Annotated in this window: 50 protein-coding genes (1 of these 50 only partly in view); 36 read left to right on the forward strand and 14 right to left on the reverse strand. The window is 40.6% G+C overall.

The genetic code is table 11. The features are described from left to right. Positions 1-621, reverse strand: partial view of a sulfate transporter CysZ gene (gene cysZ, locus IEY03_RS14690; protein WP_188843036.1) — the 5' portion only. It extends 153 nt beyond the left edge of the window; 621 of the gene's 774 nt are visible here — the first part of the coding sequence; its start codon is at positions 619-621; its stop codon lies beyond the left edge, outside the window. 172 nt (positions 622-793) lie between these two features. Here cysZ and IEY03_RS14695 point away from each other — a divergent pair, with 172 nt between their 5' ends. From IEY03_RS14695 to IEY03_RS14760, 14 genes are all read left to right on the forward strand, one after another. Further along, positions 794-4,216: an AAA family ATPase gene (locus tag IEY03_RS14695; protein ID WP_188843038.1), complete on the forward strand. Its 3,423-nt coding sequence runs from the start codon at positions 794-796 to the stop codon at positions 4,214-4,216. An 18-nt stretch (positions 4,217-4,234) separates the two neighbouring features. Continuing rightward, positions 4,235-5,164, forward strand: coding sequence for a cell division protein ZipA (zipA, locus tag IEY03_RS14700; protein WP_188843041.1), 930 nt, complete (start codon positions 4,235-4,237; stop codon positions 5,162-5,164). 77 nt (positions 5,165-5,241) lie between these two features. Then, positions 5,242-7,248, forward strand: coding sequence for an NAD-dependent DNA ligase LigA (gene ligA, locus IEY03_RS14705; RefSeq protein WP_188843043.1), 2,007 nt, complete (start codon positions 5,242-5,244; stop codon positions 7,246-7,248). Positions 7,249-7,306: 58 nt separating this feature from the next. Beyond that, positions 7,307-7,786 (forward strand): DUF2919 domain-containing protein, encoded by a 480-nt coding sequence (locus tag IEY03_RS14710; RefSeq protein ID WP_188843044.1) that lies wholly within the window; start codon positions 7,307-7,309, stop codon positions 7,784-7,786. Positions 7,787-7,892: 106 nt separating this feature from the next. Continuing rightward, positions 7,893-9,104 (forward strand): HD-GYP domain-containing protein, encoded by a 1,212-nt coding sequence (locus IEY03_RS14715; protein ID WP_188843046.1) that lies wholly within the window; start codon positions 7,893-7,895, stop codon positions 9,102-9,104. Continuing rightward, complete coding sequence (locus IEY03_RS14720) at positions 9,101-9,907, forward strand: NAD-dependent epimerase/dehydratase family protein (RefSeq protein ID WP_188843048.1); 807 nt, start codon at positions 9,101-9,103, stop codon at positions 9,905-9,907. Before IEY03_RS14715 ends, IEY03_RS14720 begins: the two co-directional genes overlap by 4 nt. A 63-nt stretch (positions 9,908-9,970) precedes the next feature. Next, a complete protein-coding gene (locus IEY03_RS14725) occupies positions 9,971-10,192 on the forward strand; it encodes an RNA-binding S4 domain-containing protein (protein WP_188843050.1) in 222 nt (73 codons plus the stop codon). Between the two features lie 10 nt (positions 10,193-10,202). Next, positions 10,203-10,586, forward strand: a complete 384-nt coding sequence (locus IEY03_RS14730) for a ribonuclease E inhibitor RraB (protein ID WP_188843052.1) — start codon at positions 10,203-10,205, stop codon at positions 10,584-10,586. Between the two features lie 144 nt (positions 10,587-10,730). Beyond that, positions 10,731-12,716 (forward strand): NERD domain-containing protein kinase family protein, encoded by a 1,986-nt coding sequence (locus IEY03_RS14735; protein WP_188843054.1) that lies wholly within the window; start codon positions 10,731-10,733, stop codon positions 12,714-12,716. Positions 12,717-12,897: 181 nt separating this feature from the next. Next, positions 12,898-13,659 carry a TSUP family transporter gene (locus IEY03_RS14740; protein ID WP_188843056.1) on the forward strand — a complete coding sequence of 254 codons (762 nt, stop codon included), beginning with the start codon at positions 12,898-12,900 and terminating at the stop codon, positions 13,657-13,659. A 71-nt stretch (positions 13,660-13,730) separates the two neighbouring features. Further along, positions 13,731-15,005, forward strand: coding sequence for an exonuclease subunit SbcD (sbcD, locus tag IEY03_RS14745; RefSeq protein ID WP_188843058.1), 1,275 nt, complete (start codon positions 13,731-13,733; stop codon positions 15,003-15,005). Next, on the forward strand, positions 15,005-18,700 hold the full coding sequence (locus IEY03_RS14750) for an AAA family ATPase (protein WP_188843059.1): 3,696 nt from the start codon (positions 15,005-15,007) through the stop codon (positions 18,698-18,700). Before sbcD ends, IEY03_RS14750 begins: the two co-directional genes overlap by 1 nt. 309 nt (positions 18,701-19,009) lie before the next feature. Further along, positions 19,010-20,284 (forward strand): peptidoglycan DD-metalloendopeptidase family protein, encoded by a 1,275-nt coding sequence (locus IEY03_RS14755; protein WP_188843061.1) that lies wholly within the window; start codon positions 19,010-19,012, stop codon positions 20,282-20,284. A gap of 217 nt (positions 20,285-20,501) precedes the next feature. Further along, entirely contained in the window at positions 20,502-21,626 is a 1,125-nt protein-coding gene (locus tag IEY03_RS14760) for a DUF481 domain-containing protein (protein WP_188843063.1), read from the forward strand. 108 nt (positions 21,627-21,734) lie between these two features. Here the strand turns inward: IEY03_RS14760 and IEY03_RS14765 are convergent, their stop codons facing one another. The 3 genes from IEY03_RS14765 to IEY03_RS14775 all read right to left on the reverse strand — a co-directional run bounded on the left by IEY03_RS14765 (position 21,735) and on the right by IEY03_RS14775 (position 24,325). After that, positions 21,735-22,229, reverse strand: coding sequence for a YgjP-like metallopeptidase domain-containing protein (locus tag IEY03_RS14765; protein ID WP_373290877.1), 495 nt, complete (start codon positions 22,227-22,229; stop codon positions 21,735-21,737). A 236-nt stretch (positions 22,230-22,465) separates the two neighbouring features. Continuing rightward, the gene (locus tag IEY03_RS14770) at positions 22,466-22,903 is read right to left on the reverse strand and encodes a DUF3010 family protein (RefSeq protein ID WP_188843065.1); all 438 of its coding nucleotides are present in this window, start codon (positions 22,901-22,903) and stop codon (positions 22,466-22,468) included. 66 nt (positions 22,904-22,969) lie between these two features. After that, positions 22,970-24,325: a DEAD/DEAH box helicase gene (locus IEY03_RS14775; protein ID WP_188843067.1), complete on the reverse strand. Its 1,356-nt coding sequence runs from the start codon at positions 24,323-24,325 to the stop codon at positions 22,970-22,972. 412 nt (positions 24,326-24,737) lie between these two features. On the opposite strand from IEY03_RS14775, the gene rssA reads away from it, so the two are divergent. The 3 genes from rssA (at position 24,738) to nrdG (ending at position 28,516) form a co-directional block, all read left to right on the forward strand. Next, positions 24,738-25,703, forward strand: coding sequence for a patatin-like phospholipase RssA (rssA, locus tag IEY03_RS14780; protein WP_188843069.1), 966 nt, complete (start codon positions 24,738-24,740; stop codon positions 25,701-25,703). Positions 25,704-25,925: 222 nt separating this feature from the next. Further along, positions 25,926-28,043: an anaerobic ribonucleoside-triphosphate reductase gene (gene nrdD, locus IEY03_RS14785; RefSeq protein ID WP_188843071.1), complete on the forward strand. Its 2,118-nt coding sequence runs from the start codon at positions 25,926-25,928 to the stop codon at positions 28,041-28,043. After that, on the forward strand, positions 28,043-28,516 hold the full coding sequence (gene nrdG, locus IEY03_RS14790; RefSeq protein WP_188843073.1) for an anaerobic ribonucleoside-triphosphate reductase-activating protein: 474 nt from the start codon (positions 28,043-28,045) through the stop codon (positions 28,514-28,516). Before nrdD ends, nrdG begins: the two co-directional genes overlap by 1 nt. 68 nt (positions 28,517-28,584) lie before the next feature. On the opposite strand, the gene IEY03_RS14795 is transcribed toward nrdG, so the two are convergent. Both IEY03_RS14795 and IEY03_RS14800 read right to left on the reverse strand, forming a co-directional pair. Continuing rightward, positions 28,585-30,393 carry a putative bifunctional diguanylate cyclase/phosphodiesterase gene (locus tag IEY03_RS14795; protein ID WP_188843075.1) on the reverse strand — a complete coding sequence of 603 codons (1,809 nt, stop codon included), beginning with the start codon at positions 30,391-30,393 and terminating at the stop codon, positions 28,585-28,587. Positions 30,394-30,576: 183 nt separating this feature from the next. Next, a complete protein-coding gene (locus IEY03_RS14800; protein WP_188843077.1) occupies positions 30,577-31,821 on the reverse strand; it encodes an NADH:flavin oxidoreductase/NADH oxidase family protein in 1,245 nt (414 codons plus the stop codon). Positions 31,822-32,054: 233 nt separating this feature from the next. On the opposite strand from IEY03_RS14800, the gene IEY03_RS14805 reads away from it, so the two are divergent. From IEY03_RS14805 to IEY03_RS14815, 3 genes are all read left to right on the forward strand, one after another. Next, a complete protein-coding gene (locus tag IEY03_RS14805; RefSeq protein WP_188843080.1) occupies positions 32,055-32,411 on the forward strand; it encodes a YibL family ribosome-associated protein in 357 nt (118 codons plus the stop codon). 134 nt (positions 32,412-32,545) lie between these two features. Continuing rightward, positions 32,546-33,160: a GTP cyclohydrolase II gene (gene ribA, locus IEY03_RS14810; RefSeq protein ID WP_188843082.1), complete on the forward strand. Its 615-nt coding sequence runs from the start codon at positions 32,546-32,548 to the stop codon at positions 33,158-33,160. Between the two features lie 46 nt (positions 33,161-33,206). Next, positions 33,207-34,043, forward strand: a complete 837-nt coding sequence (locus IEY03_RS14815) for a hypothetical protein (protein ID WP_229778351.1) — start codon at positions 33,207-33,209, stop codon at positions 34,041-34,043. A gap of 546 nt (positions 34,044-34,589) precedes the next feature. Here IEY03_RS14815 and IEY03_RS14820 read toward each other — a convergent pair. The 6 genes from IEY03_RS14820 to suhB form a co-directional block, all read right to left on the reverse strand. After that, the gene (locus IEY03_RS14820) at positions 34,590-34,961 is read right to left on the reverse strand and encodes a VF530 family protein (RefSeq protein ID WP_188843083.1); all 372 of its coding nucleotides are present in this window, start codon (positions 34,959-34,961) and stop codon (positions 34,590-34,592) included. 77 nt (positions 34,962-35,038) lie between these two features. After that, entirely contained in the window at positions 35,039-35,380 is a 342-nt protein-coding gene (locus tag IEY03_RS14825; RefSeq protein ID WP_188843085.1) for a replication protein RepA, read from the reverse strand. Then, positions 35,367-36,035 carry an AAA family ATPase gene (locus IEY03_RS14830; RefSeq protein ID WP_188843087.1) on the reverse strand — a complete coding sequence of 223 codons (669 nt, stop codon included), beginning with the start codon at positions 36,033-36,035 and terminating at the stop codon, positions 35,367-35,369. The genes IEY03_RS14825 and IEY03_RS14830 overlap by 14 nt, the downstream gene beginning before the upstream one ends. A gap of 139 nt (positions 36,036-36,174) precedes the next feature. Then, the gene (locus IEY03_RS14835; protein WP_188843089.1) at positions 36,175-36,477 is read right to left on the reverse strand and encodes a PilZ domain-containing protein; all 303 of its coding nucleotides are present in this window, start codon (positions 36,475-36,477) and stop codon (positions 36,175-36,177) included. A 131-nt stretch (positions 36,478-36,608) separates the two neighbouring features. Next, entirely contained in the window at positions 36,609-37,013 is a 405-nt protein-coding gene (locus IEY03_RS14840; protein WP_188843092.1) for a phosphate-starvation-inducible protein PsiE, read from the reverse strand. Between the two features lie 132 nt (positions 37,014-37,145). Next, positions 37,146-37,949, reverse strand: coding sequence for an inositol-1-monophosphatase (suhB, locus tag IEY03_RS14845; protein ID WP_188843094.1), 804 nt, complete (start codon positions 37,947-37,949; stop codon positions 37,146-37,148). Between the two features lie 148 nt (positions 37,950-38,097). Between suhB and trmJ the strand changes: the two genes are divergently transcribed. From trmJ to IEY03_RS14905, 12 genes are all read left to right on the forward strand, one after another. Beyond that, positions 38,098-38,817 carry a tRNA (cytosine(32)/uridine(32)-2'-O)-methyltransferase TrmJ gene (gene trmJ / locus IEY03_RS14850; protein ID WP_188843096.1) on the forward strand — a complete coding sequence of 240 codons (720 nt, stop codon included), beginning with the start codon at positions 38,098-38,100 and terminating at the stop codon, positions 38,815-38,817. A gap of 19 nt (positions 38,818-38,836) precedes the next feature. Then, a complete protein-coding gene (gene cysE, locus IEY03_RS14855; protein WP_188843098.1) occupies positions 38,837-39,658 on the forward strand; it encodes a serine O-acetyltransferase in 822 nt (273 codons plus the stop codon). A gap of 280 nt (positions 39,659-39,938) precedes the next feature. Beyond that, on the forward strand, positions 39,939-40,400 hold the full coding sequence (gene iscR, locus IEY03_RS14860) for a Fe-S cluster assembly transcriptional regulator IscR (RefSeq protein WP_188843100.1): 462 nt from the start codon (positions 39,939-39,941) through the stop codon (positions 40,398-40,400). Between the two features lie 97 nt (positions 40,401-40,497). Then, positions 40,498-41,712, forward strand: a complete 1,215-nt coding sequence (locus IEY03_RS14865; protein ID WP_188843102.1) for an IscS subfamily cysteine desulfurase — start codon at positions 40,498-40,500, stop codon at positions 41,710-41,712. 56 nt (positions 41,713-41,768) lie between these two features. Further along, positions 41,769-42,152: a Fe-S cluster assembly scaffold IscU gene (iscU, locus tag IEY03_RS14870; protein ID WP_188843104.1), complete on the forward strand. Its 384-nt coding sequence runs from the start codon at positions 41,769-41,771 to the stop codon at positions 42,150-42,152. A 15-nt stretch (positions 42,153-42,167) separates the two neighbouring features. Continuing rightward, a complete protein-coding gene (iscA, locus tag IEY03_RS14875; RefSeq protein ID WP_188843106.1) occupies positions 42,168-42,491 on the forward strand; it encodes an iron-sulfur cluster assembly protein IscA in 324 nt (107 codons plus the stop codon). 46 nt (positions 42,492-42,537) lie between these two features. Further along, positions 42,538-43,062 (forward strand): co-chaperone HscB, encoded by a 525-nt coding sequence (gene hscB, locus IEY03_RS14880; protein WP_188843108.1) that lies wholly within the window; start codon positions 42,538-42,540, stop codon positions 43,060-43,062. Between the two features lie 103 nt (positions 43,063-43,165). Continuing rightward, the gene (hscA, locus tag IEY03_RS14885) at positions 43,166-45,025 is read left to right on the forward strand and encodes a Fe-S protein assembly chaperone HscA (protein ID WP_188843110.1); all 1,860 of its coding nucleotides are present in this window, start codon (positions 43,166-43,168) and stop codon (positions 45,023-45,025) included. An 8-nt stretch (positions 45,026-45,033) separates the two neighbouring features. Beyond that, positions 45,034-45,369 carry an ISC system 2Fe-2S type ferredoxin gene (gene fdx / locus IEY03_RS14890; RefSeq protein ID WP_188843112.1) on the forward strand — a complete coding sequence of 112 codons (336 nt, stop codon included), beginning with the start codon at positions 45,034-45,036 and terminating at the stop codon, positions 45,367-45,369. Positions 45,370-45,707: 338 nt separating this feature from the next. Continuing rightward, on the forward strand, positions 45,708-46,139 hold the full coding sequence (gene ndk, locus IEY03_RS14895; protein ID WP_188843114.1) for a nucleoside-diphosphate kinase: 432 nt from the start codon (positions 45,708-45,710) through the stop codon (positions 46,137-46,139). Positions 46,140-47,175: 1,036 nt separating this feature from the next. Continuing rightward, positions 47,176-49,818 (forward strand): TonB-dependent receptor, encoded by a 2,643-nt coding sequence (locus tag IEY03_RS14900; protein WP_188843116.1) that lies wholly within the window; start codon positions 47,176-47,178, stop codon positions 49,816-49,818. Positions 49,819-50,182: 364 nt separating this feature from the next. After that, the gene (locus IEY03_RS14905; RefSeq protein WP_188843118.1) at positions 50,183-52,828 is read left to right on the forward strand and encodes a TonB-dependent receptor; all 2,646 of its coding nucleotides are present in this window, start codon (positions 50,183-50,185) and stop codon (positions 52,826-52,828) included. Positions 52,829-52,930: 102 nt separating this feature from the next. Here the strand turns inward: IEY03_RS14905 and IEY03_RS14910 are convergent, their stop codons facing one another. Both IEY03_RS14910 and IEY03_RS14915 read right to left on the reverse strand, forming a co-directional pair. Beyond that, the gene (locus IEY03_RS14910) at positions 52,931-53,299 is read right to left on the reverse strand and encodes a TraR/DksA C4-type zinc finger protein (protein ID WP_188843120.1); all 369 of its coding nucleotides are present in this window, start codon (positions 53,297-53,299) and stop codon (positions 52,931-52,933) included. A 187-nt stretch (positions 53,300-53,486) separates the two neighbouring features. Beyond that, positions 53,487-54,431: a tRNA-dihydrouridine synthase gene (locus IEY03_RS14915; protein WP_188843122.1), complete on the reverse strand. Its 945-nt coding sequence runs from the start codon at positions 54,429-54,431 to the stop codon at positions 53,487-53,489. Positions 54,432-54,719: 288 nt separating this feature from the next. Between IEY03_RS14915 and IEY03_RS14920 the strand changes: the two genes are divergently transcribed. From IEY03_RS14920 to IEY03_RS14935, 4 genes are all read left to right on the forward strand, one after another. Then, a complete protein-coding gene (locus tag IEY03_RS14920) occupies positions 54,720-55,163 on the forward strand; it encodes an HvfA family oxazolone/thioamide-modified RiPP metallophore (RefSeq protein ID WP_188843124.1) in 444 nt (147 codons plus the stop codon). 126 nt (positions 55,164-55,289) lie between these two features. Continuing rightward, positions 55,290-56,147, forward strand: coding sequence for an HvfB family MNIO-type RiPP peptide maturase (locus IEY03_RS14925; RefSeq protein ID WP_188843126.1), 858 nt, complete (start codon positions 55,290-55,292; stop codon positions 56,145-56,147). Continuing rightward, the gene (locus IEY03_RS14930; protein WP_188843128.1) at positions 56,147-56,899 is read left to right on the forward strand and encodes an HvfC family RiPP maturation protein; all 753 of its coding nucleotides are present in this window, start codon (positions 56,147-56,149) and stop codon (positions 56,897-56,899) included. Before IEY03_RS14925 ends, IEY03_RS14930 begins: the two co-directional genes overlap by 1 nt. Positions 56,900-57,269: 370 nt before the next feature. After that, entirely contained in the window at positions 57,270-57,638 is a 369-nt protein-coding gene (locus IEY03_RS14935; RefSeq protein ID WP_188843130.1) for a YbaN family protein, read from the forward strand. The last annotated feature ends 33 nt before the right edge of the window (positions 57,639-57,671 follow it).

Here is a 57,671-nt window from a genome sequence, read left to right on the forward strand (position 1 = left end):
TCCTTTGGTATTTCTGAGGGCAAACTTCATGTCATCAAAGGGCACTTTATGATTATCAAAAGGATAATCACAATACTGAATTGCCATCATCCAAGCTGTGAATAAAAACCATAAAATGGGTGCCGCTGTTTGTCCAATTACAGGCACCCAAAAAAGAATTAAAAATACCAGCGCGCGCGGTAAGTAATATTTCAGTTTTATCCATTCGCGTCCCAAAATACGCGGCAGATCTTTAATCAAATCGACTGTGCCGCCAGTATCGAGATTTTTTCCCGTCAAATGCTGTTCCACTTTTTCTGCTAACAATCCGTTAAAAGGGGCTGCCAGCCAGTTCATGACCGAACTAAAAATAAACGACATCACCACTAGCATAGTTAGCACAGCTAACGGCCATAAAAAGAAATTTAACCAAGATAAATACTCAGGGATTTCGCCATTCATCCAAGTAAACAATTCATCCAACTTGCCGACGGCAAAATACATCACCGCAGCGAATAAAATGAGATTGATCATGAGTGGAATAAATACGAAAGCGCGCAACCCAGGTTGCTTAATAAGTTGAAAGCCTTCCAAAAAGTAATTAACGCCACTTTTACGAATAGAAGGAATTTGCACTGCCATTGATAGGCTCCTTTTTGATTTTAGTATCACTTAATATCGTTGAGTTTGACGTTGCAACTAACAGAAAACAAGCAATAAACTGTATCTAAGTGCGAATAATCGTTACAAAATGCGCGTCAATTGTTAAAGTGAACAGCGTTCAATTAATTTTAACCAAACCATACCGGCAATAATGCGATTAAAACAAATAAAACTTGCTGGATTTAAGTCGTTTGTAGACCCTACAAAAATCCCTTTCGATCATGCGTTAACGGCTATTATTGGTCCAAACGGCTGCGGAAAATCCAATGTGATTGATGCGGTGCGTTGGGTGCTGGGTGAAAGCAGTGCTAAAAACCTGCGCGGCGATTCAATGACCGATGTTATTTTTAATGGTTCAACTGCAAGAAAGCCTATCTCGGTTGCAGGGGTAGAGCTGATATTTGAAAACCTTCAAGGCCGATTATCTGGCCAGTATGCCAGTTATGAAGAAATATCGGTTAAACGCCAGGTTAATCGTGACAGTGAATCATTTTATTTTTTGAATGGTCAAAAGTGCCGCCGAAAAGATATTACCGACTTGTTTATGGGGACTGGGTTAGGCCCACGTAGCTATGCCATTATTGAACAAGGGACTATTTCACGTTTAATTGAGTCTAAACCGCAAGAGCTAAGAGTTTTTATTGAAGAAGCTGCTGGCATATCTCGCTATAAAGAACGTCGCCGTGAAACCGAAAACCGCATTCGCCATACTCGTGAGAACTTAGAGCGTCTTAACGATATACGGCAGGAATTAGGCGGGCAAATTGAACGGCTTGCCAAGCAAGCTGAAGAGGCGAAACAATATCGTGCGTTAAAATCACAGGAGCGTGAGCTGCATACGCAACTGCTTGTTGGTCGTTATCAGGATTTATTGCGTCAGTCAGACGATATGCATTCGCAAGTGATCCAGCTTGAGCGTCAGCAAAGTGAGTTTAGCGCTACTCAGCATTCATCCGAAAATGTGGTACTGCAATTACAACAGCAATTAAACGACCTAACAGACAGTGAACAAAAACTGGTTGAGCAATATTATTTAGCCGGCAACGAAGTTACCAAACTTGAGCAGCAACTGAAGCACCAACAACTGCAAGATTCGCAACGAGAACAAGAGCTGCTTGCGATTCAACAACGTATTGATGAAGCAAAATTAAAGCATCAACAGTTTGAACTCACGTTAAACCAAGTATTATTGCAACAGTCTAGTCTTGCGCCTCAGCAAGATGAGGTAACAATGCAGTTTGAAATCCTTGATGAGCAAGTACATCAAGTTGATGAGAATAGCGATCATCTAAGGCAGTTATATAACCTTGCAACAGGAAAGTTAAATCAGGTCAAAACAGATCTGGCTGTGTATCAATCACGATATGAACACCAGCAGCAGTTATTGCAAAATCATGAGCAAACTATCCCGGTATTACAACAGAAACTTCAACAGTTACAACACCACGATATTGAAAGAGACATTCAGTTACACCAAAGTGCATTGGCCAACATCACGGCTCAAATTAGCCTTGAAGAAACGCTAAAGCAGCAATTAGATGTTGAGCTATCTAATGGTCAACAGGATTTAACTCAAGCTCAAAGTGTTTATCAGCAAGTTAAAGATGCCCTTGCCAGTGCAAAAGCAAGATTGCAATTAATTAATGAGTGGTTAGCTAATGAAGTGGGTGAGGGAGATTCCCAGCAGTTATGGCAAGTGATTAATGTCACCCCTGGTTATGAAAAAGCCGTTGATGTGCTATTACAATCTATCAGTAAGGCGGCGATTTTAGCGGATAGCCACTATGATGACATAAATAATGGTTTTGTACTGTCATCGGTATTGTTTGAGCATGAAGCCTTAACCAGCTTTGTTAATATTGCGCCATGGTTAGCCCAAGTAAGTTTTGTTGATACATTAGCGCAAGCTAAAGAAAAGCTTTCTAGCTTGCCCGCATCAGCTATTGTTGCCTCAAAAGAAGGCTATTTGGTTGGACATGGATTCATTTTAGCGCAATCAAGCCATCAATCCTTGTTCAGTTTAACCACTGAGCAACAAGCGTTAATTGAAACCGTGGCATCACTTGAAACCCAGACCTCTGCCGCATTACAGTATCAAACGGAACAAACAACTCAGTTGGCGACAATAAATCTGCAGTTGGGTCAACATCAGCAAACGTTACAACAGTTACTGGTCGCAAAAACGCAATCTCAGGCAAAATATGACGCCACAGTCGAACAAAAATACACCCGTGAGCAGCATGAAATACAATTAAATCAAGAGTTAACTTCAGCTAAACAACATCAGCAACAGCAATTAATTGAAGCAGAAGCCTTATTGCTTAAAGTGGAAGCGCTTGAGGAGGACAATCAATTATGTCTGCAGCAACAGCAACAGGCTCAGCAGGCTTTTGAGCAGGCAAGTGTTCAGCTACGCGATTTAAAAACCCAGCGAGCAGAGCGTGAAAGGCAAGGCGCCCATCTCAATCAAACCCTGCAGCAAATCAATACCCAAGTTGCCGTTACCCAGCAACAATTAGCGCAGCAAGTCGAAAAAATTGAAGAATTAACCGAAAGTTATGCCACCATCGGAAAACAGGGTCTGTTAGAAAATGATAAGCTAGGGAAAATTGAGCGTGACAACCTTAAACAGAAATTAGCCTTACAGCTTGAATTTCAACAACAAAACCAGCTTAAGCTGAATGATAATCGCCAACAACAAGCCATGTTGCAGCAAAGTCTAGACTCATCACTAATGATGCAAAAACAACAGCTTGTCACACTTCAAGACTTGACTCAAAAGATAAGCGCGTTAAAGTTACGTCGTGAGGGAATAAAAGGCCAAACGGATGTGCAATTGCAGTTGTTGCAGGATGAGCAAATTCAGTTGCAAAGTAGCATTAATGCTATTCCTGAAGATTTTGATATAAAATCATGTTCAGTTGCTCTAGACAAAGTGCGTAATAAGATTAATGGCTTAGGTGCGATTAACCTTGCAGCCATTGAAGAGTATGATACACAAAATGAGCGAAAACAGTATTTAGATAGTCAGGATAATGATTTAAATCAAGGGTTAACAACTTTAGAAGACGCTATAAGAAAGATAGACAAAGAAACGCGAACGCGTTTTAAAGCCACCTTTGAAGCCGTAAATAACGATTTAATGCAACTGTTCCCTAAGGTGTTTGGTGGCGGAAAAGCCTACTTAGCCCTAACGGATGACGATTTGCTGGACACTGGGGTGACCATCATGGCTCAACCCCCAGGAAAAAAGAATAGTACCATTCACTTACTTAGTGGTGGAGAAAAAGCGTTAACCGCTTTATCATTAGTATTTGCAATATTTAGATTAAACCCAGCACCATTTTGTATGCTGGATGAGGTTGATGCCCCTTTGGACGACGCTAACGTAGAGCGATTCTGTCGTTTACTACAAGAGATGTCGCAAAGTGTGCAGTTTGTTTATATCAGCCACAACAAGATCACCATGGAAATGGCCGATCAACTTATAGGCGTCACTATGCATGAACCCGGTGTTTCACGTATAGTCGCTGTTGATATTGAAGCCGCGGTAGCGCTTGCTGACGCAGTATAAATAGGAATCAAGTAAACAATGGAAGATTTACAATTGGTGTTGTTAGTTTTAGGTGCAATCGCAATTATTGCGGTTCTTGTGCACGGTTTTTGGTCGATAAGAAAACAACAACCTAAGTCAATAAAGCAAAGCCCTATGGCTAATTTTTACAAAGAACAAGCTGAACGTCGAGATTCTGAAGGGTTTGATAATGACGGTATAGGTCCTGTTCGGGTACTAAAATCTACAGATGTTGAGCCTGTGGTAACAAAACCTATCCTTAAAACGGCAGCCTTGTTTAAACCTCAACATGCCAAAGCGGCTGAACCAGTTGCTTCAGCGCCAGTTACGCCACCGGTAAACACAGCTAAGTTTGAACCTGTATTGGCGTCACTAGAGGATGAATTTGAGCAAAAGCCAGAAATTACCCAGCCGACAAGCCAAGACATTAAGCCTGTTCATATTGAACCGATTGAGAAACCTAAACATTATTCAAATCCTGATTACGCTCAGGATGAGCCAGAAGCTGAAGATTTTGCAGAAGAACCGCAATTACTGGCAGATCCCACCGATGTTTTGGTTTTGCATGTTGTGGCCAAAACGGGTCAACAACTTCAAGGTGCTGAATTATTACCAGCGCTATTGTCATTAAACTTTAAGTTTGGCGATATGGATATTTTTCATCGTCATATTGATAACGCTGGAACAGGCAAGGTTCTGTTTTCATTGGCCAATATGGTTAAACCTGGCACATTCGACCCCGATAACATGGAACAGTTTGTCACAGAGGGTGTGGTGTTATTTATGACACTTCCTTGTTATGGCGACCCTAAAATGAATTTCACTATAATGTTAAATTCAGCTTTACAACTCGCCGATGATTTAGGTGCAGAGTTATTAGATGGCAAGCGTCAGCCATGGGATGATGCGGCAAAAGAGGATTACAAACGTAGAATCGCCGCAGCTTAAGTCCATGCTTATCCTTCTTTATTAGCATAACAAGGCCGCCGATGCGGCCTTAATTTTTTGTATTACGGATCAAAATCATGCAAGCAATTCAAATTGAAATGGCCGAGTTATCTGATGCATTAAACCAACATAATATTCATTATTATGTCGATGATTCTCCTACCATACCCGATGCTGAATATGATCGCTTAATGCAGCGTTTAATCTTACTTGAACGTGAAAACCCACAATTTACCTCGCCCTCGTCACCGACGCAGCGAGTCGGTGGTTTAGCCTTAGCTAAATTTGATCAAATTACCCATTTAAAACCCATGTTAAGTTTGGATAACGCTTTTGAACAGGCTGATTTTGAGAGTTTCAATAAGCGGATAACCGATAAAGTGGGTGGCGTGGAATATGTGTGTGAGCCAAAACTTGATGGCTTAGCGGTTTCCATTACTTATCGTAATGGCGTGCTTGAGCGCGCAGCCACACGCGGTGATGGTGCTGTGGGTGAAGATATCACTGAAAATGTGCGCACGATTAAATCGATACCCTTAAAGCTGCGCGGCGAAGGTTACCCTGATCTCGTCGAAGTGCGTGGTGAAGTGTTTATGCCTAAAGCGGCTTTTGAGGCGTTAAATCAGCGTCAAATGGCCAAGGGTGACAAGGTATTTGTTAATCCGCGTAATGCGGCCGCGGGCAGTTTGCGTCAATTAGACAGTAAAATCACCGCATCACGAGCTTTAGGCTTTTATGCTTATGCGCTAGGGGTGGTTGATGGTGAGTCTGAGGCGATGAAAGCCAGTCATTATGGTCAGTTGCAGCAGCTAAAAGTATGGGGTTTACCTGTCAGTGCTGAAGTGAAAGTCTGTGATGATTTAGCCAAAGTCTATGCTTATTATGAAGACATTTTAAATCGAAGAAGTTCGCTGGAATATGAAATTGATGGTGTAGTGATTAAAGTTAATGCGATTAATCAGCAACTCAATTTAGGCTTCCTGGCCAAAGCGCCGCGTTGGGCAATCGCTTATAAGTTTCCGGCGCAGGAAGAGATGACTTTGCTTGAAGCGGTTGATTTTCAGGTCGGACGCACAGGTGCAATCACTCCAGTTGCCAGATTACAGCCAGTATTTGTCGGTGGGGTGACAGTGTCTAATGCCACTTTACACAATGGCGATGAAATAGCCCGCTTAGGGGTTAAAGTTGGTGATACCGTTATCATTCGACGAGCAGGCGATGTTATTCCGCAAATTGTTGCTGTCGTGTTAGATAAACGCCCTGATAATGCTTGCGACATTAATTTTCCGCAGCATTGTCCGGTATGTCAAAGTGATGTAGAGCGTATCGAAGGCGAAGCGGTTGCCCGTTGTACCGGTGGTTTGTTCTGTGAAGCCCAACGTAAAGAAGCTATAAAACATTTTGCTTCACGTAAAGCGCTTAATATAGATGGCATGGGCGATAAAGTCGTTGAGCAACTTATTGATAAAGAATTAGTCAAAAGTCCCGCAGATTTATTTGCCTTAAGCGCCTCTGCAATGACCATGCTGGACCGAATGGCGATGAAATCAGCTACCAAACTGGTTGCTGCGATTAACGATGCTAAATCGACAACCTTAGCGCGTTTTTTATATAGCTTAGGTATACGAGAAGTGGGTGAAGCCACTGCCGCTAACCTAGCAGCATATTTTAAAACCCTTGAGGCGGTAAGAAGTGCATCGCTTGAGCAATTGTTGGCGGTTGATGATGTCGGCAATATTGTTGCTCAGCACATCAATCACTTTTTTGCTCAAACCCACAATCTCGAGGTCGTTGATAAGTTAATTGCCAGTGGAATTCACTGGCCATCAATCGAACAAGTTGACGACAGTGAATTAAGTTTGAAAGGTCAAACCTGGGTATTGACCGGGACTTTAAATCTATTAAACCGCAATGATGCGAAAGCGCAATTACAAGCCTTAGGTGCGAAAGTGGCTGGCAGTGTATCTAAAAATACCGATTGTTTGGTGGCGGGAGAGGCGGCAGGCTCAAAATTAGCTAAAGCGCAGGAACTCGGTATCAAAGTCATTGACGAACAAGCTTTAATGGCAATTTTACAATCTTGATAACATGATTAGGTTAACCATTGATGAGTTGTTATTGCTATAAGGCTAAATGTGAATCATGAATTTTAGCAATATTACTTGGCTTGATGATAAAGGTCATATCAAGCCCCCCCTTTTTTTGTATATCGTGTTGGTGTTTTTAGCCAGAGGCTGGTGCGTTTTTATCGCCTCCTTGACTCAGTTTAATGACAGATCTGGCTTAGTGCGGTTGTTTTATCCACATAAACAAGATTTTATTTTGGCCTTATTTGCTGGTATCGGTGCCGTGCTGCTATACGGACTTGTTATTGCAGAGCGAAAGCGTCAGTGGCAGTGGTTTATTCCATGGTTTAAGCGTGGCAAATCAATTTTATGGTTATTGCTGTTAATCGATGGTGTCATGTTGATCCAACGTTTAATTTACGATGATTTTTTATTTAAATTAAGCTATGCCTTGGATGCGTTATTTTTATTTTGGATAAGTATTTATGTTTTGAAGTCGAAACGATTACATTATTACTTTAATGATTGGCAAGTTATCGATAAGCCAGAAAAATAAAACCGACTTAAATGCTTCATTTATCCTATAGTGTAAGTAGTTCAACTTTTCAGTTGATTTAGACGCAGGCGTCCAGAACAATTATTCAGTATGGAAGACATATTCATTGGCTAAACAAGAGTTAACCCAAATACCCCTGTCTAATATTGTGTTAGGGCTTACCATCAAGCTCCCTTTGCCGTGGACAAAAAACCCTTTCTTTATTAATAAAATTAAACTTGAACACGCCTCTCAAATTGCAATTATCAATGAGCTTGATATTGACTTTGTTTACGTGATTTCCGGGCACGAATTATTGCCTTTAATAGAAGACACTGTCGAAAGTATTGACGATGTCACTGAGGACGTGGTTGAAACTGATCATAAAAGCTTAGCGAAAAAGTCGATGCGCTTAGGCCAAAAACGTTTTATTAAAGCCATTAACGATAGCCGTAATATCTTCAGCAAAGTAGTCAGTGATCCCGAAGGCATGTACCGTGAGTCTGCAGGCTTAGTTGAAGAGTTAATTGATCATTTATTTGAAACGGATACGGTTAATTTATCGTTAGTCGATCACGGTGAAAAAGATACGAGTATTACAGCACATGGTATTTCAATCGCGGTACTGTCGATGGTGATTGGTCATGCAAATGGTATGGATAAATCAAAGCTGAGAGACATAGCTTTAGGTGGTATATTGCATGATATTGGCAAATTAAAAGTCCCGGATGATATTCGCAGAAAACATGGTGAGTTAACTCAGCCTGAAATGAATTTCATGAAAATGCATCCTAATTTAGGATTTGATTTAGTCAACCGCAGCAACCTTTTTCCTAGTGCAGTTCTCGATGTGATTTTACATCATCACGAGTTTATTGACGGTACAGGCTATCCAGACCATTTAACAAAAGACGACATTTTAGAAACCACTCAAATAGTGGCATTAGTGAATGATTATCAAATGTTGTTGCATCAATATCACTCTCCTCAGTTGGCATTGGGAGTATTATTTAAACAACGTGTTGGTAAACATTCTGAGCATTTAATCTCACTTTTGGTCAAAGTATTGGGAATTTATCCACCGGGCACTTTAGTGAAATTGTCCGATGATCAAGTCGCAAAAGTGATGATGACCACTGGTGAGGTAAAAAAGCCACACGTTTGGGCATGCAATGTCAAAGGCGGCAGTGCCAGTTTACGCTTTTTAATTGATGGTGAAGTTGAAATTGTTGAAGTGATCAAAAAAGACACCTTAAGCGATGGGGCGATCAAAACATTGCAAGCCGATAACGTCATCAATTTTTACTTCAATCATTTTTCTTATCAAGGCGCTTTATGACATCGGTTACCATTATTGGCTGTGGTTGGTTTGGCTTCCCATTAGCAAAATCACTTATTAAGCAAGGATATAGTGTAAAAGCTAACAAGCGATTACCGCAGGATTTAAATCAGTTATCCCAAGTAGGTATCGATGCGTATCAATTTGACTTAGCAGTAGAAAATACCTTCAATGCCGCAAGAGAATTGTTGAATACTGATATGTTAATTATCAATATTCCCCCCGGGCTCCGTCGTGGTGAAACTGATTATTTAGCTAATCTACACGTATTAACTTCAGCTATTGGCGATAAGCAATATCAACGGATTATTTTTGTTAGCACCACCGGAGTTTATCCTAATGAAGATAAGGTGATGACAGAAAATGATGCACAACCACATAGCTTGGTAAGCGAAACCTTGTTGCAAGCGGAATCGATGTTTGCCAGCATGAATAATAGTTGTATTGTTCGTTTTGCCGGTTTGATTGGGCCCCAAAGACATCCTGGACGTTTTTTTGCGGGTAAATCCGATGTCAGTGGCGGTAATGTTGCGGTAAATCTAGTCCATCTTGATGATTGTATTGCCGCGACAAGTTTAATTCTCAGAGCCCCTGAAGTTGCCAAAGTCTATAATCTGTGTGCTCCAGAGCATCCTGCTAAAGCAGACTTTTACCCCTATGCGGCAACACATCTTGGTGAAATAGCCCCTCAGTTTAATCAGCAAACGGCACCGAGTAAGATTATTGATGGTAATCTGATTTGTCGGCAATTAGGATTTAGCTATCATCACACCAATCCAATCAAAATGCTTGATGCTTGCTAAGCCACCATAGGGTATAATTTTCGTTTGATCTCGTTAATTTAGATAATCAAGGTGATACCACCCATGGTAGATTTTCCATTATTACCCGGCGATGAGTTCGTTGAACTTTATAAAGTTCTGAAAGTACAAGGTTTAGTAAATGGTGGTGGCGATGCAAAGCATGTTATCACTGAAGGGCAAGTTACCGTAAATGGTGATGTTGATACCCGTAAACGTAAAAAGTGTGTCGTGGGTGATGTGATTTCATTCAACGGCCAAACGATTAAAATTGTGGCTGCAGTTTAAGGAAAATCCCATGCAATTCCCTGATGATGATAACGGACAAATGCTTGCGGCAATGGCCGAATCTGGTATTGATTTGACACGTGAGTTAGAAGTTGATTTTTTTCTCGTTTTTAAAGATAAGCGTGATGCAGAGTCTGCTTTAGAAGTATTAACCCAGCAAGATGAGCAAGGTGAGTTAGAACTTCACTTTGATGAAGAAGCGAATCAATGGGAAGTGATTGTGAGCATTCAAATGGTGCCTGAGTATGACTCCCTGAATACTAAAGAAACTCAATTAAATGATTTTGCCAAAGAGTTTGATGGTATTTCTGATGGTTGGGGCGTGATGCAACACCAAGATGGTGACGGTGAGTTTGCCGATGATCATGTGCATGGTGAACATTGTCATCACTAATAATTCAGTCCCATGTTTTGATAGCTCGATTTTGTAGAATGCTGTTATTTTACTCAATTAAAGTAAAAACCACCTTTTAGGTGGTTTTTTTATGGGTTAATACATAGGATATTCGCCATTCACTGAGCAAATAAATGGATTATTATGGCAAGGCATATCAGTTTTGGTACCCCAGTTAATGATGCTGAACGTTGGGCATTTGCATTACTCACCGAAGAATTACCTGAAGATTACTTACTGCTGACCAATGTTGAAATTCCAACTCCGACGGGTCAAGCAATGGAAGTGGATGCTTTAGTAGTAGGCGAGTGGGGCGTTTATGTGGTTGATGTTAAAGGTTACATTGGCCGTTTAAATGCCGGTTTACATGCGTGGTCACTCGATGGACGAGATGTCGATAATAGTTTATCAAAAGCCAATTATGTTGCCCGAGTACTTGCTGGCAGGTTAAAACACAAAATCCCTGTAGGGGTTTATGCCCCTTGGTGTCAGGGAATGGTGTTTGTAACCGGTCGAAAAGGCGAAGAAATCTTAGTTGAAAAAGACCATGGTAAGCTGAGCATTTATACCCCAGCCAAAATTATTGCCGCGCTGACAAAAGAGTGGGGGCTAACCGCGCCACATAAGCATGCCGTGACCAAAGCTCAAAAAGAAATGGTTTTAGACACTATTGGACAAGTGGCTGTTGTCGAGCAGCGTAATAATAAAATTCAAGATTTTATTAAAATTAAGTGCTTGTTTTTACAACAAGGTTTAGAGGTTTGGCAATCTGAATATAACCCTGGCGGGTGGACAGCCCCTTGGCTGTTGAAAGTGTTGGTGATGAACCAATTTGAGAATCAACAGGAAGCTGAAGCGCATGAGCAAAAGCTGAGAGATGAATTTAAGCGAATGCAGTCGTTATCCGGTTGCAGCTGTGTGCCATTTTGTGCGCCGCTGATTAATGATGGTGAACAATTGGTGTTGCCAATTCGAATGCCGCGGGGTATTCCGCTTAATATATTTGAAGTAGAACAACAAAGTACCTACCAACTTTTAGAAATTCTTAGAAGAAGTCTTAGTGGTATCCAACAAATTCATCGCCGTGGCTTTACTATTGGAGGTTGGGATAGTCACTGTGTATTCATATCCGATGATGCTGATGTTGAGTTTATAGATATCAAAGACAATTTAACCACCTCTGCTGACATTGCTCAATATGCTAAGGCATTTCTAATGTTGGCGGAGCGCACCAGACAGCCTAGAATTTTCCATTGGTACCGTGACGCCGCCAAAGGTAAAACCATTGATTTAGATGGGATCCGTTGTGATTTGTCAGCATTAATCGATCTAGGCGTGTGTGACACTGTGCCTGATCATATTGCCATCGAACGCGGTACCGTTATCGATCATCACTATAGATTAACCCAATTTATAGAATCGACAGACCGCAGCCAGTTATGGCAGGCAATACACATTCAAGGTAATTACCCTTGTGTGGTCAGTATTTACAGTGATGTCGAAACCCAGTGGTCTTCTTTGAGTAATATCTACCGAAGTTTGTCGAAAATTTATCATCCCCACATTGAGAAAGTATTGGGCTTTGGACAGTTGCCTCAATCTAATGAACTTTTTATTGCTAGGGGGTGGGCGCAAGGCGTTTCGCTTGATGAAGTTAACAACATCCAAGTGGGTCAACCTTTCAATTGGTTTTTACAGTTGTTATCAGCACTGCAATATCTGCACAGTGTAGATATTTATCATGGTGCTATTTGCCCTAAAAATATTATCTGCTCGCAAGAAAAAGCCACCTTGGTGAACTTTGGAGTTGGGCTTGATGTGGCGGCCACTCACTACGCATCACAATATGCCGACCCAACCTTATGGGCTGTAGAAGGTGATGCGGAAAAAGATTTATACGGTTTGGTGGCAAGTTTTATCGACTCATTAGTGCCTAATTATTTAAAAGGGGGAAGCGGCGCTGACGGAATTGTGAATGCATTAATGCAGTATGATAAATCATGGTTTGGCGATGCTTTATTTGATGCTTGTTTACGAATATTACGTTTTGAATTTCGCATCGCGCCTAATCAAACCTATGCAGAGCAATTGGGTTTAACTGAAACCGAAATTATTCAAGCGGGACTGTAAGCATGTGCGACGCTACTCAAATACTTCATCACTAATGTGAGTGCATGGTTTATAAAATAAACCGCAGTTTGATTAATAATGCCCCATTTAACTGGGGCATTCTATTTTCCTGCCTTGATACTTTGTAATTCTGTTTTAAAGCAGGTTTAATATCTCTCTTTGCCTGTTCTGGTTATGACCCATGTTTGAACTTACTTTACAAATTGGCCTGATTTTATTTGCCGTTGCCTTGCTTGCTGGTTTTATTGACTCTATAGCTGGTGGTGGTGGCTTGATCACAATACCAGCATTGATGTGGGCAGGTTTACCTCCAGCTGCCGCATTGGGTACTAATAAACTGCAAGCTTGTGGTGGCAGCTTTTTTGCGAGTTTATATTTTATTCGTAAAGGGATGGTCGATCTTAAAGCAATAAAACTGTCGTTAATTTGTGCTTTTATGGGTGCGGCAATCGGTACCATTTTAGTGCAGATGATTGATGCTGAACTTCTTCAGTTGGTACTGCCTTTTCTTATTTTGGCAATTGGCTGTTACTTTCTGTTCTCTAAAAAAATAGCTGAAGATGATCGCCAGCAAGTATTAACGCCAACCTTGTTTGCGTTTACGGCCGCATTAGGCGTGGGATTTTATGATGGCTTTTTTGGACCTGGCACTGGCAGTTTTTTTGCTTTAGCCTTTGTCTCCTTAGCAGGGTTTGGATTAGCCAAAGCCACCGCACATGCCAAGGTGCTTAATTTTTCCACCAATATAGCGTCATTAATTTTCTTTATCATTGGTGGTCAAGTTGCTGTAGTGCTAGGGCTGATTATGTTAGTCGGTCAGGCGATAGGCGCTACGTTAGGCTCACGATTAGTTATGAGCAAAGGCGTGAAAATTATTAAGCCACTAGTGGTTATTATGTCATTCGCCATGAGTATTAAATTACTGTGGTCGCAGTATATGTAACCCTTGCCCATTTTTATTGAATGAGCATGGTAGCAGCCTTGTTTAGGCCGTCATTAGATTAAAAGGATTTTATGCGCATCATACACACTTCAGACTGGCACTTAGGTCAGCATTTTTTCGGTAAGAGTCGCGCCGCCGAACATCAAGCATTTATGGCATGGTTGCTGGAGCAAATCGAACACTATCAAGTTGATGCGCTCATTATTGCCGGTGATATTTTTGATACTGGCACGCCACCAAGTTATGCCAGAACCCTTTACAATCAATTTATTGTGCAAATGCAGCAATCTGGTTGCCAGCTTATTATTTTAGGTGGTAACCATGATTCAGTCTCTATGCTCGGTGAGTCAAAGGAGCTATTAGCTTGCCTGAATACTTTAGTAATTCCTGGTGCGCTATCAACACCCGCAGATCACGCCTTTGAGATAACTAATCGCCAAGGTGAACCTGGCGCTATTGTGTGTGGTTTACCTTTTTTACGCCCCAGAGAGTTAACTCAAAGCCAGGTTGGCGAAAGTGCCAAAGATAAACAAGCTAAATTGGGCAATGCTATTGCTGAGTATTATCAAGCCAGTTTTGAGCAAGCCACACAATTAAAACTTCAACATCAAGCGCTAACGGGTAAAACATTACCCATAATCGCCACCGGTCATTTAACTACGGTTGGCGCTAGCACCTCAGAATCCGTGCGTGATATTTACATCGGTAGCTTAGATGCCTTTAATGCCAATTTGTTTCCTTCAGCGGACTACATTGCATTGGGTCATATTCATCGGTCACAAAAAGTGGCCAAAACAGAGCATATTCGTTATTCCGGCTCACCAATTGCACTAAGTTTTGATGAACTTTCTAGAGACAATCAAGCTGATAAAAGTGTGGTGCTAGTGCAATGGGAGCAAGATAAACAAATGCAGGTTAATACTCTTGATATCCCGATGTTTCAACCTATGCAAATGCTCAAAGGTAACCTTACGCAAATAGCTGCACAGGTAGCACAGTTTGCTGATTATTCAGAATCCTCCCCCTCAGCTTCGTTTGGCAATACTTGGTTAAGCATTGAAGTGACAGAGCAAGATTACTTATCAGATTTACAATCGCGGATTATCGAGTTGACCCAGCATAAAGCCATCGAAGTACTTCAGCTTAAACGTGCACGAGCAAAGCGTAAGTCGCTGATGCAAAGCCAAAAAAATGAAACCTTGTCTGAGTTATCGGTTAAAGAAGTGTTTCAGCGCAGAATAATGCAAGAGCAGTTTGATGATGAAGTATTTAAACAGCGGATCATGACCAAGTTTGACCAATTGCAGCAAGCAGTTGAATTGGCGCAGCAAGCGGAGCATAAATAATGAAAATTCTGTCTCTGCGTTTCAAAAATATTAATTCACTCAAAGATGAATGGAAAATTGATTTTACAGCCAGTCCATTTGCTGAAAATGGTCTGTTTGCCATTATTGGGCCCACGGGATCAGGTAAAACCACTATTTTAGATGCGATTTGTTTAGCGCTTTACCACAGAACACCACGTTTATCTGTGATCTCAAAATCAACAAACGAACTCATGACCCGGGGAACAAGTGAGTGTTTGGCAGAAGTTGAATTTGAAGTAAAAGGTGTTGGTTATCGCGCATTTTGGAGTCAAAGGCGTGCTCGAGATAATGCTGATGGCAACTTGCAGGATGCACAAGTCGAGTTGGCCCAAATAGCTGACGGCAAAATTATTGCCAGCCAAATAAAAATAAAATCGGATGCTATTGAGAAAATCACCGGTTTAGATTTTGCGCGTTTCACTAAGTCCATGATGTTATCGCAGGGTGAGTTTGCGGCATTTCTCAATGCTGATGCTAATCTCAGGGCTGAGTTACTTGAAGAGTTAACCGGCACCGAAATTTATGGTTTGATATCTGAACGAGTGCATCAGGAGTTTAGCCAATCGAAGCAGCAATTACAGTTACTCGAAAGCCAAATCAATCATGTTCAGGTATTAAGTGCTGAGCAAGTAATAGAAAATGAAACACTGCAGCAAACGTTAAGCTGCGAATTGCACAAAATACACCTACAAATTGAATCTAAAAAGCTATTTTTGCAGTGGCATCAGCAATTCAGTCAATCCACTCAGCATCATTTAGTTTGCAAGCAAGCGCTTGAAAAGGCAAAACAAGCGATTGAGAAGCAACAAGGTGAATTGCAAAAATTAGTCGAAAGTGAACCTGCGCAGCAGCTTAAACCCATATTTGAACAGCGCACCTATTTAGCTAAAAAACTGGCTGATTTATCGACCCAAATTGAAAGCTTAAGTCTACAGTTAGAGCAATCAAACATTAAGGTTGGTCAGAATGAACAGGCCTATATTAATCAGCAAGTATCAGTTGATGCGGCTAAAACCACACATAAACAATTATTGTTATTAATTGACCAGCAAATCATCCCCTTAGATCATGATATTAAAGTGCTAAAAATGCAGGTTGAGCGAGAACAGCAAACACTTGCCAAGCAGCAGCAGGAGCATCAGGGAGTGAGTCAGCGGTTAGTCGATACTCAGCACTCCATCGCAAATATTAACCAAAATCAGCATCATTTAACGACTTTAGTGGATCAGTTTCCACAGGGGCAGGTTATTGCTCAGCATATAGCATCGTGGAAAACTCAATATCAGCAATGTTTGTCTCAGTCTCAAAGCCTGCAGGAATATCGCGCCGAGATAGAAGTGCATACTCACGCATCGGCAATGCAGCAACAGCAAATTGATGACGTCCAAAAAAATATTACAGTTAATCACGAGCAAGTTGCGCTTGTGGGTAGCGAGCAAAAAGCACTACATGATGTTATCAATCAATTGTTAGCGGGCAGAACTGAAAGCGACTTACAAAATGAATATCAGCATCTATTAGAACAACAAAGCTTACGTGAAAAACTAGCACAACTTGCCCAAGATTATGCGCAGGGGCGGCAAGCATGCGCTGAGGGAGAGCAAGCTATTAAGCGACGTCAACTTGACATGGCTGCTCAAGATAAAACTCTGACCCAAACACGGGGGCAGTGGAGCGATAAAAATCAGCAATTAAAAGATGTACAGCAACTCCTTAAACAAGAGCAGCGCATTGCCGATCTAACCATTGAGCGAGCAAAACTGGTTGAGGGTGAACCCTGTGCCTTATGTGGCTCAACTGAGCACCCTTTAGTTTCTTCATATCAAACACTGGACTTATCGCACACTGAGCACAGGGAAGCGGCATTGCTCGATGAGCTTGAACGACTCAAAAAGTTAGGCGAGCAGCAAAAGCAAGCGCTAGTAGAGTTGACTTATATGCAACAAAATCAGCAAAGTGCAATGCAAGAACTGCAAGCCAAACTGCTGCAATATCATCAGCAAGCAACCGCCTGCTGTCAGGCTTTGGGTGTCAGTTTTGATTTAGATGCTGTTCAATGTCAGCAAACTATCACTGATTATATGACCAGTGTGGATGATCATAAAAAGCAGCTGTCAGGTGTCATGTTGCAGCTCAAAGCCGTTAACGACTCAGCTAGCCAATTGATTGAGCAAAAGACTCAATTGGAACAGCGTCAAAACGCCGACAATAGTAAACTGCAGTTGGCACAGCTTGAACTGAAATCGGCGCTGCAGCAGATTGATAAGCACAATCATCAAATTAACTTAATTGAGTCAAATTTAAGCGCCATCAAACAACAGTTACTTAATCATATCCAAAAGTGTGACTTACCCCTACCCGAATGGGCTGATATAGCTTCATGGCTATACGCACTTGAGGCAGATATCCAGCAATGGTTAGATGCTCGTCAAACACAGGAAAGCAACCGCCAGCAATTGGCATTATTGGAGCAGGAGTCGCAGCAATACCAGTATCAAGCAACTCAAAACACTGAACAAATCAGTCTGACTCAAACAGGCCTGACTAAAACGCAACAGGATTTACAATTAAAGCAGCAACAAAGAGCGGATTTATTGGCTGATAAACAAGTCGATGAAGTCAAGCACCAAAGCGAGCATGAGTTGGGGCGACAAGAAAGTGATTTGCAGACCAAACTCGCTCGACTGCAAGAAAGTAAGACTCAAATACAAACCTTAACAACCCAAAAACTGGGATTGAGCCAACAGCTTGAATTAGAGCATAAAGACCATCAACAGGTGGTTGCACGTTGGCATCAAGCATTAGCAGCCAGTCCATTTGAAAATGAACATGAATTTCAACATGCATTGTTGACGCCTGAAGAGCATCAAAGATTAACAGCATTAAAACGCCAACTTGATAATCAATTACAAGAGTCGCAAGTGCTATTCACTCAAGCGGCTAACAATAACCATGAATTACAACGTCAAGGTGAACAGCAAGCTTTTAATGTGCTGCAAATTGACGAGGTCAACTTAGAACAGCAAGCACTGCTTGAGCGTCAGCATCTTCAGCAGCAGACATTATGGCAATGCCAACATACTTTAAAGCAAGATCTTGAGTTAAAGGCGCAGCAACAAACTTTACTGAATCAATTTACCCTAGCTAAGCAAGATTATGACGATATTGCTTATTTACATGGATTAATTGGTTCACAAAAGGGCGATAAATTCCGACGTTTTGCTCAGGGGTTAACACTTGATCATTTAGTTGAGTTGGCAAACAGACAATTAGACCGGCTGCATGGTCGTTATCATTTAGAACGTAAAGATAGTGAAGCTCTTGAACTGCAGGTTTTAGATACATGGCAAGGAGATGCTATTCGCGACACTCGAACCTTATCCGGCGGCGAAAGTTTTTTGGTCAGTTTAGCTTTGGCGTTGGCGTTATCCGATCTTGTCAGTCACAAAACCAGTATTGATTCGTTATTTCTTGATGAAGGCTTTGGCACTTTAGATAGTCAAACGCTAGATACTGCGCTTGATGCTCTGGATAATTTAAATGCTTCAGGAAAAATGATTGGGGTCATTAGCCACATTGAAGCGATGAAAGAGCGCATTGCTGTACAAATAAAAGTCAATAAAATAAATGGTCTTGGTGTAAGTAAACTACAAAATCAGTTTGCTGTGAGTTGAGTCAAATTAGAGTGTGATCTGGCTCAATCTACTGCTAATAGTGGCATTCAGCTTAAAAATTAATGTAAAAACACAGCATTTTATATTTGTAATATGACAATAATTTGATATAACAGAGCACATGAAATTTTATCATTCTGTAGTAATGTATCAGTTGATACTTGTTAATGATAAACGCTTTAATGATTAAACTTGCATTAACACATTGATAACATGCAATAAAACTTTCAATAAAAGTAAAACTTTTAATAACGACAAATAATAACAAAGAACTTTTAGGTGGATTACAGATTGCTAACGAGTAAAATTATGGGCTTTGAAAAGCCATCAGCAAGTTTATCTAACTTGCCCAATTTGCATAAAAAAGTCTTACTGGCGAGTGTTTTTATTATTGGTGCAGCGATATTATGGCCGACTCAACAAGAGTTTTCATCACAACGCATTCCGGTCGCTCTCGATATTGACTCATTAATTCCTAATATCAGTGCACCAGCAACAATTAATACCAAGATTAACGAACCGACGCCTATTCTTGAACATGTTATTGCTCGAGGGGATACCTTAAGTAAGTTGTTTGAAATGGCGGGTATCGACCAAAAAACCATGTACAAAGTGCTTGAAGCCGATTTAGAGGTTTTAGCATTGGATACCTTAATACCAGGGAACCGCATTCAGTTTTGGGACGATGGCAATGGCCAGCTTACTAAAATGGAATTGTACTTTACCCCTGCACATCAAGTCGTTTTTACTCGTTTTGAAGACGGTACTTTTGAAGTCGAAGATATCAATATTGAAGGTATGTGGCAAAACAGGGTGATTGGTGGTGAAATTAATGGCTCTTTTTATGTTTCGGCAAAAGCGGCGGGTTTAAGCGCAGCAGAAATTGCTAAAGTCGAAAATTTGTTAAAAAGTAAATTAAACTTTGCCCGAGAATTACGCGCAGGCGATCGTTTTTCAGTATTGATGAATGATCAATTTATTGCCGGTGAATCTACCGGTAATACCAACGTCGAAGGTATTCAAATTCATACGGGACGTCGAGATATTACTGCATTCCAGCATCTTGATGGCAACTACTACGATGAAAAGGGCCAAAGCTTAGCCCCAGCATTTCAACGTGTGCCGTTATATAAAAATTACCGCATGAGTTCACGATTTAACCCAAAACGTAAACACCCAATTACCGGACGTGTTCGTCCACATAACGGTACCGACTTTGCAACACCTGTAGGAACCAATGTGGTTGCTCCCGGTGAAGGCGTGGTGACTTTGGTGGCAAACCATGCGTTTGCAGGCAAGTATATTGTGATTGAACATGACAACAAAGTGCGTACGCGTTATTTGCACCTATCCAGTTTTAAAGTGAAAAAAGGTCAACGTGTTAAGCGTGGTCAAGTTATTGCCTTATCGGGTAACACAGGCGCATCTACCGGCCCTCATTTACATTATGAGTTCCATGTTAATGGACGCCCGGTTGATCCAATGAAAGCCAATATTGCAGAAGCTAAAACCTTACCCAAAAAAGAATTATCTGAATTTGAGTCAATTGTAAGAAGTCGCAAAATGATGATGGAACTCGGTTAGGGTTAACGAACTGATTTGCACGAATAAACAGCAGCCTAAATGGCTGCTGTTTTGTTTTGAATGACATCAATTTCGATAGTGGTAAGGAGAGTAAATACACAGCGCTATGTGTGGCTCTCGATTGGCGGTTGTTTAAGCTGGCGCTAGCCTTTAAAATATCATCAAGTTATTACTTTATTGCAGCTTATGTCTACGCTGCTGCCAATGGAAACCTCACATGATCCGCTTTTCAAATGCAAAGCTAACCTTCAATCCGTTAGCTTTTATTTTATGTAGCTCTCTAGTTTGCATCAATACTGCTGCGCAAGCATCTACTGAACCGCTAAATAAGCAAAATCAGTTTACCCCGATGCAAGTCAATGTGCCTGTGGGAGATAAATTTGATTGGCTTCAATTGAATAGTAATGAATTACTAAAAGGCGAAATTAAGTATCTTTATGGTAATAAGCTCGAATTTAAAAGTGACCAATTAAATACACTTGTTGTCGATTGGGAAGATGTGATTGTGTTGCAAAGCCGCGGGGCGGTAAGCATAGGTTTTATGGATTTATCAACCCGAACTGGACGTTTGCTGATCCAAGATGGTCAGGGTTATCTTGATGGTGTCGCTTTTGATGTTAACGACATTATCACCATTATTAGTGGTGAGCAGCAAGAAGCGAACTATTGGTCGAGTTCAATATCCCTTGGGGCAAACCTGCGTTCTGGGAATAATGAACAAATAGATTATTCAGCAAAAGCTAGGATAAGTCGCAGAACAACGGAGTCACGTTTTAGATCTGATTACTTGGGTAATTACAGTAAATCTGGTGATGAAAATACCACCAACAATCATCGTGTAAATAGCTTCTTTGATTGGTTTTTATCAAATCAATTCTTCTTAAGGCCGGTATTTGCTGAATATTATACCGATCCTTTTATGAACACGTCATCGCGGGTCACCTTAGGTTCGGGTGTGGGTTATAGCATTATTGATACAGCTAAAACGGAATGGAGTATCAGTGGTGGTCCTGCTTATACCATGACACAATTTAAACAGGTTGAAGTGGGTGAAGATGATAATGACAACAGTGGCACCTTAGTCATTGATAGTACGTTCACCACTGAATTATCAGATGATATTGATTTTAATGCTGATTATCGCATGCAGTTAGGTAACCAAAATTCTGGCGGTTATACTCATCATGCTTTAGCTGGCATAGTCGTTGAGTTAACCGATTTGTTTGATCTTGACTTGTCATTAGTATGGGATAGAACCAATAACCCTCGAGCAGAGACGGATGGACAGATCCCTGAAAAAAATGATTTTCAGCTTATTATTGGGTTCGGTGTAGATATTTAGTTTTTCAGTTGAATATAAGCGCCTAGAAAGGCCGTTCTTCTTGCGCAGTCAATTTAACTGAGTTGAAAATGATGGGCTTATGTTCTTTTAAGCTCATCATTGTCGTGATCAGTACGGCGATTGTCCCACTTCTTCGGCCACTAGCCATACCCGCATATCAAATTCAAGTTGGTGATAATCTGCCAGCATAAAAGTACATAATTGATAAAAGGCTTTGTTATGTTCTTTTTCACGTAAATGTGCCAATTCATGTACAACGACCATTTGCAGCAATTCAAAAGGCGTATGCTTTAAACGCGACGAAATTCGGATTTCGTTTTTGGCTTTAACTTTGTGCCCTTGACGTCGATTAACGTATGAATGTAAGCCTAGGGCATGGTGGCTTAAGTTAATTTTTTCATCAAAAACCACTTTAGCTAAAGGATCTGATTGACGCATATGAGCATTTTTTATCGCAATAGTCATCTCATAAAGTGCTTTGTCAGTGCGTATTTCATGGATTTTGGGGTAGCGTTGTAAAAAATGCTCTGCAAGTTTGTTGCTATCGACTAATGATTGAATTTGATTAACAATATGAGGCTGATAGCCCGATAAGTATCGCATTGCACTGCGTTCACTTTGCTGCTTTTTAATGTCATCGCTGGTGATAAGCTTACTCATGTCCATTTTGGGCTTAAGAGACTGACTCGGCGACTTTAACGGCATCTTTGGTGGGGCTTTGGCGGTTTTTTTAGTGATAGGCATAATCGAAAGCTTCAAACAAATTTTGCGCTAAAAACAAGGTTTGGTTGTTAATAGCGCACCAATCTTCAGTGGTCATTCAGCTAACTGTCGCTGAGTTAGACTTTACCGAAAATTAACCGGTTATGATGTACGTAAGCTACTTCAAAGGCATTTTGTTGCACACGTTTTAAGTCTAATGAATCAAAATCTGCTTGCGGTGGATTACGCTTTAGTTGCTCTTTAACCGTCACTGGCGAAATCATTACAACAGGTAATTCGGTTAATTGGATAGCCGCTTCTAATTTGAAGCTAGTTGCACTGCCCGCTAGTTTACCTTTTTGTTCGCGTTCAATAATGGCAATTTGATCAATTTTGTAATCTTCCATTAGCTTATGAAAAGCAAAATGAAAATCACGAATTGATTCTGTTGACGCTGAATCTGAAACCGCGAATGACACTTTACGACAACTTGGTACATTGAAGGTTTCGCCTTCATAGCTCAATAAACTGATGATGGCTTCGCCACCTTTTAACTCTACACCACAAACTTTCATGTTAATCCTTACTCTACACTGTATTCAAATGAGTGGCGGGGGTTAACCGCCTCAATCACTTAATTTTTAATCTTCACTATCTTTAATATCTTGTTCACTAATCGGCAGCGGTTTAGCTTTACGGCGCATAGGTGCATCACCGACATCGACACCGGTAATAAATCTTTTATCGCGTTTAGGTGCAGCTTTAGGCTTTTGTTTCGCTTTTGCTGCGGAGGCTGATTTAGTCTTGGCCTTAGCATTAACGGCTTTAGCATCTGCTTGCTTAGCAAGTCCAGAAAACTTAGCTGGTAAGCCCTCGATGGTGCTAAACTCGAAGTTTTTACGTAAGAATGATTGCACCTGCAAAAAACTTTGCCAATCTTTAGGGCCAACAAGAGAAACCGCTACACCTTTTGCACCAGCACGACCTGTACGACCAATACGATGTACATATTCTTCGGCAAATTTTGGCATGTCAAAGTTAACCACTAATGACACATTAATTAAATCTAAACCACGAGATGCAACATCCGTCGTAACAAGAATTTGCTGCTGACCACGGCTGAATTGATCCATAATCTGGTTACGTGCTGATTGCTTTAATTCACCGCTTAAAGCCGATGTTGAAAAACCTTGTTCAGCAAGTAATGTCGCTAAGCGCTCAGTGTCAGCTCTGGTTGCCGTGAACACAATCGTTTGCTTGTTTTCAGGCTGCTTTAATAGGTGGCTGAGTAAAGCCTGTTTGTGATCTAAATGATCAGCAAACAGCATTTTCTGCTCAATGTCTTTATGTTCAGCGTAACTTGCACCAATTGCGACGTGGCTTGGGTTATTCAACAATGTAGTGGCAATGTCATTAATGCTTTGATGATCTAACGTAGCAGAAAACATTAATGTCTGACGGCGTTTATGGTCGGCGGCATCATTAATGGCTTTCAATTGCGGCGCAAAACCGAGATCTAGCATACGGTCTGCTTCATCTAGGATCAGTAACTCTAAGCCATTTAAAAATAAATGCCGTTGTTGCAAATGGTCAGCAATTCGCCCAGGTGTGGCCACAATAAAATGCGGTTCACGGGCTAAACCTTTAGCTTGGTCATTAAAGTTTTCACCACCGAGCACGCTCATGGCTTTATATTGGGTGTTAGCTACCAGTAACCTAAGCTGGCCATATACTTGCTGTGCAAGTTCACGGGTAGGCAACAAAATGAGTACGCGAGGGTCTTTTTTCGACAGTGCTCTAGTCGAAATAATCCGCTGCATTGCCGGCAATAAAAATGCTAAGGTTTTTCCTGAGCCAGTTTTCGATGACGCCATCAAATCTTTACCCGCAAGGGCAATCGGTAAGGCTTGTTCTTGGATCTCTGTGGGGGTAGTGATACCCATGTGCTTCAAACTGTCTAACAAGCGTTTATCAAGCGAAAAATCAGAAAACTGCAAAGGTGGATCCCCTAAAAAATAATAGCCCGACATTATAGCTGTATATACTGGCTATAGCCAATAACAGCTTGCTTGTTTATGCTATCAATCGAATAAATCAACCGTATGCCAAAGAATTATGATGTTTATGGTTTGCTGTGCTGATCTTTCGAGCTACAGCAATGTAAAGTACGCTTGTCGGTTATGTAACGTGAATTGAGCGTATGTAATATAAAAATCACTTTTAAGATTTACATTAAGCTCAGCCACTCATTTGTACGACTTGAGCCAACAATGGTTTTTGTTAAAACACACATACATAGTATTAATAAAAAAATCGGCAATTAACTGAATAACAGTATAATTCTTGCCTTAGTTAAGATGTTTGATATATGCATTTTAGGCTTACGCTATTCCAAAGGAATTTAGATACATGGTAGCTATTCATCATTCAACCAAAACAAAACCAACGATAGGGCTAGCCCTAGGAAGTGGTGCAGCAAAAGGCTGGGCACATATTGGTGTGCTAGAAGGATTGGCTGAACTTGGCGTTTATCCTGACAAAGTCGCTGGTTGCTCTGTTGGGGCATTAGTGGGCGCAGCATATGCTAATAATAATCTGGCTGAATTAAAAACTTGGGTATGTGGTTTTTCAAGTTGGGACGTTATTGGTTTAATGGATATCAGCTGGCGAAAAGGCGGCTTAATTAGCGGTGAGAAAGTGTTTGATGTGATGTCCGCCCGCATTGGTGCAATTGATATTGAACATTTAGCTAAACCTTTTGCTGCCGTTGCCACCGATTTGTATACCGGGCAAGAAATTTGGTTTAGACAAGGTCCATTACGAAATGCAGTCAGAGCCTCTTGCTCAATGCCTGGTTTTTTACCCCCAGTTCAACAGGCTGGCAGGTGGTTGGTTGATGGCGCTGTGGTAAACCCTGTTCCTGTGTCTTTGTGCCGTGCGCTTGATGTTGATATTGTAATTGCCGTTGATTTAAATGGTTATCGACGCACCCAGCTACAGATATTGCCGCAGCAGATTAATAATGAAAAATCGATCATAGTTGATAAAACGGCTGTTCAAACTGAGCAACAAGAATCTGGTTTTATGGATTTGCTGGGTAAGGGCAAAGATTATATCGCCAGTTTAACCGACAAGTTTGCACTTGGTAGTAAATCACACCCAGGTATGTTGGCGGTCATGTCTCAATCTATGGATATTTTAGAGCAAAGACATAAACGGGCGCGATTGATGGGTGATCCACCAGATATCTGTATTATTCCAAATGTGACTGACATAGGTACCATGGAGTTTCATCGCGCTGAAGAAGCCATTGCTGCTGGCAAGAAAGCGGTTGAAGATATCGCTCATTTAATTAATGCATCGATTAAAAACTAACTTAAAATCCTTGTAATAGTCCGTTTAAATGCAACGGTCAAGTGGCAAAACGATGATCGCTGCAGTGAGTCGCACAAATTTATCTTGCTTTCCTTTAGCGTAAATAATGATGATCCAGATCAATGCGAATTATGATTAGTTAGCGCTTAATACACAATATATAGTGTTTTATGTGTTTTGTATGTCGATATATAGTTTGACAGTGCTAAGGGAGAATAAGTCATGTTGGTTGTAATTAAACGGGACGGTTGCCGTACGGTATTTGATGTAAGTCGAATTGAAGCGGCAGTCATAGCAGCAATGGAGTCAGCTGGGCAATCAGACCTTGATTATGCAAATTCTTTAGCCGCGGTAGTCGAAAAACAGTTTGCAGGACAGGCAGAAGTGGATATTCACCAACTGCAAGATGCGGTTGAAAATATCTTAATGTCTGGCCCGTTTAAATCCGTTGCGCGTCATTATATTGAATATCGTCATGATCGTGATGTCAGTCGCGAAACCAAAAGTAAGCTAAATCGTGAAATTCGTGGCTTAGTCGAGCAAAGCGATAGCAGTCTTTTAAATGAAAATGCCAATAAAGATGCCAAGGTCATTCCTACACAGCGTGATTTACTTGCAGGCATTGTTGCAAAACATTATGCCAAAACCCATTTGTTACCAAAAGATGTGGTGGTTGCCCATGAACGGGGTGAATTACATTACCATGACTTAGACTATGCACCATTTTTCCCTATGTTTAATTGTATGCTAATTGATTTAGCAGGCATGCTGACCCAAGGGTTCAAAATGGGCAATGCAGAAATAGAAACTCCAAAATCAATTTCAACGGCAACAGCTGTTACCGCGCAAATTATTGCGCAAGTGGCCAGCCATATTTATGGTGGCACGACCATAAATCGTATTGATGAAGTATTAGCTCCTTTTGTTCAGAAAAGTTATCAGAAGCATCTCGTCATAGGTAAAAAGTGGTGTGTGAATGATGCCGAGGCCTTTGCCACAGCGCAAACTGAAAAAGAGTGTCACGATGCCTTTCAATCACTTGAGTATGAAGTCAATACTTTGCATACCGCTAACGGTCAAACTCCTTTTGTCACCTTTGGTTTTGGTTTAGGGGTTAGTTGGGAGTCGCGTTTAATTCAACAATCTATTTTAACCGTGCGTATGGAAGGATTAGGGAAAAATCGTAAAACGGCGGTATTTCCAAAATTAGTTTTTGCGATTAAAAATGGCATCAACCATAAATCTGCTGATGTGAATTATGACATTAAACGCCAAGCGTTAACCTGCGCCAGTATGCGTATGTACCCAGATATTCTAAATTATGAACAAGTTGAAAAAGTCACAGGATCGTTTAAAACCCCTATGGGGTGTCGCTCATTTCTAGGGGCATTTGAACAAAATTGTGAGTTGGTGCATGAAGGGCGTAATAATTTAGGTGTGGTTAGCTTAAACCTGCCTCGTATAGCCATAGAAGCTAAAGGTGATGAACGTCAATTTTATGCGCTGTTGGAAAAGCGATTAGTGGTTGCTAAAAGCGCGTTAGATACCCGTATTGCTCGCTTAGTTGGTGTAAAAGCTCGTGTTGCTCCAATCCTTTATATGGAAGGCGCTTGCGGCGTGAGGTTGAAAGCGGATGATGACATTAGTGAAATTTTCAAACATGGCCGCGCATCTATTTCATTAGGCTATATTGGTTTACATGAAACAATTAATGCGCTTTATGGTAGCCAAACTCATGTATTTGACGATAAAGACTTACGTGAAAAGGCTATTGCGATTGTGGCGTATTTAAAGCAAAAAACCCAACAATGGAAACAAGAGTCGGGCTATGGTTTTAGCTTATACAGTACCCCGAGTGAAAACCTCTGCAGCCGCTTTTGTAATCTCGATGCCAAAGAGTATGGTGTGATAAAAGGGGTAACCGATAAAGGTTACTACACCAATAGTTTTCATTTAGATGTTGAAAAGAAAGTAAACCCGTTTGATAAAATTGATTTTGAGCAACCTTATCCTGAAATCACCAATGGTGGGTTTATTTGCTACGGAGAATATCCGAATATGCAACACAACATCGATGCACTTGAAGATGTGTGGGATTACAGCTACAGCCGTGTACCTTATTACGGCACCAATACCCCAATTGATGAATGTTATGACTGTGGTTTTTTAGGGGAGTTTAATTGCACCAGTAAAGGTTTTGTCTGTCCTAAATGTGGCAATCATGAACCCAGCCGCGTGTCTGTGACTCGTCGTGTGTGTGGTTATCTTGGTAGTCCTGATGCCAGGCCGTTTAACTATGGTAAGCAGGAAGAGGTTAAGCGACGAGTGAAACATATATAATGTTTTATAGTGCCTATCACAGTATTGATGTTGTTAACGGCGAGGGGACACGATGTACCTTGTTCGTTAGCGGCTGCGATCATGCTTGCAAAGGGTGTTATAATCAGTCTACTTGGCGTGTTGATGCTGGGCATCAATTTACCCAGCAACTTGAAGATAGAATTATTGCCGACTTGAATGATACTCGTATTCGTCGTCGAGGTTTGTCTTTAAGTGGCGGCGATCCACTCCATCCAGCAAATGTTTCAGCCGTGCTGCAATTGGTTCAGCGAGTGAGACATGAGTGTATCGATAAAGACATTTGGTTGTGGACAGGTTATCAAATGAGTGAGTTAACTACAGCACAAGCAGCCATAGTTGCGCAAGTCGATGTAGTCATTGATGGCAAGTTTGAACAAACACTGGCCGATCCGTCATTGAAGTGGCGTGGTAGTGCCAACCAAATAATTCATACTATTAGCAAGGGCATTTAACGCTATTTTATGTGTGTATTAATGAGCAAAATTAATATTGCTAGTTGCTAGTTGCTAGTTGCTAGTTGCTAGTTGCTAGTTGCTAGTTGCTTTTGTTGTATAAGCTTAAGTTCAAACTCTTCAACTGACAGCGGCTTAGCAAATAAATAGCCTTGATATTCATCACAGCCTTCTTGTTGCAACAACTGACGTTGGGCTTCTGTTTCAACGCCTTCGGCTACTATTTTCATACCAAGATTATGACCCAATTGAATAATGGTTCGCACGATCATATGGTCATTTTGTTTTTCGACACAATGATCGATAAAGCTTTTATCAATTTTTAAAATATCCAGTGGTAAACGGCCAATTTGGCTCAACGATGAATAAGCTGTACCAAAGTCATCAAGTGATAAACGCACGCCAATGTGTTTAAGCTTATTTAATACGGCGATATTGAGTGCCGGGTTATCCATTATCCAGCTTTCAGTTTGTTCAATCTCGAGGGATTCCGCAGGGCACTGATGCTCAGTTAATATAGCTAACACATCTTGACAGAAACTAGTTTGCTGCAGCTGAACCGAGGACACATTCACGGCAATACAGCGGAAGTCGTAGTGCTCACGCCATAGCATCAGTTGTGCACAGGCCGTTGACATCACCCATAAACCCATTTCAATTATGCTGTTACTTTCTTCGGCGATATTAATAAACTCAGCAGGGTTGATTAAACCATACTTAGGGTGCCGCCAACGTATTAAGGCTTCAGCAGAGTAAAATTTTCCTGTGGTTAAACACACTTTGGGTTGGTACAGCAAAAATAGCTCATTCCTTAGAATGGCTTGCTTTAAATCATTTTCTAATTCGTGTCGTTTGACCAGCTCTTCCATCAGCTGATTATCATAAAAAGAAAAGTTATTTTTGCCGGCATACTTAGCACGGTACATCGCCATATCTGCATTGCTACATAATATTTCTATCTCGCTGGCATCGGTAGGGTAGGAGGCGATACCTATACTGGCCGTTACTGTGTAGTGTTTATTTAATAAAGTGTAGGGTTGCTGACACAGGGTTAACACTTTTTGGGCCAATGATTCAGCCTTTGATTGCAATAATTTGGGGCTGTCATCTAATATAAAGGCAAATTCGTCGCCACCAATTCGATACGCATAACAATGTCGGTCCACTAACTTTGCAAAACGATCTGCCACCATACGTAATACTTGATCGCCATAGATGTGCCCAAGTTGATCATTAATTTTTTTAAAGCCATCTAAGTCGACAATTAATAATGCAAAGTGGTGTTGGAGTTCCCCTAATGTCGTTTCGGACTTTAACTCATACATGTGCTCCATAAACTTTTTTCGGTTTGGTAGCCTAGTTAAGTAATCGGTATAACTTTCAGAACGAAAATGATGCATTTGTCGTAATGATTTTTGTTGAAAATACACCATAACGGTTGCGAAACTTGTTATCACGACTAACTCGATAATGTCTTCAATAACATCACTTAGTTCGTGGGCATCTATAGAAGGGAAATAAGCAGAAGTGAGCAATACACTGATAACAATGGGGTAGAAACTGCCTGGGTGAACGGATAAATAGATAAATGGCAGTAGGATATATAGCTCTTCAATTTCCTCTAAATCAACAGGATAGTACAAGCCAACAAAGAGTAAAATTAAAACAGATACACTACTTAGGCTATTTTTGAAACGGCTGTGGTTGACTAAAAATGCTGCGATGGCTAAACCTAAGCTAATGGAATACGCAATTTTAGCGACGCTTACTTGCGGTAACGATAACAGCAGATAAGCAGACAATCCGATAATGAAAATGAAAATCATTTTTCCAAAATTTTCAGCATCCCATTGATGAAAATGAAAGAGTCTACGCATTGACAATGTTGTCTCCATTATCCATTTAATTATTATTTAATACTCATAATATTAGTACATTACACAAACTATCATTTATTGTTAGCCAAATTAATCAGTCTACAGGTTAATGTAGACATCATAAAGTCATTCACGAATGTTGCATTCAATGGTTAGCGTTTTGATGCAGATTGTTATTTCGCGTTAAGGCAATTGACTACTGCCTCTTAGCTGGCGACGGTAGCGTTTTGTTCTGCGGCGTTTTTTTATTTGGTCGATGAGCAAACTCAAAAAAGGTGAGTCAGTTAATTTAGGGGTATCCCCCAAACTCATGCGACTCAGTTGTCGCTTAATAATTGCCATTGTTGCAAGTGCTGCTAAGGTTTTGTTTGACCAGGTAATCACGGGAATGCGAAGTCTAAATTCCGGTGTTTTAAACCACATATTAATCATATCGGGTCGATATGCTAGTGCAGTTGCTAAGCCACATAAACTAAATCCCGCATTAATCACTTTTTGTGCCACAGCATATCTTTGAATGCCGCCAGTTAACATTAAGGGGATAGGCGAGCGTTGGACCAATTTTTCAGTAAAATCTAAAAAGTAGGCTTCACGGGCTAGCGTTCGATCATCTGCACTTTGGCCTTGCATGGCAGGAGCCTCATAACTACCACCAGATAACTCAACCAAATTAACATTATGTTCGGCTAACCAATTGATCACTTGTTCAGCATCCGCAATATCAAAGCCGCCACGCTGAAAATCTGCTGAATTAAGTTTTACGGCGACATCAAAATCAGCGCCGCAGATTGCTCTGACTTGCTTAATGACTTCAAGTAATAATCGGGCACGATTAGTTAAACTTCCTCCCCATTGGTCACTACGCTGGTTAGTTAAAGGTGACAGAAATTGTGCCAATAAATAACCATGTGCAGCATGGATTTCCACCCCATCAAATCCTGCTTGCTTGGCTTGCAAAGCACTTTGCCCAAACCGGTGAATGATGTCTTGTATTTCCTCTTCAATCATTGCTTGTGGAATAGAGAACATGTTGGAGTGCTTGCCAAGATTGATTGCAATCGCTGAGGGAGCAAGATTTTTACCTCCCATTGCTTTGAACACTTGTCGCCCTGGGTGATTTAGCTGCATCCAAACTTTCGTGTTGTTGCTTTTGGCTATTTCTGCCCATTTTTTAAAAGGCGCTAACGGGGTTGTTTGTTCTAGTGCGACACCACCAGGTCCAGTCATCGCCCATTTATCAATCATCACATTGCCTGTAATGATAAGACCTACACCTCCATCAGCCCATTGCTGATAAAGATTAAAAAGTTTCTTATCAGGTAATTGTTGGTCATTGGCGAGGTTTTCCTCCATGGCCGCTTTTACAAATCTATTTTTTAATGTCGTGTTAGGGCTAACCTGAAACTCGCTAAAAAGTGATTGCGGCATGTTGATGTGCTCTTTTTATAGTGGAATAAAATCAGCATATCGCTAAAGACAAGCTCAATACCAGCCGAAGTGGTAAATATTCTATTACTATTATGCACAAACCTTTGATTGATGTTCGCAAATTAGCGCGCTTTGGGTATATAATTCCCACCTTAAATTGCGATCTGGTTTCATATTGAATAGTGTCTATTTAATCCGCATGGCAATTGTCTGATTAGTTTAAAGGTAAAGTAATGAATTTAAAGCAAGAACTGCAAACACTGAATGATAAGCTTGATAAATTTCGTCGTAAATTAGCGGCGGCAGAGCAGCGTGGCGACGCGGTTGTCATTTTGCAGTTCAAAAAAGAAATTACCGCAATGACTAAGCGTATTGCTAACGTTAAAGGTCAACAAACTCGCGAGTTGAATAAAGAAGGTGGCGAAGTTAAAAATTTACCTTTCAAACGTGAGCTGACTAAAGCCGAGCAAGCCGATATGGGCAAATTGAAAAAGTCGGTTAAAGGGTTAGTTGTTGTGCATCCAATGACCGCATTAGGTCGTGAAATGGGTATTAAAACAGTAATGGGGTTTGCTCCCAGTAAGTTTTAATATCAATTCAATTTTTTAGTGTAGTCGGTGACTTTTTCGGGTAGCCGACGACCATTCTAAGGCAAATTAGTCTCTGGAAATACGGTCTCATATTATAGAGCTCAGGGAATGAGTATTGTCGTAAGGTCTATTTCATGTCGATAAAATACATCGCCACTTCTCAATTACCTACCCCTTGGGGTGTGTTTGCCATGCACGGTTTTGAAGATACAGAAACCGGTAAAGAACATGTCGCATTAACGTTCGGTGAGTTAGATACCAACAGTGCTATTTTAGGTCGTATCCATTCTGAATGTTTAACTGGCGATGCCTTATTCAGTTTACGCTGTGATTGTGGTTTTCAATTGCAGACGGCCATGCAAAATATTGCCGAATTAGGCCAAGGATTTATTTTATATTTACGCCAAGAGGGGCGCGGTATTGGATTGCTCAATAAAATCCGGGCTTATGAGTTGCAGGATGCTGGAGCGAATACGGTTGAAGCAAATGAACAATTAGGTTTTAAAGCGGATATGCGCCAATACGATATGATTAAGCCTATGCTGGCGCAAATCAATGTTACTCGAGTGCGCTTGATGACCAATAACCCTCGCAAAGTGAAGGCAATGCAGCAAGAAGGAATTGAAGTTGTCGAAAGAGTGCCGTTGCAAGTGGGTAAGAATCGCTACAATGAAGCATACTTGAAAACCAAGTCAACCGAGCTTGGCCATATGATGTCTGAGTATCATTTTAATGACGAGCAAAGCTAGCGAATTTATCACTCCCATAGCTCGTTTTTTGAGAATGGCCTTATCAATGAAAGCCATAGCCATTGCTATGGTTTTTTGCTTTTTTCTACCCACTCATGCGAACGAAAATACCGCTACAACCACACCAGATGCATCGCATTATGCTTTCGCAAATTATTTAGGTAGCGGTATTTATCGCACTTCTGGTCAGAGCGCTGCAGTGGTTAATGTACCCTTGGTATTTACCCTTGATGAAGCAGACGATCATTTAGTGAAGCTTCGTCTACCGATATCATTAGGTTTTTTCGACTATAGCTTTAATGACCTGCCAGGAGGGGATTTGCCCGACAATGTCGGAACCATGACAGTTACTCCTGGGATAGAATACCATTGGTTTGTTGATGATAAGTTGACCATAGAAAGCTATGTTGATTTAGGCTATGGCTATAATTTTTCAAATGAAAGCAACGTTGGGATTTTTTCTACGGGAGTGTCATCAATTTATAAAATTGACCATCCAATCTACACTCCTATATGGGTAAATAGACTTTATTATGCGGGTTATCGTAGTAGTCTTAATAATAGTGCCGAGAGTTATTCAGTTTATAAAAGTGGCTTAGATTTTGGCTTAGGTACAAAATGGCAATGGCAGGATAACGAAGTTGAGCCAAGATTGTTTGTTGGGGCACACTGGTATTTTGATCAATTAAAATTCATTAACCCTAATGGCAAAGATGTGCTTACAAGTTACTCTTATGAAATTGGAGCAACATTCAAATTCTCTAAACCCATAGGTTATAACATCTTTGGTTGGGATGGATTGAAATTCAATCATTTAGGGCTAAGTTATCAAGCTGGTGGCGGCTTACAAGTTTGGCGACTTATTTTCGAGTTCCCGTTGTAATATCGCTTCTTGTAGCGATACACATTGTTTTCAAATACCAAATATCCAGCTTTAAGTGGATACATAATTCATTGCTGAATAGTGGGATTTCGTCTATTTCGCAACTTACTTTAAGATATTTTAAATAAATATCGCTTGTCCTAATTGGAACGGACCGTTCGAAAACTTCGCTAAACATTCTTCAGTTTTTGCGCTATGTATCTGTGCAGCAACATTATATTTATCATTCTAATCCGTAGTGGTATTGGCTATGTCAGCTCAACTTGGGTTTAAATATAAATAAACGAAATTTTAAATATTAATGTTCAATCACTTACGGTAAAAATTGAGCTTTGTACTGATAACATGGCTAATTTACGCGTATAAAGCGTGTTTACTGCAAGTCAATTCAACGCAGTTAGCGCTGCAAAGAGTTGTTTGAAAGGTATTTGTTATACCGAACTGAGGCTATTTAATCATAAGTATGTTGCAAAGGCATGCCGAGCTAAACAATAATCAGCTTGTTTTTGCTGGCTTCAATCAATGCAAAAATGTCACATATCAAGCTTAGTTTTTCCCCCATATTTGCGCATTAATGGGGCTTTTATCTGCTGGTTTCTTCGATTCAGAAACCTTAGTTGATGCATTAGGTTGCTTTTTACTTAAAACAGCGGGTTTTTTGCTATATTTTTTCGAGCTATCGCTATCTGGCTTAATGGGTAAAGGCAATTTATTGCTCTTTAAATACAAGTATTCCACCTTGTCTCTAGCCCATTGCGTTTTACGCAAAAACGTTAAACTAGATTTGATACTGGGGTTTTCTTTGAAGCAGCGGATATTAATGCGCAAGGCTAACTCTTCCCAGCCAAACTTATCCACTAAATAGGTAATAATGGTTTCCAATTTAATGCCGTGAAGTGGGTTGTTTTGCTGGTTCATAATACTTGTGTAGCCGTTTTAAATAATAGTCTGGCGAGATTATACCTAAAAAGATGGTGTACAGTGAGCCAGTATTGTTACTTTAGGCGCTTTTGTTGGTTACTGGTGGATAAATGATAAAAATCATCAATTAGAATGCGTAATAACTTCGATTTAGCCATGCCAACATTCTTAGATAGCTCGTCTAGTTGCCCGATACTTTTTTCCGTAAGGGTAAAGGTGGCATGTCGGTAAATTTTAACACTTTTCTTATCAAGACCTTTTAAAAAGTCCTGAGTCGATTGTTGCGCTGGTGAGTCATCACCGACCACAGTTTGCTTACCAAATGCATAATTATTGGCATCTTCAATAAAGTCATCAACCGAAACTGATTTTTTATGAAGTTTCGGCTTTTTACGCTTAAGGTCAGTTAAACTCATAACTATTTTCTGGTGGTATTGCGAATAATTCATCAGCAATGGCCATAATCTCTAAAGCGGCTTTGCCATCGGGTTCAATCTCTACTACTGAAGATCCACTTTCTTCACTGTCATCATAAATATTTCGACTAAAAGTGACAGAATCAAGCGCACGAAGGTTGAAGGACTCAACAACCTCTTTCGCTTCTAGAATACGCTTAAATTGCGAAGGTAAGGCTGGGCATTGGGTCATGACAATGGCGGCAACCATTTTGGGATTGACCATTTTACAAGTACTGAGCATATCTTCCATATGGGGGAGGGTTTTTAAGTCACGACGCTTGGGTCTTAATGGAATTACCACATAAGTGGCAACAGACATGGCTGCTCGCATTGCTAGGTTGTCTTGGCCGCCACAATCGACAATCACATAATCAAACCTTTCATCAAGGCTGAGTAAATCATTTCGAATTTTACCATACAGCTGAATACAGTTAATGGGCGTAAGACTGGGGTCATTATTGCGGGCTTGTATCCAATCAGATGTGGTACGTTGTGGGTCACAATCAACCATCAACACATTAGCATTGAACTTTTGAGTAATATAAACGGCAAGGTTTTGCGCTAAGCAACTTTTGCCGCTGCCCCCTTTTTCACCGCCGACGAGCAGTATCATACTCTTCTCCTTTTACTGTTCAATTTCAATGAACCACAGCAATATATCTAATGGGTTAAAATGAGTATAGGTCATATTTCCAGTCTAGCTAATCACAGACGCTACTTTGCTGAAACAAGATGGTGATAAGACTTGAACACTACAGTAATTGCAAAGCAATATGATAGCTTTGATCGTTGCTTTTTGTGCAACGGCAAACCTGTCCTTTGATAGTATTTTGTTTCTCAGTGCCTTCATTAAATGTCATAGCGACTAATTCACCAACATCAAAAGCCTTACAGTAATCAAATAATACTCCTTTACGAGCGAGGTCAATGCACACGGCTGAATCATCATGGCTTTCACCCGATTTGCTGATCCAATGCAACTTGACTCTTTCTGCTTCCATGTCGACACGCAGTGATGTGCGCTTTTCTTCAAAACCTGTTGGCTCTTGGTCCATGTTATCTCTCCATAAGGGACACGATACTTTAGTTTTAGCATAATGGCTTTTTTAAGCAATACCAAATGCTTATTTAAAGTAAAAACGCCAAACATTATGAGTGGCGTTTTTTAGCTGGATTATTTGGATGATTAGCTGTCGTAATCTTGATTTTTGGGGTATGGCATTTTCAATTGTCCCCATCGTATCACTATCACTGTGGTGGCTAATAGAATGGTCGAAAATGAAATCGCCAAAATACGCCAGTCATCCATGCCTTTCATATCTAAGATCAGATATCGAGCTAATGCTACAATCGCGATATAGAGTGGCATGCGAATGGGTAATTTACCGGATTCGATATAATTAACGACCATTGCCAATACTTCAAGGTAAATGAACAGTAAGAGCAAATCAGCAAGTTCGACGGTTTTTATGGCGAACATATGCAAAATTTCTTCGCCAATAGCAAAAATTGTTGCCAAGGCGATGATGAAAAGGACTAAGTATTCAATCGACTTTAATGATTGAATACTCGCATGTTTAACTCTATGCATAATGGCTCTAATATTTGTGAATAAGTAAACATTATTATGTAAAGTGGTCGGTTTGCCCAGCGATCTAAATCACAGACATAAAAAAACCGCTAAATAAATTAGCGGTTTTTATGAGTTAATCAAGCGAAGCGATTAACGCTTTAAACCTTCATTTAATAAAGGACGCATTATTTTAACTAATTGAGTCGTGACTTTTGGTGTACCCGCAACTATGTTGCCAGAGATTAAGTAGTTATGACCACCAGTGAAATCAGTCACTGTACCGCCAGCTTCACGACAAATTAAGTCGCCTGCAGCTATGTCCCAAGGCTTCAAACCGATTTCGAAGAAACCATCTAAACGGCCAGCAGCTACATAGGCTAAATCGAGTGCAGCAGAGCCCGCGCGACGAAGATCGGCACATTGTGGGAATACTTCAGCCAAGATTTTCATGTATGTTTCTGTGTGTTGACGAGCTTTAAATGGAAATCCAGTACCAATAATAGTGCTGTCTAATTCATTTACATTGGTTACACGCATACGGAAATCGTTAATTTTTGCTCCTTTACCGCGAACAGCTGAAAATAGCTCTTCACGAACAGGATCATAAATTACCGCAACTTCAGTTACACCTTTATATTGAAGTGCAATTGAAACAGCAAAATGAGGAATACCACGAACGAAGTTGTTGGTACCATCCAAAGGATCGACTATCCATACATAATCTTTATTCTGACCACGATTTTCACCGTCTTCTTCACCCACAATAGTGTGATCTGGGTAAGACTTACGAATTTGATATGTAATAGTTGCTTCTGCTTCCTTGTCTACACTGGTAACAAAGTCGTTAATTCCTTTGGTACTTACCTCAACACGATCGAGTTCAGTATAGGCGCGCATAATTGTTTGGCCAGCAGCGCGCGCAGCGCGAGTGGCAATAGTCATCATCGGATGCATAGCAATCCCCTGGATTTTAAAGAACGAGTAAAATAGCGGCCGTATTATACCTTATTCAATAGTTATATCAAATGCAGATTTTCATATAACGATATAAACCGTGCTTGTGTTAACATGCCCCCAATATTTTTTGAACGAAAGTGATGTCATGCTAAGTAATATTCGTGTTGTGCTTGTTGGCACGTCTCACCCTGGAAATATCGGCTCAACTGCACGCGCGATGAAAACCATGGGCTTGTCTAATTTATACCTTGCAGAACCAAGAGTTGAGCCTGATGGGCAGTCAATTGCATTGGCAGCAGGTGCCTCTGATATTTTAAAAAATCTTACAACTGTTAACTCATTAGAAGAAGCAATTGCCGGTTGTAGTTTAGTGATTGCAACCAGTGCTCGCAGTCGTACATTAGATTGGCCTATGCTTGACCCTCGCCAAGCGGGTGAAAAATTATCTCTTGAAAGTATCAAAGGGCCTGTTGCCATTGTATTCGGTCGTGAGAATCATGGTTTAAGTAATGAAGAACTGCAAAAGTGTACTTATCATGTGGCCATTCCAGCTAACCCAGAATACAGTTCACTTAATTTAGCCCAAGCGGTGCAAATTATTTGTTATGAAACCCGTGTGGCACATTTAGCCTTAGGTGAGCAACCTGCACCTGAGGAGGAATATCCTTTAGCAGAGGATTTGGAACGTTTCTTTGTGCATCTAGAGTCGACATTATCTGAAACAGGCTTTGTGATTAAAAACCATCCTGGTAACGTCATGATAAAACTGCGCCGCTTATTTAGCCGTGCACGCGTTGAAGCACAAGAGATGAATATCTTGCGCGGTATCTTAACCTCGATAGACAAGAAAATTGACAAAAAGTAGTGGTGAGTAGGGAGTTCACATGGGCGTGAGATCGAGATTAAAAGAAGATATTGAATCTATCTATCACCGTGATCCTGCGGCAAATAGTACGATTGAGATTTTGCTAAATTATCCTGGGATGCATGCCATTTGGTTGCATCGTATTAGCCATAAGTTTTGGCGAGGAAACTGGCGTTTAACCGCTCGATGCCTATCTACGTTCTCTCGCTGGTTAACGGGTGTTGAAATTCATCCTGGAGCCACTATTGGTAGACGTTTCTTTATCGACCACGGTATGGGAGTGGTCATCGGTGAAACGGCAGAGATTGGTGATGATTGTACCTTGTATCATTCCGTCACTCTGGGTGGTACGACTTGGCAAGCCGGCAAGCGACATCCAACGCTGGGTAATAATGTGGTGATTGGAGCGGGTGCTAAAATTCTTGGTCCGATAACCATGCATGATGGTGCTCGTGTTGGGTCGAATTCTGTTGTTGTTAAAGATGTAGAAGCCGATCATACCGTTGTCGGTATTCCTGGTCGGGTCGTCGCAACGCCCAGCAAGCAATCAAAAGAAAAGGTTGAGCGCAGAACCGAAATGGCTAAAAAGTATGGCTTTGATGCCTATGCTGTTTCACCCGATAATCCCGATCCTGTGGCTAATGCTATTGGTCAAATGCTCGACCATATGCATTTGATGGATTCTAAGGTGCAAGAATTGTGTCAAGCCATCCAAACCATGGGCGGTGAAGTTTGCACAGATAAATTACCTGAATTAAATGTGGGTGATTTTAATGAAGCAGAACAAGCCGCGGCGAAAAAGCGTCAGTTAGAAATTACTGAGTTTGATCCAAGTATTTAAGTGCTGTGCTTTTTGTTAGCGACTTTACTCGATAGACAGCTTCAAGAGTGGCGATGAATGTCTAAATCCCATTCAGGACAAAAAATCATGCTAATAGGGGAATAATTCCCTTATTAGCATTGAATTTTTAGCCATAAAAAGGTTAAATACGTCAGCTAAATTTATGCCGTTTTAGACGCCCTAAATACCAATACTTGACTTGTTTAGTAGGATTAATACTTGACTAAATTACTCAGGTATGTTGAAATTGCTCCATACTTTTGAGGAGCAGTAACAGGTTATGAAACTTACATCAAAAGGCCGCTATGCAGTAACAGCAATGTTAGACGTTGCTATTCATTCTGCCTCAGGGCCAGTGCCTTTAGCTGATATATCTGAAAGACAGGGCATTTCACTGTCTTATCTTGAACAACTCTTCGCAAAATTACGCAAACATGGCTTAGTTTCCAGTGTAAGAGGACCAGGCGGTGGATATCGTTTAGGTTTGGAAGCCAATGACATATCTGTTGGTATGGTTGTCCATGCAGTAGATGAGTCAGTTGATGCCACTCGTTGCCAAGGGCAAGGTAATTGTCAAAGTGGTACGCGTTGTTTAACCCATTCGTTATGGGGCGATTTAAGTAAACAAATTTCAGAGTTTTTAAATGGTATTTCACTTGCTGGTTTGATGAACAAAAGAGATGTGCAATTTATCTCTATTAAGCAAGATGAAATGCAGAAGGAACATCGTGTTAGTTTATAAACCTTGGGTTTTAAATTAAATGATGTTGATTTAAATATAATTATTATTTGTACGTTGTATGTAGCCTCAACTGAGACTGCTAAGTACGGAGTGTGTTATGAAGCTTCCTATCTATCTAGATTATGCCGCAACAACCCCTGTAGATCCGCGTGTCGCAGAGAAAATGGTCCAACATATGACTATGGACGGAGTGTTTGGTAACCCAGCATCACGTTCTCATCGTTATGGTTGGCAAGCTGAAGAGGCAATTGATATTGCCCGTAATCAGGTTGCTGATTTGATTAACGCAGATCACCGTGAAATTGTTTTTACTTCTGGTGCAACTGAATCATCTAATCTTGCGATTAAAGGTATTGCCCATTTCTATCACAAGAAAGGCAAGCACATCATTACCAGCAAAACTGAACATAAAGCCACATTAGACACCTGTCGCCAGTTAGAGCGTGAAGGTTATGAAGTGACTTATTTAGAGCCGGATGCTAATGGTATTATTCCCGTTTCTCGCCTTGAAGCTGCTATGCGTGACGATACTATCCTTGTCAGCATTATGCACGTGAATAACGAAATTGGTGTTGTGCAAGATATCAACAGCATTGGTGAGTTATGTCGTGCTAAAGGTGTTTTCTTCCATATGGATGCTGCACAGAGTGCTGGTAAGTTACCATTAGACGTACAAGAAACCAAAGTTGATTTGATTTCAATTTCTGCCCATAAAATGTATGGACCTAAAGGGATCGGTGCTTTGTATGTGCGCCGTAAACCGCGTATTCGTTTAGAATCGCAAATGCACGGTGGCGGCCATGAACGTGGTATGCGCAGTGGTACTTTAGCGACTCATCAGATTGTTGGTTTAGGTGAAGCCGCAGCTATCGCGAAGCAAGATATGCAACAAGATGGTACTCGTATTCGCCGTCTACGCGACAAACTTTGGGCGGGTATCAAGCACATTGAAGAAACGTATATCAATGGTGATGCTGAGCAAGGTTACTGTGGCATTTTTAACGTGAGCTTCAACTTTGTTGAAGGTGAATCGTTAATGATGGCATTGAAAGATTTAGCCGTATCATCTGGTTCAGCTTGTACCTCTGCCAGTTTAGAGCCTAGCTATGTGCTTCGTGCATTAGGATTAAACGATGAAATGGCACACAGTTCAATTCGTTTCTCAATCGGTCGTTTTACTACCGATGAAGAAATTGAGCATGCAATTAAAGTAATCACTGAATCAATCGACAAATTACGTGAGATGTCACCACTTTGGGAAATGTTCAAAGATGGTATCGACTTGAACCAAGTTCAATGGGCACATCATTAATGGGCAATGCCCATTAACACCTATTTGTTAACAGACAGAGATTTTGGAGCAGTATCATGGCTTATAGCGAAAAAGTAATCGATCATTATGAAAATCCACGTAACGTAGGATCTTTCGATAAAAATGACCCGTCAGTAGTGACTGGTATGGTTGGGGCACCTGCATGTGGCGACGTAATGAAGCTGCAACTTAAAATTGGTGCTAATGGCATTATTGAAGATGCTAAATTCAAAACCTATGGTTGTGGTAGTGCGATTGCATCTAGCTCATTGGTTACTGAGTGGGTTAAAGGCAAAACGGTTGAAGAAGCCGCTAGCATTAAAAATGCTGATATTGCAGAAGAACTTGCCTTACCGCCAGTAAAAATCCATTGCTCTATTTTAGCGGAAGATGCTATTAAAGCAGCAATTGAAGAGTACAAGAGCAAACAATCTAAGTAATCTCTGGAGTTAAAGATGGCAATTTCAATGACCCCAGCAGCGGCTGATAGAGTAAGATCTTTTCTTGAAAATCGTGGAAAAGGTCTTGGTTTACGCCTTGGGTTGAGAACATCTGGCTGTTCAGGAATGGCTTACGTGCTTGAGTTTGTGGATGACTTAAATGACGATGATGAGTTATACACCATTGATGGTGTAAATATCATCATTGATGCTAAAAGTTTTATTTACTTACAAGGCATCGAGTTAGATTTTATTAAAGAAGGCCTAAATGAAGGTTTTCAATTTAATAACCCTAACGCCAAAGGTGAGTGTGGTTGCGGTGAAAGCTTTACCGTTTAAGTAACCCTTCACTGTGTTTTAAACATGCAAGTATGAATGTTATTGAATGAATTACTTCGAATTGTTTGACCTCGTTCCAGCCTTCGATATTGACACCGCCAACCTTGCAGAACGCTATCGCGATCTGCAAAGGGCGGTGCATCCCGATAAATTTGCTGATGCATCAGAGCAGCAAAAATTATTATCCGTTCAACGTACTGCTCAAGTTAACGACGGCTATCAAACCCTTAAAAATCCATTGCGACGTGCTGAGCATATGCTGTCTTTACGTGGCATCGATCTCAGTCATGAAACCACGACCATTAGAGATGGCATGTTTCTGATGCAGCAAATGGAATGGCGGGAAATGTTAGAAGATATAAATGATGCCGCCGAACCTCAAGATGCCATAGATGCGCTTTATGACTCCTTTGCTAGCTATGAAAAATCACTGTTTACACTTTTGACTCAATTGCTCAGCACAGCTGCTGAAGATGATAATAAGCAAGCGGCAGATCAAATTCGTAAGTTAAAGTTTATGGCAAAATTAAACGATGAACTTGCTCGTATCGAAGATGCAATACTTGACTAATATAAGGTAGAATTCTGCCTTAGCACTGAGTCTCGATTCATCGACTTCGTCTCCGTATTTTTTGATAAGCCTTGAGGCTTATCTACAACAAAGTTGGAACACTATGGCACTGTTGCAAATTGCAGAACCTGGCCAAAGCGCCGCACCTCATCAGCACCGTTTAGCTGTAGGTATTGATTTAGGAACCACAAATTCACTTGTTGCTGCAGTAAGAAGTGGCCAGGCAACAACATTAGCAGATGAGAATGGCCAACATTCTCTTCCTTCAGTGGTGCATTATGCTAAAGAATCAATTTTTGTGGGTGATAGCGCTCAAGCTCAATCTGCCATTGACCCGCAAAATACCATTGTATCGGTAAAGCGTTTCATGGGGCGCAGTTTAAGTGATATTCAAGCACGCGATACTCAGTTAGCCTACCAATTTGAATCAAGCGAGAATGGTTTACCCGTATTTGTCACCCAACAAGGCAAGGTCAACCCTGTACAGGTTTCTGCTGAAATTTTAAAACCTCTGGTTGCCCGCGCGGAAAAAACCTTAGGTGGTGAGTTACAAGGTGTGGTGATTACCGTTCCTGCCTACTTTGACGATGCACAACGTCAAGGGACAAAAGATGCGGCAGAGTTGTTAGGTGTAAAAGTATTGCGTTTACTTAACGAGCCTACAGCTGCGGCAATTGCTTATGGTCTTGATACCAAACAAGAAGGTGTCATTGCTATCTATGACTTAGGTGGTGGTACATTTGATATTTCGATACTGAGATTGAATCGTGGTGTATTTGAAGTACTGGCTACCGGTGGTGATTCAGCTTTAGGTGGCGATGATTTTGATCAGTTATTAGTTGATCATTTTAAACAAATTTGGCAGTTAACGAATTTGACTGCACAAGAAGCGCGCAGACTACAAATTGAAGCTCGTCGCGTAAAAGAGTCGCTAACGACCAGCAATAACATTACCGCTAGTTTAGCTTATCAAGACAAACAACTTAGTTGCGATGTGACAAAGTCTGATTTTGATGCACTTATTGTCCCTTTAGTAAAAAAGACCATTAGCAGCTGTCGTCGTACATTACGCGATGCTGGTGTAACCATTGATGACGTCATCGAAACGGTCATGGTGGGTGGTTCAACACGAGTGCCTTTTGTTCGCGAGCAAGTTGAAGCTTTCTTTAAAAAGACGCCATTAACCTCAATTGACCCAGATCGCGTGGTTGCCATAGGCGCTGCAATTCAGGCCGATATTCTGGTGGGTAATAAGCCGGAGTCTGATTTATTACTGCTGGATGTTATCCCGTTATCGTTGGGGATTGAAACCATGGGCGGTTTAGTGGAAAAAGTGGTTACCCGCAACACCACTATTCCGGTTGCACGAGCGCAAGAATTCACCACCTTTAAAGACGGTCAAACTGCGATGGCTTTTCATGTCGTTCAAGGTGAGCGCGAGTTAGTTGATGATTGCCGCTCACTTGCACGTTTCACACTGCAAGGGATCCCTGCATTAGCCGCCGGAGCTGCACACATTCGAGTTACTTTTCAAGTAGATGCGGATGGTTTGCTGAGTGTTACCGCGATGGAGAAATCTACCGAAGTGCAAACCAGTATTCAGGTTAAGCCTTCTTTTGGTTTGTCAGATACTGAAATCGCAACCATGCTTAAAGATTCAATGAAACATGCAAAAGAAGACATCACTCGCAGAATGCTAGCTGAGCAGAAAGTGGAAGCGGCGAGGGTCATTGAGTCATTAACCGCCGCTTTACAAAAAGATAGCGGATTACTTGCAGCTGATGAGCATGCTCAGTTACAAACAGCGATTGCGAAATTAGCGTTAACCGCTGAAAAAGATGATGTTGATGCAATTGAAAAAGCAATCAGCGATTTAGATGCCCAAACCCAAGATTTTGCGGCAAGACGTATGGACAACTCAATTAAGGCGGCATTAAAGGGCCGTTCTGTTGACAATATATAGGTGACAACATGCCACAGTTAGTATTTTTACCCCACGCTGAATTATGTCCTGATGGGGCTGTGCTTGAAGCTGAAGTTGGTGAGACCATTTTGAATGTTGCTTTACGTAATGGCATTCATATTGAGCATGCTTGTGAAAAGTCTTGTGCATGTACTACATGTCATGTGGTGGTTCGCGAAGGCTTTAATCAACTTGAAGAAAGCGATGAGCTTGAAGATGATATGCTAGATAAAGCATGGGGGCTTGAGCCTGAAAGTCGTTTATCTTGTCAGGCTAAAGTTGTCGATTGTGATATGGTGATTGATATCCCAAAATACACCATTAATATGGTCAGCGAAGGCTAATAACATCTATTACTAGGATGACGTTTCAAAGCAGGGCATTTGTCCTGCTTTGTTTTAGGTCGAAATTCTTTTTTCGTGAAAGTGATTCCCATCTCTTCAATCTATTTGTCTGTTGCTTTTAGTCTTCATCATGCTTGTCTTTAGTTTTCTCGTTTTGATTAATATCATCCTAAGTGAGTCCACCAATATTGAGCCTAGATAGCACATAACTCTGTCATCTGGGTGATAGCGGTTTGCTAAGCCGACAAACTTATTACGTATAAGGCTATGCTTATGCGGTTAAATTACGTATAATCCGCGCGAATTTTATAAACTTGCTCACATTAAGGAAGCACGTTATGGCGATCGAACGCACTTTTTCTATTATCAAGCCTGATGCAGTTGCAAAAAACCACATTGGTGCTATCTACAACCGTTTTGAATCTGCTGGTCTTAAGATCATCGCTTCTAAAATGGTTCACCTAACTAAAGAACAAGCTGAAGGCTTCTACGCTGAACACAGCGCACGTCCTTTCTTCGGTGCTTTAGTTTCTTTCATGACATCTGGCCCAATCATGGTTCAGTGTTTAGAAGGCGAAAACGCAGTTTTAGCTAACCGCGAAATCATGGGTGCAACTAACCCAGCTGATGCAGCTCGTGGCACTTTACGTGCTGATTACGCAGCAAGCATTGATGAAAATGCTGTTCACGGTTCAGACGCTTTAGCTTCTGCAGAACGTGAAATCGCTTACTTCTTTAGCGCTGATGAAGTGTGCCCACGCACTCGTTAATCTTAGCTCTAATGAGTAAAAGGCGCTGCGGCGCCTTTTTTATTGAGCAAAATTTAGCGTCAGCATTGTTTTTACTCTTTTTGATCTCCCCCCAATCAAGATGTTAATCTCTATGGTTCCAATATCATGATTTAAATATGTGGGTTAAAAATTCTGATTTAATAACATGGTTTTACTCTGAACAACTTCTTCAACTAACTTGAGCTAATGAATTATTTAAAAAGTTGCCGCAGATGTAAAAGTGATAGATACGATCCTTGGTTGTGCAAGCTAATTCGAGAAACTCCCCCATTCATCCTAGTTTGAAGTAACTGTTGTTTGGTATAGCAAACAAGGTTAACTCATCTATATTGGATTTAGCTGACGATCATGATGCCTTATTGAGTTGCTCTTAAGTATGTCAATAGGTTCTCTCCATGCTAATCGCAATTCGTTTGTGTCATAACAGCCATGTCAGTATGAATTAATTTAATGGCTGGATGTTCAAACAAAAGGGAGGATCGTTAAGAGATAATTATTTGTTATTTTGCTTATATAATCAAAATTAATGCTAAATATTGAAGAATTGTTAAGTTAATAAAATGAACGAATTGAATTAATTATCGCCATCAATCACTTTTTATTTACGTCATAAAATACAACTTTTGAAAATTATTTCATTAAATTTGATTGTTTTGTGAGCGAACGATTTGTGTGATCCATGACTTGTTTGTGTCAATATTGTAACAGTGTTACCGATAATGGTTTGCTTTGTGTTTTAATTGTTATTTATTTTGCGCTTTAATGTTTTAATTTGATTTTCTATATGGTTAAAATTTATTTAACTTTTCGATAAGTCACTTTTAATCAATAGCTTAAATCTTTTTTGCTAAGTGTTATGTAAACTAACGCATACATTGTTTATTAAATGTTGCCCATGTTGACTAATCGTTTTTTATTCATTAATAATGCTGCCCGTATTTAGCATATGGCTAATTACATTATAAGAAATATAACAACTTGAAGTTTTTAAAACTAAGTTGCAGGGAGTTTTATTATGAGTTCAGTTTCATTAACTGCGAAAGCAATTCGTAGCAGTTTATTAGCAGTTGCAGCAACAAGTGTTGCCTCTGTCAGTCTATTTTCGGCTTCTGCTGTTGCAGCGGAAGAGCAAGTTCAAAAAGTTGAGCGTATTGCGGTTACCGGTTCACGTATTAAACGTACCGATATGGAAACAGCAAGCCCTGTAAGTGTTATTGATGCTTCTTCAATTATCGCATCTGGCGCAACTTCAATTGATGACGTTTTACAAAAAATGACATCTTCAGGCGGCGCAATGACCAACGCTGCAGTTAACAACGGTTCAGGCGGTAACGCTACAATGAACCTACGTGGCTTAGGTTCTAACCGTACTTTAGTATTGGTTAACGGTCGTCGTATGATCGCATCTGGTACTGGTGCAGCTTCAACTGTTGACTTAAACACTATTCCAGTTTCGATGATCCAACGTGTTGAAGTATTAAAAGACGGCGCTTCAGCTGTTTATGGTACTGATGCTATCGCGGGTGTTGTAAACGTTATTTTAAAGCGTGATTTTGACGGGTTAGAATTAAACGCGCAAACGGGTATTTCTGGTCAAGGTGATGCTGATGAAACAAGCATCGACTTTACTTTAGGTAACACGTTTGACAAAGGTAACGTGGTTATCAATGCTCAGTACACTAAGCGTGGCGAAGCTAGCCAAGCCGACCGTGGTTTCTCTGAGTGTCCAATCGCAGAAAAAGGTCCAGCGGGTAGCAGAACGACTTATTGTGCGGGTAGCTCTTATTCTGAAGGTGGTCACATTTGGGGTGACGACGGTGCGAACCTAAGTGGCCTTGGTGGTGAATATCACGAGTTTACTGATGCAGACCGTTTTAACTATTCAAAAGACAGTTTCTTATCTACTCCAATGGAGCGCTTAAACTTAAGCTTCGCGGGTACTTACGAACTGACTGACTCAACAATGTTCTTCTCTGAAGCTATGTACACCAAGCGTTGGTCTGATCAACAAATGGCGCCTCAGCCAATTTGGAACAATGACCCTTGGATTTATCAACCAAAAGCCGCTGGCGGCTGGATGACTGATGCATTACTTCCTTGGGTTGCTGCAGGTGAAGGTGTAAGTTACGGTCGTCGTATGGTTGAATCTGGCACACGTCAATTTAGCCAAACTGTTGACACTATTCGTGTTGTATTAGGTCTTGAAGGCGAATTTGATAACGGTTGGACATGGGATGCTTCTTACAACAAAGGTAAGAATGACTCTGTTGATACCTTAGCTAATTTACACAACTTGGGCTCAATCAATGATGCTGTTTTAGAAGGGAAATTTGATCCTTTCCTACAGGAATCTTGGCAAGGTGATAACATTGCACCTTATATCTACACTGAATTAAACAGTGGTGGTAGCGAGTTAGATATTCTTTCAGGTACTTTGTCTGGTGGTATTGTTGATTTACCCGCAGGTGAGTTAGGTTTTGCTGCAGGTTATGAGCACCGTAAAGAGTCTGCACACTACACGCCGGATTCGTTAACCGCTCAAGGTTTAGCAAACGATCCTCGTGTTGAAGCAACAGCAGGTGAGTTCAGTGTTGATGAAGTATATGCTGAATTAGCCATTCCACTATTAGTTGATTTACCTTTAGCACAGCAAGTTGATATGAGCGCGGCAATGCGTTACTTCAACTACAGCACGTTTGGTGAAGATACTACATGGAAACTTGGTTTAACTTGGCGTTTATATGACGACCTAATGGTTCGTGGTGGCCGCTCTACAGCCTTCCGTGCACCAACTGTTAGTGAGTTGTTCGGTGGTAAATCTCCATCATTTAACCAAATTGTTCACCCAGCGACTTCTCAAACACAAGCTGAAGTGACTGTTGGTGGTAACCAATTACTCACACCAGAAGAAGCAGACATTACCACTATTGGTTTAGTCTACTCTCCAAGCTATGTTGAAGGTCTATCTTTCACTGTTGACTACTTCGATATCGGTATCACGAATACCATCACCGCTGTTGATGCAAACTATGTTGCTAACCAGTGTCTAGGTGCTGATGGTTCATTAATCAATACTGGTACTTCATTATGTCAGTCGTCTAACATTTCAATGGACAACACAGGTCGTATTAAGTTTGATAACGGTCTACAAAACATTGGTGAAACCAATACCTCTGGTTTTGATGTTAACGTAGCTTATGTGTTTGATGCATTGAACTTAAGCTGGAAAGCAGGCTTAGATACATCAATTCTTTCTTCATATGAAGAATATGATCCAGATGGAAACGCAGTTAATTACCGTGGTTATATCACTGGTGGTGTTGGTGCTTACGCTAAGTTTAAGTCTAACTTTAACTTAACGGCATCAGCTGATGACTGGAGTGCAACATACGAAGCGCGTTATATCGATGGTATGGATTCATTTGCTTGTAAAGCTGATACGACCAAGTGTTATGCACCATCTGTAGATAGCATTATCTATCATGACCTATCTGGTTCTTATGATGTAACAAACACAGTTCGTATGTCTGCTGGTATCAATAACATTTTTGATGAAGAGCCTCCATACTTCACAGGTAACAACGATTCGAACACCGATCCGTACACGTATGATGTATTAGGTCGTTACTTCTTCGTTCGTGCTAACGTTAAGTTCTAAATTTTAGTACTGAGTGTTAACCCAAAAACCGGCCAATAGGCCGGTTTTTTTATGTTTGTGTAAAGCGTTAACCTACTGTAACTTTTTTGCCTCATTAGCAACAGGATGTATCCTGGCTTCTTTTTATAGTCAACTGGGGGAGTTCCAAGGTTTGTAAGCATATAGGTAAGATTTTTACTGGGGTTGCCAAGCCGTAGAATTATACGTGTGTATCAATATGTTTTTCTCATGGATTTATATCGTTTTAGCTGTTGAGTTTGTAGCACTCATTTAACAGTATCGAGCTAAGCGGTTAACGAGCTATTAACCGTTAAAACAATAAAAAACATTACGTTATATAAGTTAACGTTTAAGGGAGAAAAACATGAATACTGTATCATTAACGGCTAAAGCCATTCGCAGAGGCTTATTCGCAGCAGCTACCACAAGTATTGCATTTTCAGGTGTAACTTATGCCGAAGAAACGCAGAAAGTTGAAAGAATTGAAGTTACCGGTTCACGTATTAAGCAAGTTGATATGGAAACGGTTTCTCCAGTAACGGTTATAGATGCCTCAGCTATTGCAATGTCAGGTGAAAAAACCGTTGCCGATGTTTTAAATAATTCTGCAATTAATAGTTTTGGTTCATGGCGAGGTGTTTCTGGCTTTGGTGCTGGGGCGAGTTCAACCAGTAGTGTCAATCTTCGTGGATTAGGTGAATCTGCTACTCTAGTATTGCTTGATGGCCGTCGTATGCCAGGTACTAGCTCAAGTTCAGGAGCTGTAGCTGATACCTCTTCAATTCCAATCTCTATAGTTGAACGTATCGAAATCTTACGAGATGGTGCATCTGCTGTTTATGGTTCTGACGCTGTTGCAGGCGTAATTAACATCATCACTAAAAAAGAATTTGACGGTGTACAGCTGGATTACAGCCTAGAGATGCCTGATGTTGAGGGTGGTGATGCTGAGCGTTTTTCACTTGCTACAGGCTTTAATACTGATAAGGGGAATTTAACTTTAACCTACGAATACTATGACACCAAAGCGGTTATGGATCGCGATGTATGGAATTTAGATAACCCATCTTATGGTGCTTATAGTACTTTCAGTTCAGTACCTAATGGTGTTTCGAGTTCTGGTTGGGTAGATAATTCAGCTTTATGTGACCAAGTCGAGAACACAGTTTCAATATCTGATGGTCGCTGTTTATACAGTTATGGTGAAGTAACTAAGCTATTTGGTGATTCAACACGAAACTCATTCCTATCTAATTTTAGCTATGACATTACAGATGATATTCAATTTCGTGGTCGTGCATCAGCTTCTTTAGCTGAAACAGAAACACGTTATGCAGGTACACCTGTATCAACTAACTTTCCAGTAATGTCAGCTGACAACCCATATAACCCATATGCTTCAACAGGTGGGGAAGATGTGACAGTTTACATGCGTTCTGTACAGATTGGTGAGCGTGACACATTAACTGAAACTAATAATTTTGATATCCTAGGTGGTTTAGTTGGGTTTGCTGATGTTGGTAATGGATTCGATTGGGAGTTCAATGTTCAAGGTTCAGCTTCTACAACGAACTCATTTAACTATAACCTAATTAATGACAGCATTATTCAACGTGAAATAGGCACAGGTAACTACGATATTTTTAATACTTCTGGTTTGTCATATACCGAGTGGGAATCGCAAATGACTGAACTGTATGGTGCTGCAGCACATACGGGGGTATACCAAGGTAAATTTGAAAGTACCCAAATTGATGGTTTAGTCTCTACGTTACTAATCGATGATGGCTCTTTCAGTTTAGCCATGGTCGCAGGTGCTGAATATGAAATGATCGACTTTAAACAAACTTCAGATCCAGAATCAGCGGCGGGTATTATTTCAGGCGGTTCAGGTGGTGATGATGTAAATGCAACTCGTGATCGCACCGCTGGTTATTTAGAGTTCCAAATGGGCTTACCTGCAAATGTTGAAGTTTCTGCTGCTGTTCGCTATGAACGTTACGAGCAAGAAGGTAAATTAACAGGTGCAACGGGTGACATTGTTAATTCATCAACATTTGATGCAGTTGTTCCCAAGTTAGGTCTTAGCTGGCGCCCAGTAGACTCATTGCTATTACGTGCTAGTTACGGTGACTCGTTCCGCGCACCTAATATGGGTGAGATGTTCTCATCGCAAGCATTAAGCTTTGAAAAATCATTAGATAACTTGTGGTGTAACGAGCAAGGTAATGTAGATGCAACTTACTGTGATCCAAATCAACAACATAAAACATGGTTCGGTGGCAACCCAAATCTAGAAGCGGAAGAAGGTAATTCATTTACTTTAGGCTCAGTATGGAATGTTACTGATAGCTGGAATATGGAGCTTTCATACTACTCAATTACTTACGATAATAAGATTGAATCTGTAGGTGTAGATGACATTTTACGTGACGAACTGCGTGAAGGCACATCAGCTTACGTTACACGTGGTTCAGACGGTAAAATTGAATACATTGAATCTGGTGTACGTAATATTGCAACAGTTGAAACCTCTGGAATTGACTTCGTTACTGCATACAACTTAGAAAGTAGCATAGGCGACTGGAACTTTAAGTTAGACTTATCAAAAGTACTTGAGTTCAAGAAACAGGATGATGCTGAATCAGCGATGATTGATTATTCTGGTTCTACTGATTACCCAGATCTACGAGGTAACTTTGCTGTAGGTTGGAGTTACGATGACTTTAGCGCAGCTTGGACAACTGTCTACATCGGTAGTCAGTCTGCAGAATACTGGCGTGAACTAGAAGATTACGATAGCTATGCTGATTACGATACTTACTTTAAGCATAATATTCAGTTTGCTTACAATCATTCAATGAACGGATCTATCACTGTTGGTGTTAACAACTTGTTTGATGAAGAAGCGCCAACAGTATATGACTATGCCGATTATAGAGATGTAAACGTCGGTTTATATGACGTGTTAGGGCGTACATTCTATCTGCGCCTAAATCAAAAGTTTTAAGTGAATTAACAAACCCTAGTAACTGAAAACCTCCGCTTGCGGAGGTTTTTTATTGGGCTAGCTATTAAAACATGGCATAGCCTATTGAATCTTTCATGGGCTTTAATGATTTAAACGTAACTCATGGCGATGTTCTTGCTGATAACGAGATGCGCAAACACTGCAACGCTGCTCTGTTGGATCCTGTTGTAAACGTGATACTTCTATTTCGGATTCACAATCAGAACATAATCCATACAAGCCTAAATCAAGTTGACATACAGCAGCATCTAATCGCATCAAACGTTCAAATAAACAAGTATCAGATAGTTTGATTTCACTTAGATAATCGATAAGGTTAGATAAGTCCATTTGTTGAATCGTATTGAGTTGTTGATTGTCGATATGATGCTGTAAAAGCTCCAGCCTAATTTCGGCTCTTAGCTGTGCTTCAATTTTTGACAATTGGGCTCGAATATCCTGATTTTTCACCACATAACCTTTATTAGAGATGATCAATATAGCTTGTTATTCTACGAGCTTGAAAAAAGCGAGTTATGACGAAGATCAAGTCTGAGTGAGATTTTTGTGTGCAAATGGCATGTGTGGATTAAACTTTGTTAATCCACACAAATAGCTAATGACAATGCTGAAAAGGCTTGTTAGGGGAGGTTGATTTTTACACAATATTTTTTTGCGCATTATTGAGAACGGTGACAATCTCATTTGCGGTTTTAAACACTCTTAACTCGCGAAACAGTGCATCAGCTTCAGGGTATTGCCTATTTAAATAACAAAACCATTGCTTAATGCGTCCTGGCAGATAGTCTGACTTCTTATCATCAACCTGTTTTTGGGTATAACTTAATAATAAATTTAAGGTTTCTTCCCAAGTATATGGTTTGCTACCCAGCTTAATGCAAGCGCCTAAGTTAGGTAATGAAATCGCCCCGCGGCCAATCATAATATTGTCACAACCGGTAACATCCATACACCGTTTCGCATCCGCCTCGCTCCAAATTTCACCGTTGGCAATAACAGGGATAGGTAAACGCTTTTTGACTTCAGTAATATATTCCCAATAGGCAGGCGGCTTATAGCCATCGACTTTGCTGCGTGCATGAATAGCAATTTCTGTTGCTCCTGCTTCATATATCGCAAGTGCATTTTCCATAAAGAGTGATTTATCTTCGTAGCCTAAACGAATTTTAGCTGTCACTGGCTGATGAGCTGGTACAGCTTGGCGCATCGCTTTCACTATATTATGTATATTATCAGGGTACTGCAGTAATACTGCGCCACCTTTGCTTCTGTTGACTATTTTCGCTGGACAACCAAAATTAGCATCCACACCACGCGAACCTAGCTCAACCGCCCTAAATGCGTTTTCAGCCATCCAGTTTGGTTCTTGACCGAGTAATTGTACTCTAACGGGAGTGCCATTTGGGGTTAAGCCATCTTTGTGTAACTCAGGACAGAGTTTGTAATAGACTTTTTCGGGTAGCAGTTGATCCACCACGCGAACAAACTCGGTGACGACTAAATCAAACGGGTTAATAGTAGATAAAATATCACGCATTAAATTATCAACTACACCTTCCATCGGTGCTAATACAAGTCGCACAGTATTCTCTCAGCTTGGATAAAGGGCGCTATTTTAACCTTAAACATGCACTATGCCAGTGTTAGTTTTACTTGCTAACAATTTAAAAACTAAAAACGTATTGAAACCATCACGATATACTCTATGATTAACTATCTTGATCATTTCCTAGCACAGTCGGGGTCGATTAAAGTGACCGAGTTAAAATAAATAATATTTTTTTGAAATATATTATTAGCTCACTAGGTCTATATCTGTAAGCCAGCAATGATGTTGGTCATCATTCAATTTTTTAAAAGGAATCATAATATGAACTCAGTTAAGCAAACTACCCTCGCAGTCGCTTTAGGTGCAGTAGTAATGAGTGCTGGCATAGCAACAGAAGCACAAGCAAATCCCTTTGGTTTTGAGCAATTAACCCAAGGTTACCAATTAGATGGTGGTGAAGGTAAGTGCGGAGAAGGTAAATGTGGCGGCGACATGAAAAAGTCTGCTGAAAAAGCCAAAGAGGGTAAGTGTGGTGAAGGCAAATGTGGCGGCGACATGAAAAAGTCTGCTGAAAAAGTCAAAGAAGGTAAGTGTGGCGAAGGCAAGTGCGGTGGCGACATGAAAAAGTCTGCTGAAAAAGCCAAAGAAGGTAAATGTGGTGAAGGTAAGTGTGGTGGCGATATGAAGAAAGCTGTTGAGCAAGGTAAAGAAGCCAAAGCTAACATGGAAAAATCTCAAGAAGGTCAATGTGGCGGTAAAAGATAATTATCTTTTAATCAGTTAACGACTTTCTAAATAAGGCCTGTTTTCAGGCCTTATCTTATTTATACTCTGTTGAAATTTATCTATTTCTATTAATGATAAATAACTATCTTGCTGTAAGGGTCTTTTATGTCCATCAAAGATAAAGTGGCTTCAACTGCAATGGTTGGCTTGGGTCTAAGACGAGAAATGCTAACTGAGTTTTGTCAGTTAACGCCGCCACAAATTGAGTTTTTTGAAGTCGCTCCAGAAAACTGGATGACCCTTGGTGGCAAATATGGTCGTCAATTCAAACAACTTACTGAACAACATCCTTTTTTTTGTCATGGCTTATCTTTATCAATTGGTAGCCCAGCACCGCTTGATACCGACTTTGTACAAAACATTAAACGCTTTTTAGACTTACACCATATTGAGGTGTATTCAGAACATTTAAGTTATTGTTCTGGGACTGGCCATATGTACGACCTCATGCCAATTCCGTTCACTGATGAAGCTGTTATCCATACCGCACAACGCATCAAACAAGTTGAAGATATTTTAGAGCGGCCGTTTATTTTAGAAAATGTGTCCTTTTATGCCGCGCCTGGTGCGCAGATGACTGAACAAGCATTTGTCAATGCTGTGCTTGCTGAAGCTGACTGCAAACTGTTACTTGATGTAAACAACATTTATGTAAACTCCATTAATCATCAATATGATGCGCATAAATTTTTGGCATCTATGCCAACAGAACGCATCGCCTATTTGCATATTGCTGGACATTACCAAGAAGATATCGATTTAATGGTTGATACCCATGGTGCTGATATCATCGATCCCGTATGGACTTTGTTACAAAGCTGCTATGAAATTCACGGGGTGCGTCCCACGCTATTAGAGCGCGACTTTAATATCCCGCCCACTGAAATCCTATTGGGTGAAATTAATCAAATCCACGCCTATCAGCAACATGCTAATGATGCTTTGAAAGTAAGGAAAGCCTAATGAAGTTTACTGATATTCAGCAGGGCTTTATGGATTACATCCGTGATCCAAGCCAACCCTTACCCAATGGTATTGAACCAAGACGAATGGTGATTTACCGTGAGCTATTTTTTAATAATGTGAATGGTTTTGTTTCAAGCGCCTTTCCTGTGCTTAAAAGCCTCTATGAAGAGCAGGATTGGTTAGCTTTAGTACAGCAATTTTTTGCTGAACATAACTGCCACACGCCAATCTTTGTTGAAATAGCAGGGGAGTTTTTGGCATTTTTACAGCAATATGAAATTAAAGACTCTGATCCTAAGTTTTTACTGGAGCTAGCGCACTATGAATGGTTAGAGTTAGTTGTCGCCACTAAACAATTGAGCGATCAGCAACAAATATTAGAAGCCGATTTACTACTATCCAAACCATTGCAGCTGTCTGTTTGCGCCAAAGTAGCGCAGTATCAATATGATGTTCAACATATTAGTGTTGATTATCAACCGATTGAGCCACCTTCACAGCCACAGTTTTTCTGTGTGTATCGTAATGTGGAAGAGGAAGTTTCATTTTTGCAATTAAACCCTCTCACAGCGCAAGTTTTAGCGTTAATCGAACAGCGTACTCAACAACAAACGAGTATCAGCTTCGACGAGATTATTCATGAGCTCATCGGGTTTTACCCGCATATGCACCCTGACACTATGACAAACGGCTGCGTTCAGATGCTTAAGCAAATGGTTGAAAAGGGCATAGTCGTGACCACGCGTTAATTGATAGCAAATAAGCCTTAAAATATTTATGGTTTTTATTGGGAATTAATAGAAGTAGAATGCGCGCGTTGTGAGGAAGTTCACATTTTATCCGCGCGCACAGCGGTTTTATGTTAACTCGAACACAAGTTCAACAATACTCTGTACTTTTGCCCAAGGACATTCCATGAACGAGCCGTTTAAAGATCCATTTAATGCCTTTTATTTAATTGGTTTTATTCTTGTTTTACTTATTCCAACATTGCCAGCATCATTATCTTGGTTAAAGTTTGCAGGCTTAATCTAAACACTAATTTAGGCTACAATGTGCTTTAGTGTTATAAACCACTCATTAAGGAGTGGTTTTTTGTTTTGAGGTTGGTTAAAAGTTATGGTGATAAAGCGTGGCTTATATCTTATTGTCGGTTTACTGAGTTTGTTACTTGGTGTGATAGGGATAGTCGTACCTTTATTGCCAACAGTGCCATTTATTTTATTAGCAGCATTTTGTTTTGCGCGTTCAAGTGAACGCCTACATAGGTGGTTAATGAGCCACCCTTGGTTTTCTGAAGCATTAAACAATTGGCAAACTAAAGGTGCGTTAAACAAAACCTTAAAACGCCGCGCTATGATAATGACCACACTCAGTTTTGCCATCAGCATTAGCGTGGTGCCGTTAATCTGGGTAAAGGTGATGTTGTTGGTGATGCTATGTGGTTTGTTGATTTATTTGTGGCAGCTCCCAGAGTTAACAGATTAATAGCGCAATGGTTGCATGCCATTCACAACAGGC

It is taken from the genome of Shewanella aestuarii (assembly GCF_014647215.1).
GTDB classification, from domain to species: domain Bacteria; phylum Pseudomonadota; class Gammaproteobacteria; order Enterobacterales; family Shewanellaceae; genus Shewanella; species Shewanella aestuarii.

Coding starts and splice junctions, on each gene's coding strand:
- IEY03_RS14695 (WP_188843038.1), top strand. CDS start 794: ATGCGATTAAAACAAATAAAACTTGCTGGATTTAAGTCGTTTGTAGAC.
- zipA (WP_188843041.1), top strand. CDS start 4,235: ATGGAAGATTTACAATTGGTGTTGTTAGTTTTAGGTGCAATCGCAATT.
- ligA (WP_188843043.1), top strand. CDS start 5,242: ATGCAAGCAATTCAAATTGAAATGGCCGAGTTATCTGATGCATTAAAC.
- IEY03_RS14710 (WP_188843044.1), top strand. CDS start 7,307: ATGAATTTTAGCAATATTACTTGGCTTGATGATAAAGGTCATATCAAG.
- IEY03_RS14720 (WP_188843048.1), top strand. CDS start 9,101: ATGACATCGGTTACCATTATTGGCTGTGGTTGGTTTGGCTTCCCATTA.
- IEY03_RS14725 (WP_188843050.1), top strand. CDS start 9,971: ATGGTAGATTTTCCATTATTACCCGGCGATGAGTTCGTTGAACTTTAT.
- IEY03_RS14730 (WP_188843052.1), top strand. CDS start 10,203: ATGCAATTCCCTGATGATGATAACGGACAAATGCTTGCGGCAATGGCC.
- IEY03_RS14735 (WP_188843054.1), top strand. CDS start 10,731: ATGGCAAGGCATATCAGTTTTGGTACCCCAGTTAATGATGCTGAACGT.
- IEY03_RS14740 (WP_188843056.1), top strand. CDS start 12,898: ATGTTTGAACTTACTTTACAAATTGGCCTGATTTTATTTGCCGTTGCC.
- sbcD (WP_188843058.1), top strand. CDS start 13,731: ATGCGCATCATACACACTTCAGACTGGCACTTAGGTCAGCATTTTTTC.
- IEY03_RS14750 (WP_188843059.1), top strand. CDS start 15,005: ATGAAAATTCTGTCTCTGCGTTTCAAAAATATTAATTCACTCAAAGAT.
- IEY03_RS14755 (WP_188843061.1), top strand. CDS start 19,010: ATGGGCTTTGAAAAGCCATCAGCAAGTTTATCTAACTTGCCCAATTTG.
- IEY03_RS14760 (WP_188843063.1), top strand. CDS start 20,502: ATGATCCGCTTTTCAAATGCAAAGCTAACCTTCAATCCGTTAGCTTTT.
- IEY03_RS14765 (WP_373290877.1), bottom strand. CDS start 22,229: ATGCGATACTTATCGGGCTATCAGCCTCATATTGTTAATCAAATTCAA.
- IEY03_RS14770 (WP_188843065.1), bottom strand. CDS start 22,903: ATGAAAGTTTGTGGTGTAGAGTTAAAAGGTGGCGAAGCCATCATCAGT.
- rssA (WP_188843069.1), top strand. CDS start 24,738: ATGGTAGCTATTCATCATTCAACCAAAACAAAACCAACGATAGGGCTA.
- nrdD (WP_188843071.1), top strand. CDS start 25,926: ATGTTGGTTGTAATTAAACGGGACGGTTGCCGTACGGTATTTGATGTA.
- nrdG (WP_188843073.1), top strand. CDS start 28,043: ATGTTTTATAGTGCCTATCACAGTATTGATGTTGTTAACGGCGAGGGG.
- IEY03_RS14795 (WP_188843075.1), bottom strand. CDS start 30,393: ATGCGTAGACTCTTTCATTTTCATCAATGGGATGCTGAAAATTTTGGA.
- IEY03_RS14800 (WP_188843077.1), bottom strand. CDS start 31,821: ATGCCGCAATCACTTTTTAGCGAGTTTCAGGTTAGCCCTAACACGACA.
- IEY03_RS14805 (WP_188843080.1), top strand. CDS start 32,055: ATGAATTTAAAGCAAGAACTGCAAACACTGAATGATAAGCTTGATAAA.
- ribA (WP_188843082.1), top strand. CDS start 32,546: ATGTCGATAAAATACATCGCCACTTCTCAATTACCTACCCCTTGGGGT.
- IEY03_RS14815 (WP_229778351.1), top strand. CDS start 33,207: ATGAAAGCCATAGCCATTGCTATGGTTTTTTGCTTTTTTCTACCCACT.
- IEY03_RS14820 (WP_188843083.1), bottom strand. CDS start 34,961: ATGAACCAGCAAAACAACCCACTTCACGGCATTAAATTGGAAACCATT.
- IEY03_RS14825 (WP_188843085.1), bottom strand. CDS start 35,380: ATGAGTTTAACTGACCTTAAGCGTAAAAAGCCGAAACTTCATAAAAAA.
- IEY03_RS14830 (WP_188843087.1), bottom strand. CDS start 36,035: ATGATACTGCTCGTCGGCGGTGAAAAAGGGGGCAGCGGCAAAAGTTGC.
- IEY03_RS14835 (WP_188843089.1), bottom strand. CDS start 36,477: ATGGACCAAGAGCCAACAGGTTTTGAAGAAAAGCGCACATCACTGCGT.
- IEY03_RS14840 (WP_188843092.1), bottom strand. CDS start 37,013: ATGCATAGAGTTAAACATGCGAGTATTCAATCATTAAAGTCGATTGAA.
- suhB (WP_188843094.1), bottom strand. CDS start 37,949: ATGCATCCGATGATGACTATTGCCACTCGCGCTGCGCGCGCTGCTGGC.
- trmJ (WP_188843096.1), top strand. CDS start 38,098: ATGCTAAGTAATATTCGTGTTGTGCTTGTTGGCACGTCTCACCCTGGA.
- cysE (WP_188843098.1), top strand. CDS start 38,837: ATGGGCGTGAGATCGAGATTAAAAGAAGATATTGAATCTATCTATCAC.
- iscR (WP_188843100.1), top strand. CDS start 39,939: ATGAAACTTACATCAAAAGGCCGCTATGCAGTAACAGCAATGTTAGAC.
- IEY03_RS14865 (WP_188843102.1), top strand. CDS start 40,498: ATGAAGCTTCCTATCTATCTAGATTATGCCGCAACAACCCCTGTAGAT.
- iscU (WP_188843104.1), top strand. CDS start 41,769: ATGGCTTATAGCGAAAAAGTAATCGATCATTATGAAAATCCACGTAAC.
- iscA (WP_188843106.1), top strand. CDS start 42,168: ATGGCAATTTCAATGACCCCAGCAGCGGCTGATAGAGTAAGATCTTTT.
- hscB (WP_188843108.1), top strand. CDS start 42,538: ATGAATTACTTCGAATTGTTTGACCTCGTTCCAGCCTTCGATATTGAC.
- hscA (WP_188843110.1), top strand. CDS start 43,166: ATGGCACTGTTGCAAATTGCAGAACCTGGCCAAAGCGCCGCACCTCAT.
- fdx (WP_188843112.1), top strand. CDS start 45,034: ATGCCACAGTTAGTATTTTTACCCCACGCTGAATTATGTCCTGATGGG.
- ndk (WP_188843114.1), top strand. CDS start 45,708: ATGGCGATCGAACGCACTTTTTCTATTATCAAGCCTGATGCAGTTGCA.
- IEY03_RS14900 (WP_188843116.1), top strand. CDS start 47,176: ATGAGTTCAGTTTCATTAACTGCGAAAGCAATTCGTAGCAGTTTATTA.
- IEY03_RS14905 (WP_188843118.1), top strand. CDS start 50,183: ATGAATACTGTATCATTAACGGCTAAAGCCATTCGCAGAGGCTTATTC.
- IEY03_RS14920 (WP_188843124.1), top strand. CDS start 54,720: ATGAACTCAGTTAAGCAAACTACCCTCGCAGTCGCTTTAGGTGCAGTA.
- IEY03_RS14925 (WP_188843126.1), top strand. CDS start 55,290: ATGTCCATCAAAGATAAAGTGGCTTCAACTGCAATGGTTGGCTTGGGT.
- IEY03_RS14930 (WP_188843128.1), top strand. CDS start 56,147: ATGAAGTTTACTGATATTCAGCAGGGCTTTATGGATTACATCCGTGAT.
- IEY03_RS14935 (WP_188843130.1), top strand. CDS start 57,270: ATGGTGATAAAGCGTGGCTTATATCTTATTGTCGGTTTACTGAGTTTG.